This window comes from Rathayibacter sp. AY1D2 (genome assembly GCF_002932695.1).
Lineage (GTDB): Bacteria > Actinomycetota > Actinomycetes > Actinomycetales > Microbacteriaceae > Rathayibacter.
Map to the genome: position 1 here is coordinate 1 of NZ_PSVX01000039.1, position 41,010 is coordinate 41,010.

The window sequence follows — 41,010 nt, forward strand, 5'->3', positions numbered from 1 at the left end:
GACGGCAACCTCGTCGTGTACGCCGCGGACGGGCGCCCGGTCTGGGCGAGCGGCACGGTGGCCGACCCGGGCGGCGAGGTCGGGGGAATCGCCCCACGGCGGGGGAGACGACGACGCCCCCCGGTCCGGGGACCAGGGGGCGTCGTGGCGGAGGGGCGTCAGCCGCGGCTGGCCCAGACCGCGCGGCGGCTGTCGTACTCGACGAGGTTGCCGTCGTCCTGCATGACGAGCTTGTAGGGGCCGACCGACGCGGCGGGCGGGACGACCGACCATCCGCTCGTCGTCTCGGTGCCCACGGCGATCTGCCCGCTGGTGTCGAGGGCGAAGAAGCCGCCTGCGCGGGTGGTCTTCGACGCCCAGATCGGGCCGTTCTTGCCGTAGACGACGAAGTTGCCGTCCGCCTGCATCACCGCTCGGTAGACGCCGTTCGCGGAGCGGAGGAAGCTGCCCGCCTCGAGCGAGTTCGCCGCGTAGAGGGTGGTCGAGGGGAAGGCGGCCTGGCTGGTCCAGATCACGTCGTCGGACGGGTTCACGATGATCAGCGAGCCGGCGTTGTTGATGCCCAGGCGGAGGTCCTTGCCGCGCGTGCCCGAGAACCACTTGACGGAGCCGTCGGAGCCGTAGATGACGGCGTTGCCGTCCTTCTGCATGGTGATGCGGTTGCCGGAGCCGCCGGTGCCGGTGCCCCAGACGGCGCCCTGGGGGCCGTAGCCGACGAAGTTGCCGTCGTTCTGCATGACGGCGCTGGAGCGGCCGTCGGCGGAGGTGAGCTGGTGGACGGGGCGGAGGGTCTGCTCCGTGAACAGCGTGTCGGTCACCGGCTCGGCGATGACGCGGCGGACGCTGCTCGCCCAGGCGGGCGAGCCGTTCTCGCGGTAGACGACGAGGTTGCCGTCGGGCTGCATGATCACCGAGGCGCCCGCTTCGTTGATCGTGTTCGTGCTCCACACGGGGCCGCCCTTGGCGGAGTAGACGACCATGTTGCCGTCGGTCTGCATGACCAGGTGGTCGCCGCGGCCCTGGGTGTTCGTCGCGAAGGTGGGGCGGCCCTGCGGGTCGTAGACCACCGCGTTGCCGTCGGTCTGCATCCGGAACGAGTAGCCGTTCGTGCCCGAGACGATCCGCTGTCCGGCGGCCAGCTCCTCGCCGCCGACGAGGGCGTTGTAGTAGCTGACGGCCGCGCGGGCGGTCTGCTGGGCGGCCTCGGGCGACTCGCTCGCGGGAGCGAGGCCGGTCGGCGCCTCCTCGGAGGAGGACAGGGGCTTCTGCGGGTTCTCCGCGGCGAGGGCCGGGGTCGCGCCGAAGAGCAGGGCACCGGTCGCGACGAGCGCGATCAGCCCGGAGGCGAGGGGGCGGGGGGAGGGGGAACGCGTCATCGCAGGACTTTCTCGAGTGGCCGGCGGGGGCCGGAAGAGGGGGTACTCGATGCTCGCACGGCGGACGCACGAGTGCGACCGGAACGGGGGCCCTCCGTCTGGGGGACGCGCGGGAGCTGAGGTCCTCCGCGGGTCAGAGCGCTGGGAGAGGCCGCCTGAGAGCGTCCAGCCGCTTCCGCCAGGCGTCCAGGCGGCCCGGCTCCGCGGCGAGCGCCGGTCCGTCCGCCCAGGCGGTCGCCAGCCGCAGACCGTGCAGGGCGTTGGCCGTCCAGACCTCACGGCCCTCGAGCGACTCCGGCTCGGCCGGGGCCTCGATCACGTCCACGCCGAGCGCGCCGGCGAGCACCGAGACGGTGCGAGCCGTCACGCTGCGCACGCGGGTGCTCGTCGCCGGAGGGACGACCAGCGCGTCGCCCAGCCACCACAGGATCGCGCTGCTCGCTCCGTCGATGACAGCGCCCTCGGCGTCGAGCAGCACGGCCTCGTCCGCTCCCGCGGCGTGCGCGCGCGTGCGGAGGAGGGCAAGACGTGCGATGTCCGGCCCCTTCCAGGAGGGTGTCCGGCGCGGATCCACCGGGCTCGTCCACAGCACCACGGAGCGGGTCGTCGGCGGGGCGGGTCGCAGCCGGAGCCGCAGGGCGCCTCCCGAGAGCTCGACGCGGGGGAAGGAGCGGCCCTCGCGGGGAAGGGCGGCGATCGCGGCGTCGAGGAACGCCTCGACGTCCGGGTGCCCGCCCGCCGAGGCGACGGAGGCGGCGAACCGCTCGCGGTGCAGGTCGAGCCCGCGGACCCGTCCCTCGTCCACCAGCCAGGAGTCGGCCGCGTCCAGGGAGGTGCCGGGCGGCTCGGGAACGCTCGTCAGGGCCCGCCCGTCCCACTCCCGAACCTGCTCGCCGTCCACGACCGCCTACGCTAGCCCAGTGGTCTCGGAGGATCGGCACGTCCGCTCGGTCGAGCTGCCCTGGGTCGATCCGGAGCTCGCGCACCACGCCCTGTTCGCCACGGCCGAGGCGTCGTTCTGGCTCGACTCGGGCCTCGGAGCGACGAGCGGCCGCTCCTACCTCGGGGCGTGCGCCCGCGAGGACGTGCTCCTCGTCGAGGCCGGCGGCGACGTGGCGGCGGCGCTCGCCGCGGTCGACGACGAGGCCCCCGCGGGCGACCGCGCGCTCGGCCGCTACGGCTGGATCTCCTACGAGGCGGGAGCCGCCTCCGTCTCCCTGCCCTCGGCGCCGACCGGCCCCGCGGATCCGCCGGCCCTCGCCCTGCTCCGGGGCGACCCCGTGCTCGAGTTCGACCACGGCACCCGGACCGTCCGCCTGGTCGCCACGGGAGACGCGCAGGAGCTCACCGTGCGCCTGCTCGAGCTCGTCGGCGCGCTCGCACCCGCGGACCCCGCGGATCCCGAGCCCGCCGGCGTCCCGGTCCGCCGTCACTCCGCCGCCGAGTACACGGCGCTGATCGGCCGCTGCCAGGAGGCCATCCGCGCGGGGGACGCCTACCAGCTCTGCCTCACCGACGAGATCGTCGTCGAGGGCCGGTTCGATCCGGTCGAGGCGTACCGTCGCCTCCGCCGCTCCAGCCCGAGCCATCACGGCGGGCTGATCCGCCTCGGCCCGCTCGCGCTCGTCAGCGCCTCGCCCGAGCGGTTCCTCACCGGCGGGGCCGATGGACGCGTCGCCACGCATCCCATCAAGGGCACGCGCCCCCGGGGCCGGGACGCCGACGAGGACCGCGCGCTCCGGGACGAGCTCGTGTCGAGCGTGAAGGAGCGGGCCGAGAACGTGATGATCGTGGACCTCGTCCGCAACGACCTCGCCCGGATCGCCGCCCCCGGCTCCGTCGTCGTCGACCGCCTGCTCGAGGTGGAGAGCTACCCGCACGTCCACCAGCTGGTCAGCGAGGTCTCGGCCCGCCGCGCGCCGGGCGTCGGGATCGCCGAGCTGATCGCAGCCCTCTTCCCGGCCGGCTCGATGACGGGAGCGCCCAAGCGCCGGGCGGTGGAGCTGCTGCGGGAGTGGGAGGGCGGTCCCCGCGGCGTCTACTCCGGCGCCTTCGGCCGCCTGGGCTCGGACGGCTCGCTGGACCTCGCGATGACCATCCGCACCCTCGTGCTCGACGGCGAGCGCGCCCGCCTGGGGACCGGCGGCGGCATCACCGCGCTCTCGGTGCCGGAGGAGGAGGTCGAGGAGACGCGGCTGAAGGCGCGGGCGCTCCTCGCGGTGCTGGGCGCCGCCGAGGAGTGAGCGGGCACCGCGTTCGTCTGCCGTGCGCGCGGGGCCAGTAGGGTTGATGGTCGAACGCAGCCGCCCACGCGTGCGCGTTCTCCCCCTCCTTCAGAAGTGAGAAGCACCTGTGGCAGAAGACACCTCCCGGCAGACCGGCGCGAGCGACGAGGAGCGCTACGACTTCCGAGCGCTCCAGGAGAAGTGGCTCCCGATCTGGGAGGAGACGCGCCCGTTCGCGACGGACGACCCCGACGACAAGCGCCCCCGCAAGTACGTGCTCGACATGTTCCCGTACCCCTCGGGCGACCTGCACATGGGCCACGCCGAGGCGTACGCGCTCGGAGACGTGATCGCGCGCTACTGGCGCCAGCAGGGCTTCAACGTCCTCCACCCGATCGGCTGGGACAGCTTCGGCCTGCCCGCCGAGAACGCAGCCATCAAGCGCGGGCTGAACCCGGTCACCTGGACCTACGACAACATCGAGCAGCAGAAGCGCTCGATGAAGCGCTACGCCGCGTCCTTCGACTGGGACCGCGTGCTGCACACCTCCGACCCCGAGTACTACAAGTGGAACCAGTGGCTGTTCCTCAAGATGTACGAGAAGGGCCTCGCCTACCGCAAGGACAGCTGGGTCAACTGGGACCCGGTGGACCAGACGGTTCTGGCGAACGAGCAGGTCCTCGCGGACGGCACCTCCGAGCGCTCCGGCGCGGTCGTGGTCAAGAAGAAGCTCACGCAGTGGTACTTCAAGATCACCGACTACGCCGACCGCCTGCTCGACGACCTGAACCAGCTCGAGGGCTCCTGGCCGTCGAAGGTCATCGCCATGCAGCGCAACTGGATCGGCCGCTCCATCGGCGCCGACGTCGAGTTCGAGATCGAGGGCCGCGACGAGCGCGTCACCGTCTTCACCACGCGCCCCGACACGCTCTACGGGGCGACCTTCATGGTCGTCGCGCCCGACTCCGACCTCGCCTCCGAGCTGGTCGAGGGCTCCGAGCCCGCGATCCGCGACGCGTTCCGCAGCTACCTCGAGACGGTGCAGAAGTCGAGCGAGATCGAGCGCCTGACCGCCGACCGCCCCAAGACCGGCGTGTTCCTCGGCCGCTACGCGGTGAACCCCGTGAACGGCGAGCGGCTGCCGATCTGGGCCGCCGACTACGTCCTCTCCGACTACGGCCACGGAGCCGTCATGGCCGTGCCCGCGCACGACCAGCGCGACCTCGACTTCGCCCGCGCCTTCGACCTGCCCGTGCGCGTGGTCGTCGACACCAACGCGTCCGTCACCGGGGCGATCCCGGTCATCCCGGAGGACCCGGAGGAGCTGGCCGCGCTCGAGAAGGAGTACTCGCTCGACCCCGCCACGACCGGCGAGGCGCTGACCGGCGACGGCCGCCTGATCAACTCCGGGCCGCTCGACGGGCTCTCCAAGCGCACCGCCATCGAGCGCGTCATCAGGATGCTCGAGGAGCGCGGCCGCGGCCGCTCGGCCAAGAACTACCGCCTGCGCGACTGGCTGATCTCCCGTCAGCGCTACTGGGGCACCCCCATCCCGATCATCCACGGAGCCGACGGCGAGCTCGTGCCGGTTCCCGAGGACCAGCTGCCCGTCGTCCTGCCCTCCACCGACGGCCTCGACCTGCAGCCGAAGGGCTCGTCGCCGCTCGGAGCGGCGGAGGACTGGGTGAACGTGCCGCACCCGGTGGACGGCTCGCCCGCGCGCCGCGACCCGGACACGATGGACACCTTTGTCGACTCCTCGTGGTACTTCCTCCGCTTCCTCTCGCCGAAGGACGACACGCAGGCCTTCGATCCGAAGCTCGCCGAGAAGTGGGCGCCCGTCGACCAGTACGTCGGAGGCGTTACTCACGCGATCCTGCACCTGCTGTACGCGCGCTTCATCACCAAGGTGCTGTTCGACCTGGGCTACGTGTCGTTCACGGAGCCCTTCACGGCGCTGCTCAACCAGGGCATGGTGCAGATGGACGGCGCGGCGATGTCGAAGTCGAAGGGCAACATCGTCCGCCTCTCGGACCAGCTGGACGAGTTCGGCGTCGACGCCGTGCGCCTGACGATGGCGTTCGCCGGCCCGCCCGAGGACGACATCGACTGGGCCGACGTCTCGCCCGGCGGCAGCGCGAAGTTCCTCGCCCGCGCCTGGCGCCTGGCGAAGGACGTCACCTCGAGGCCCGACGTCGAGTGGAAGTCGGGCGACGCGGCTCTGCGCCGCCAGACCCACCGCTTCCTCGCGGAGTCCCCGTCGCTGATCGAGGCGTTCAAGTTCAACGTCGTGGTCGCGCGGCTGATGGAGCTCGTCAACGCGACCCGCAAGGTCGTCGACTCGGGTGCCGGGGCCGGGGACCCCGCGGTCCGCGAGGCGGTCGAGGTGGTCGCGATGGCTCTCAACCTGTTCGCGCCGTACACGGCCGAGGACATGTGGCACCGTCTGGGCTACGAGGGCACCGTCGCGCACGCGCTGTGGCGCAAGGCCGACCCGTCGCTGCTGGTCGAGGAGAAGGTCACGGCGATCCTGCAGGTCGACGGCAAGGTCCGCGACCGGCTCGAGGTCTCGCCGAAGATCTCCTCCGACGAGCTCGAGGAGAAGGCGCGGGCCACGGCCGGCGTCGCCCGGGCTCTCGTCGGCCGCGAGGTCGTGAAGGCGATCGTGCGGGCGCCGCGCCTGGTGAACCTGGTGACGAAGGCGGTCTAGCCGCCGATCCGTCCCGACGGGGCTCCTCCTCTCGCAGGAGGGGCCCCGTCGTCCGTCCTGCGCCGGTGCTGCTCTCTCCTCCACAGGTAGGCGATCCGGCGGGCTGTCCCCGGATCGGTGTCGGCGGCCGCTCCGGGCGGTGACGCGGGTCCTACCGTCGGCGGATGCCAGAGACCAGCGGGACGGACGACGAGCAGTTGACGGCGCTGCTGCGGCCCCGCCGCGCCCGCCCGCGCTGGCGCGTGGGAGTGGGAGCGGCGGTCGTGCTCGTCATCGGCGCCGCGGTGGTCGCGGTGCTGCTCGCGGGAGCGCGGTCGAGCGGTCATGAGCGGGTCCTGGAGCCCGCCGTGTCGACGAGCGCGCCCGCTGCTGCGGCGGTCGAGTCGCTGTACGTTCACGTGGCCGGCGAGGTCGCCTCTCCGGGGCTGTACGTCCTGTCGCCGGAGGCGCGGGTGGCGGACGCGGTCGCCGCCGCCGGAGGGTTCCAGGAGTCGGCGGAGCGCGCGGCGGTCAACCTGGCCCGGAGGCTCGTGGACGGCGAGCAGATCGTCGTGCCGGCCGTGGGAGCGGCGCCGGCCGCGGCGGGAGCGGCTCCGGGCGGGGCCGCTCCAGGAGGAGCCTCCGCCGCCGGATCCGTGCTGAGCCTGAGCACGGCGACGGCGGCCCAGCTGGAGGAGCTGCCCGAGATCGGCCCGGCGACCGCGAAGAAGATCGTCGCCCACCGGGAGGCGAACGGCCCGTTCTCCTCCGTCGACCAGCTGCTCGAGGTCCCCGGGATCGGCGAGAAGACGCTCGCCGCGTTCCGCGACCAGGTCGCGCCGTGAGGAGCGTGCGGGCGGCGGACCTGCGGCTCCTGCCGGCAGCGGTGGCCGCCTGGACCACCGCGTGGGCGGCCGGGATGCTGCCGGTCGCGGCAGTGCTCGACGGGGGCCTCTCGTGGTGCGCCGCGGGCTGGGTGCTGCTCGGGGCGGCGTGCGTCCTGCTCCGGCGCGGCCTCGGCGGGCGGCTGGTCGGAGCGGTGCTCGTCGGGGGCGCGGGTGCCGCCCTCGCCCTCACCTCCGTGGTCGCCGCGGCGCCCGGTGACCACCCGGCGTCGCTGCGGGAGGCCCAGGAGGATCGCGCCCTCACCCCGGTCACCGTGCGCGTCGACACGGGTGCCCGACCGCTCGCGACCGGGGGAGTGTGGTTCGACGCGACGGCGCTGCGGGTGGGAGACGCGTCGACCGCGGCCCCCGTGCGCGTGCTGCTCGCCGATCCCGGCGGTCGGCTGCCGGTGGGCGCCGAGCTCGACCTGGAGGCGCGCGCTGCGGCGCAGGAGGGGCCCGTCGGCGAGGCGACGATGCTGAGGGCGGCGTCCGTTCAGGACCGGCGCGGTCCCGGGGGAGCGGCGGCCGTCGCGGAGGTGCTGCGCTCGCGCTTCCTCGAACGCGCGGCGCTGGTCGGCGGCGACGTGGCGGGGCTGCTGCCGGGCCTCGCGACCGGCGACACGTCCGCGCTCGACGCGGGGCTCGAGGAGGCGATGCGCACCGCGTCGCTCACCCACCTGACCGCCGTCTCGGGCGCCAACTGCGCCGTGGTGGTGGTCGCCGGCTGGACGATCGCGGCGCTCCTCGGCGCCGGGCGCCGCCTCCGGACCGTCGCCGCCCTCGCCCTGCTCGCCGGCTTCGTGGTGCTGGTGACCCCCGAGCCGAGCGTGGTGCGGGCCGCCGTGATGGCGACGGTGGTCCTCCTCGCGCGGCTCGGGCGTCGCTCCGGAGCGGCCCTGCCCGCCCTGCTCGCGACCGTCGTCGTGCTCGTGGCCGCCGACCCCTCGATCGCGGGGAGGCTCGGCTTCGTGCTGTCCGTCCTCGCCACCGCCGGACTCCTGCTGCTCGCCGAGCCGATCGCGGGCGCTCTCGGTCGAGTGCTGCCCCGGCCTCTCGCCCTGCTGCTCGCGGTGCCGACCGCGGCGCAGCTCGCCTGCCAGCCCGTGCTGCTGCTCGTGGACCCGTCGGTGCCGGTGTACGGAGTGCTCGCCAACCTGCTCGCCGAGCCCGCGGCACCCGCCGCGACCGGGCTCGGGCTCATCGGCTGCCTGCTCGCCCCCTGGTGGCCCGGAGCCGCCGACGCTGCGATCCGGCTCGCCGCCGTCCCCGCCTGGTGGATCGCCTCGATCGCCCGCGCCGTCGACTCGTGGCCCGCCCCGAGGATCGCCTGGTGGCCCGGAGTAGGAGGAGCGCTCACGCTCACCGTGCTGACCCTGCTCGCCCTCGTGCTGGTCACGCAGTCGCCGCGGCTCGCGCGGGTGCGCCGGGTCGCCGCCGTCGGGCTGGCGTGCGCGATCGCCGCCGCCGGCGGCACCACCGTCGCCACGCCGCTCCTCCGCGCCGCCTCGGTTCCCGAGGACTGGCGTGTCGCGATGTGCGACGTCGGGCAGGGCGACGCGGTCCTCCTCCGCGGAGACGCGGGCGTGCTGCTCGTCGACACGGGGCCCGAGCCCGCACCGCTCGAGGCCTGCCTCCGCCTGATGGGAGTGGACCGGATCCCGCTGCTGGTGCTCACTCACTACGACCTCGACCACGTCGGCGGGCTCCAGGCCGTCCTCGGACGGACCGACGCCGCGCTCGTCGGGCCCGCCGCGGGCCGCGACGACGAGCGCGACCGGGCGGCGCTCACCGGCGCGGGGGTCGCCGTGCAGGAGGCGGTCCGCGGCGACAGCGGCGCGCTCGGCTCGCTGCGCTGGCGGGTCGAGTGGCCGGAGCGGCGGAGCGCGCTGCGGGGGAACGAGGCGAGCGTGACCCTCCGGGTCGACATCGGCCCGGACGCCCGCGGCGGCCCGCTCTCCGTCGCGCTCCTGGGCGACCTCGGCGAGCAGGAGCAGGGACGCGTCTCCCGGCTGCCGGTCGGCCGGGTCGACGTCGTCAAGGTCGCGCACCACGGCTCCGCCGACCAGTCGCCCGCCCTCTACGACGCGCTCGGCGCGAGCGTCGGGCTGATCTCCGTCGGGGCGGAGAACGACTACGGACATCCGAATCCGTCGCTCCTCGCTCTGCTGGCCGAGCGCGGGGTCGAGGCGCTGAGGTCGGATGTCGAGGGTACGGTCGTGCTCGCGTCCCGCAGCGACGGGATCGCGGTCTGGGTGAGCGGCGCGACGGCTCCCGCGGCGGCCTCGGGGCGCCGTGAGCGGGCCGTAGGGTGGAGGGCGCTCGGACGGGCGCGGCACGGAAGGACACGGCATGGCAGGACACGGCATGGCAGGCAGGGCCCCGGCGCGCGCGAAGGCAGCGCCCTCGAAGGCGGCGATCCCGCAGCTCGCCTGGAACCAGACCCGGCCGGCGCCGATCGTGCTGATCACCGGCCCGGAGCAGTTCCTCGCCGACCGCGCGCTGCGCTTCCTCCGTGAGTTCCTCCGGGCCGAGGATCCGAGCCTCGAGGTCAGCGACATCGACGCCGGCGGCTACGCGCCGGGGGAGCTGCTGACGCTCGCGAGCCCGTCCCTTTTCGACGAGCCCCGCCTCATCCGCGTCTCGAACGTCGAGAAGTGCACGGACGCGTTCCTCCTCGAGACCCTCGACTACCTCTCGGCGCCCGCGGACGGGGCGACCCTGGTGCTCCGCCACGGCGGCGGCAACCGGGGCAAGAAGCTCCTCGACGCCATCCGCTCGGGCACGGGCGGCGGCATCGAGATCGTCTGCGCCGAGCTCAAGCGCGAGAGCGACAAGGTCGACTTCGCGATCGCCGAGTTCCGCACCGCCGGCCGCACGGCGACCACCGGTGCCGTCCGAGCCCTGGTGTCTGCCTTCTCCGACGACCTCGACGAGCTCGCGTCGGCGTGCCAGCAGCTGCTGTCCGACGTCACCGGCGAGATCACCGAGGCGACCGTCGCGAAGTACTACGGCGGCCGCGTCGAGACCACGGCCTTCACCGTCGCCGACTCGGCGATCGCGGGCCGTCACGGCGAGGCGCTGCTCGGGCTCCGCCACGCCCTCGCCTCCGGTGCCGACCCGGTACCGATCGTCGCCGCGTTCGCGAGCAAGCTGCGGACCATGGCGAAGGTCGCCGGCTCGCGCGAGGGCTCGGGCCAGGTCGCCTCGCGTCTGGGCCTCGCTCCGTGGCAGGTGGACCGGGCCCGGCGCGACCTGCAGGGCTGGACCGGCGAGGGCCTCGGCACCGCGATCCTGACGGTCGCCGACGCCGACGCGAACGTGAAGGGCGCCACCCGCGACCCCGTCTACGCCCTCGAGCGCATGGTCTCCGTCGTCTCCGCCCGGGGCGTCTGACCCGCCCGAAAGGCCCTGCGCCCGCGATCCGCACCGACCTCGTCCTCGGCGTGTCTCGATACGCCGCTCCGCGGCTGCTCGACCAGCAGCGAAGGGTTCACCTCCGCTCGCAGGCTCGCACCGCGGCCGACGAAGAGTCGGACAACGACCTCGCAGGGTCACCGGCGACCCGCGTGTCAGCGGATCGTCGTACCCGGAACGCTCCCCGCTCCTCCCACCGGGACCACCCCTGGAAGCCGACCGCGCGACGGGAGACGAGGAACGAGGAGCCCGTCGAGATCGGTGCGGGTCACGGGCGATCCGCGTGTCAGCGGATCGTCGTACCCCGAAACGCTCTCCGCTCCTCCCCCCGCGACCCTCCGCGGTAGCCGACCGGGCCGCAGCCGATCGAGAGCCGGACGATGCCCTCGCAGGGTCACCGGCGATCCGCGTGTCAGCGGATCGACGTACCCGGAACGGAACCCGCTCCTCCCACCGCAACCAAGCGCGGAAGCCGACTGCGCGACGGGCGACGAGGCACGAGGAGCCCGTCGACCGCGAAGCGGAAACGACGAAGGGCCCGGCCAGAGGCCGGACCCTTCGTCGTTTCCGCTTCGCGCAGTATTACAGCGCGGCGACCTGCTTCGCGATGGCCGACTTGCGGTTCGCGGCCTGGTTCTTGTGGATGACGCCCTTGCTGGCGGCCTTGTCGAGCTTCTTGGCGGCGAAGGCGAGGGCGGTGCCGGCCTTCTCGGTGTCGCCGGCGGCGATGGCGGTGTGGACCGAGCGGATGGCGGTCTTCAGCTCGCTCTTGACGGCCTTGTTGCGCTCGTTCGCCTTCTTGTTGGTGAGGTTGCGCTTGATCTGCGACTTGATGTTTGCCACGTGGATTACCTTCTTCTCGGATGTGCGTGTGTGCAGCCGGCTACTCGACGGAGTGCCCCTTCCGCGGGCGTCTGAACGCCCTGCGGTGCGACTGGAGGTCGCCGGCTTCTGATCACTCCACGCCTGCCGGGTGTCCGGAGGGGGAGCGCAAGCCAACAAGGAACTTTAGCGCACCCGTCGTCACCCTTCAACCGCGCCGCGCCCGCGGGTGCGGCGCCGTCCGGGTCGGGGCCGCCGGGGCGACACGCCGGGGGAGGCGGACCGCCGTGGCGTCTCGCGGTCCGGGCCCGCCGGTAACGTGACGCCGGTGCCCCGTCTCGCCGATCACCTCTCCGCGGTGCCGCCCTCGGGCATCCGCCACCTGTTCGAGATCGCGCTGCGGCTCGACGGAGTCACCCTCCTCGCGGTGGGCGAGCCCGACGTGCCGACCGCGCCGCACATCATCGAGGCGGCCCGAGCGGCGTGGGCGGCCGACGACACCCGCTACGGGCCCAACGGCGGCGTCCCCGAGCTCCGGCGGGCCATCGTGGAGAAGCTGGCGCGCGACAACAGCATCGAGGCGGACGTCGAGCAGGTCTGGGTGACCGTCGGCGCCACGCAGGCGCTGCACCAGGCGATGACGCTCCTGCTCGGGCCGGGCGACGAGGTGCTCATCCCCGACCCGGGCTACACCGTCTTCACGACCAATGCGCGGACCATCGGCGCCGTGCCCGTGCCGTACACGCTGCGCGCTGAGAACGCCTTCCTCCCCGATCCCGAGGAGGTCGAGCGCCTGATCACGGACCGGACCCGCGTCCTGATCGTCAACAGCCCGTCCAACCCGCTCGGCGTGGTGTTCCCGAGGGAGGTCCTCGAGCGCCTGCTCGACATCGCCCGGCGCCACGACCTGTGGGTGCTCAGCGACGAGGTCTACGAGTACTTCACCTACGGGCGCCCGCACGTGAGCCTCGCGGCGATCGCGCAGGAGCGCGGGGACGACGCCGACCGCGTCCTCAGCGTCTTCTCCTTCTCGAAGACCTACGCGATGACCGGCGTCCGCGTCGGCTACCTCGTGACGCCTCCCGGCTTCACGTCGATCATGGTCACGGTGCAGGAGGCGGCGATCAGCTGCGTCGCCACTCCGGACCAGCGCGCCGCCCTCGCCGCTCTGACCGGGCCGCAGGACGCGGTGGCCGCCGCCTCCGACCACTACCTCGCCAACCTGCGGCTCGCGACGGGCGTGCTCGACGAGCGGGGGATCGCCTACCGCGAGCCCGAGGGCGCGTTCTACCTGTGGATCGACATGGCGCACGCGACCGGCGGGGACGTCGCCTCCTGGGTCGAGTCGTTCCTCCTCGAGACCCTCGTCGCCGTCGCTCCCGGCAGCGCCTTCGGCCGCACCGGCGAGGGCTGGATCCGCGTCTGCCTCGCCGCTGACCCCGCCGCGCTGGAGCACGGGCTGCGCGCTCTCCCGGCCCCGGTGCGCGGATGAGCGCCGCCGAGGTGCTGGTCCGGCGCGTCCGGGCCCAGGAGTACGACGAGGTCTCGCGCCTGCGGCTCGCCGCCTACGCCCACGACTACGAGCTGGGGGAGGAGTACGCCGCCGACGTCGCCGCGGTCGCCCGGCACGACGTCGAGGGCGAGGTCTGGGTCGCCGTCGAGGGCGACGGGCGGATCCTCGCGACGGTCACCACTGCGCGCCCGGGCGCGAACCTGTACGAGCTCGGCCGCCCCGGCGAGCTGGACTGGCGGCTGCTCGCCGTCGCCCCGGAGGCACGCGGGCGGGGTCTCGGGCGGCTGCTCACCGAGTTCGTCGTGATGCTCGCCGCCGAGCGGGGCCTCCAGCGGGTCGTGATGAACAGCGGCACGCTGATGACCACCGCGCACGCCCTCTACGAGAGCATGGGCTTCGTCCGCCTCGGCGAGCGGGAGAACCCGCCCGGCGTCGAGCCCACCCGCACCTACGGACTCGATCTGTAGCCGCCGGTCCCGGCCTCCGCCGCCGGGCATGGGACACTGGTCCCACGATGTCTCCACGTGCACACTCCGGGCTCGAGCCCGCCGCGACCGATCCGGCGTCCATCCGCAACTTCTGCATCATCGCCCACATCGACCACGGCAAGTCCACCCTCGCCGACCGGATGCTCGGCATCACGGGTGTCGTCGAGGACCGGGCGATGCGCGCGCAGTACCTCGACCGCATGGACATCGAGCGCGAGCGCGGCATCACGATCAAGTCGCAGGCCGTGCGGATGCCGTGGGAGCGCGACGGGCGCACGTTCGCCCTGAACATGATCGACACTCCGGGCCACGTCGACTTCTCCTACGAGGTCAGCCGCTCGCTGGCGGCCTGCGAGGGCGCGATCCTCCTGGTCGACGCGGCGCAGGGCATCGAGGCCCAGACGCTCGCGAACCTCTACCTCGCGCTCGAGAACGACCTCACGATCATCCCTGTCCTGAACAAGATCGACCTGCCGGCCGCGGACCCCGAGAAGTACGCGAAGGAGCTCGCGAGCCTCATCGGCGGCGACCCGGACGACGTCCTCCGCGTCTCCGGCAAGACCGGCATGGGCGTCGAGGCGCTGCTCGACCGCGTCACCGAGCTCATCCCGCCGCCCGTCGGCGACCCCTCCGCCCCTGCGCGCGCCATGATCTTCGACTCCGTGTACGACGCCTACCGCGGGGTCGTCACCTACGTCCGGATGATCGACGGCAAGCTCTCGCCGCGCGAGAAGATCCAGATGATGTCGACCCGCGCCACGCACGAGATCCTCGAGATCGGCGTGTCGAGCCCCGAGCCCGTCGCGACGCAGGGTCTCGCGGTCGGCGAGGTGGGCTACCTGATCACCGGTGTGAAGGACGTGCGCCAGTCGAAGGTCGGCGACACCGTCACCACGGCGTCGAAGCCCGCGACGCAGGCGCTGCCCGGCTACACCGAGCCGCTCCCGATGGTCTTCTCGGGCCTGTACCCGATCGACGGCAGCGACTACCCGGACCTGCGCGAGGCCCTCGACAAGCTCAAGCTCTCGGACGCGGCACTCGTCTACGAGCCCGAGACGTCGGTGGCGCTCGGCTTCGGCTTCCGCTGCGGGTTCCTCGGCCTCCTGCACCTCGAGATCATCACCGAGCGCCTGCAGCGCGAGTTCGGTCTCGACCTCATCACCACGGCGCCCTCGGTCATCTACGAGGTCTCGACGGAGGACAAGAAGACCGTCACCGTCACGAACCCGAGCGAGTTCCCCGTCGGCAAGATCGCCGCCGTCACGGAGCCGATCGTCAAGGCCGCGATCCTCGCGCCGAAGGACTACGTCGGCACGATCATGGAGCTCTGCCAGAGCCGCCGCGGGACCCTGATCGGCATGGAGTACCTGGGCGAGGACCGGGTCGAGATCCGCTACCACATGCCCCTCGGCGAGATCGTCTTCGACTTCTTCGACAACCTCAAGTCCAAGACCGCCGGCTACGCCTCGCTCGACTACGAGCCCGCCGGCTCGCAGGAGGCCGACCTCGTGAAGGTCGACATCCTGCTGCAGGGCGAGCAGGTCGACGCGTTCAGCGCGATCGTGCACCGGGAGAAGGCCTACGCCTACGGCGTGCTGATGACGGGGCGCCTGCGCAAGCTGATCCCGCGTCAGCAGTTCGAGGTGCCGATCCAGGCCGCCATCGGCGCCCGGATCATCGCCCGCGAGTCGATCAGCGCGATGCGCAAGGACGTCCTGGCCAAGTGCTACGGCGGCGACATCACCCGCAAGCGCAAGCTCCTCGAGAAGCAGAAGGAGGGCAAGAAGCGGATGAAGATGGTCGGCCGCGTCGAGGTCCCCCAGGAGGCGTTCATCGCCGCGCTCTCGGGCGACGTCGAGACCAAGGACAAGAAGTAGCGCGAGCCCCGTCGCCGGCGCCCGTCCCCCCTCCCGGACGGGTGACGCACCCCCCGTCCGGGACATCGTGTCCTCGGGGATTGCGGCGCCTCACAGCGGACCGATAGCTTTCGGACGCCAGGACGCGGCCGTGGATCGAGATCGATCCGCACGGGGGGCTGCAGCGTCGACGACCGGTCCTCCACCATGACGAAGGGTGGTAGTCCGTGGTGCCTACGAGCACGAGGAAGCGCTGGATCAGGACGGGGGCGGCGCTCGCGAGCATCGCGGCCGTCGCAGCGGGATCGCTGGTGGCGGCGGGACCGGCCTCGGCAGCGAACAAGGTGATCCCGGTCGCGCCCGCGCCCTACTCCTGGTCGGACAGCGCCCGGTTCGGCACCGACGTGCCGCTTCCGGTGGCCGCAGACGCGACCACGCTGACCGTCGAGCTGCCCGACTCCACCGCTCCCGACACCTTCACCGAGTGGTCGCACCCCGGCTACCGGGTCGTGACGTGGCAGCTGAGGAGCACCGCGACGGACCTCGAGAGCGGCGAATCCGTCGTCGACACCGCCACCAACTCGATCCAGATCCCGATCGGACGCGCCGCCGGCTCCTTCGGCGGCACCTCGCTCTCGCTCCTCCTGAACGGCGCCGAGGACGAGGCGGACGACGCGTACGCTCCGGCCGGCGTCGACCGGACCGGCTTCGTCCTCGCCCTCTCCGCCGACCTCCAGGTGACTGCTGCGAGCGGGTCCGCGGAGGCCGACCTCGACCTGTCGACGTCCACCTCCTCCGAGCGCGCCGGCGGCGAATTCTGGGCCGGCGGCGGCACTGTCACCGAGGCCGGCGCGGGCGACGTCATCGTCCTCGACTCCGGTGTCCCCGGCTTCTTCGACCTCGCGGGCCTCAGCGCCACGGTCGGAACGGAGGACGGTGGCCGCCTGAAGGCCGTCCCCAAGGTCGTGCAGGACGGCCGGGGCATCGCGATCACCCCGACCCAGGAGTTCTTCGACCGCTACCTCACCTTCAGCGACACGACGCCGCTCGGCGCCCCGTCCGTCGAGGTGAAGGGGCTCAGCCGCGGCGGCGAGCAGCCTTCCGGCACCGGCGTCATCGTGCGCGCGCCGCTGCGCGTCGTCCCGTCGACCACCACCCCGACGCCGACGCCGGGCACCGGCCCGGAGGTCGTCCGCCTCGCGGGCACCGACCGCCAGGGCACCGCCGTCGAGATCTCGAAGGCGACCTTCGACACCCCCGGCGTCCCCGTCGTCTACATCGCCACCGGCGCGAACTTCCCCGACGCGCTCAGCGCCGGTCCCGCCGCCGCGAAGCAGGGCGGCCCGCTCCTCCTGGTCGACCGCGACTCGGTGAGCCAGGTCGTCCGCGACGAGCTCACCCGTCTCAAGCCCCAGCGGATCGTCGTCGTCGGCTCCGACCTCAGCGTCAGCGACGCCCTCGCCACCGACCTCGGCCAGTACGCGAACGGGAGGGTCTTCCGCCTCGGAGGCACCGACCGCTACGACACGTCGCGGAAGATCATCGAGAGCGCCTTCGGCGGCGGCTCGCCGAAGGGGGCCTGGCTCGCGACCGGCGAGAAGTTCCCCGACGCGCTCAGCGCCACCGCCGCCGCGGGCAAGAACTCGGCCCCCGTCGTCCTCGTGAACGGCGGCCTCCCGGCGGCCGACCCGACCACTGTCGGGATCCTGAGGGGGCTCCGGCCTCCGGTGCTCACCATCGCGGGCTCCGAGCTGTCGGTCAGCGCCGGCATCCAGAACTCCCTCACGGTGCCGGCCGGACCGGTCGTCACCCGCATCGGCGGGGTCGACCGCTACGACACCTCGGAGCAGCTCAACCGGGCGGCCTTCCCCCGCGGGTCGAAGACCGTGTTCCTGGCCACCGGAGAGAACTTCCCCGACGCCCTGGCCGGAGCCGCGGCCGCCGGGCGCACGGGGAGCCCCCTCTTCGCCGTGCCCCCGACCTGCGTGCCGGTCAAGGTGCTGCAGGACATCAAGGCCGGCGGAGCGACGCGCGTCGTCCTCCTCGGCGGCACCGGCACCCTGTCGCCGGCCGTCCAGAAGCTGACTCCCTGCAGCTGACCCGACCCGCACCACGACGAGGGCCCTCCTCCCGCTCCGGCGGGGGAGGGCCCTGCGTTGTTCCCGGCTCGGGGCGCCGACGGTCGGATACGCTGGGTCGGATGGACAGCACCACCCGGCACGCGGACTCGACGCGCGCCGCGCTCGAGGAGTCCGGGAAGAAGGTCGGGACGTGAGCATCCGCCGCTCCAACTTCGAGGGCCAGCCGCAGGTCACCTACGCGGCGGTCGGCGGCACTCTGGCACCCGACCTGCTCGAGTACCCGCCGGACGGCTTCACGGCCGAGCGTTTCGAGGCCCGTCTCGGCTCGGGCGACGAGCGCTTCGCCATCACCACCGCCTCCCTGATGACCTGGGGCGTGCAGCGCGGCAGCGGCATCGAGGTGACCGACATCACCAGCGGGAGCGGCGTGCAGTACACCGGCGTCAACTTCGACGCGGCGGGCACCCCGATCGACCTCGTCAGCCGGCCGACGGAGGAGCACTTCGCTCCCGACGGCACCCCCTACATCACCGCCGGCGTGACCGCCGTGCTCCGCGTGACCCTGCTCGGCCGCGTCTTCGACGCCCCGGTCCGCGTGGTCTACGTCGTCGACGAGCCCGACCAGGTCGGCTTCGCCTACGGCACCCTCGAGGGCCACCCCGAGAGCGGCGAGGAGTCCTTCGTCGTCGAGAAGCGCGCGGACGACTCGGTCTGGCTCGTCATCCGGGTCTTCTCGCGACCCTCCACCCGTCTCTACCGCCTGGGCGCGCCGGTGCTGCGCGCCGTGCAGAAGCGCCAGGTCGCCAAGTACCTGCGCGCGCTGCTGCCGGCGCGCGTCAGCTGACGTGGGGAGCGCCCTCCCGATCGCCGATCCTGCTCCGCTCGACGGCGGACTGCCCGCGTCCGTCGTCGACGGCGTGGAGCAGCGGGACCTCGGCCTCTACGTGCACGTGCCGTTCTGCCGGGTCCGCTGCGGGTACTGCGACTTCAACACCTACACGGCGACCGAGCTCCGCGGGGCGAAGCAGCAGGACTACGCCGACGAGGCGATCACCGAGATGGCTCTCGGCGCCGACGTGCTCGAGCGCGCGGGCCTGCCCCGGCGCCCCGCCCGCACGGTCTTCTTCGGCGGCGGGACGCCCACCCTCCTGCCCGCCGGCGACCTGGTGCGGATGCTGGGCGGCCTCCGCACTCACTTCGGGGTCGCGCCCGACGCCGAGATCACCACCGAGGCGAATCCGGACTCCGTCGATGCCGCCTACCTCCGCGCGCTGGCCGAGGCGGGCTTCACCCGCGTCAGCTTCGGGATGCAGTCGGCCGTGCCGCACGTCCTCGCCACGCTCGAGCGCACCCACGACCCGGAGCGGGTCCCGCTCGTGGTCGAGTGGGCGAGGGAGGCCGGCCTGCAGGTCAGCCTCGACCTCATCTACGGCACGCCGGGGGAGTCCCTGGCCGACTGGGAGCGGTCGCTCGACTCCGCGCTCGCCAACCGGCCGGACCACCTCTCGGCCTACGCCCTGATCGTGGAGGACGGCACGAAGCTCGCCCGGCAGATCCGCCGCGGCGAGGTCGCGACCCCGGACGACGACCTCACCGCCGACATGTACGAGCTCGCCGACGCGCGCCTGGCCGCGGCCGGGTACTCCTGGTACGAGGTCAGCAACTGGGCGCGCGACGACGCCCACCGCTCCCGGCACAACCTCTCGTACTGGCTCGGCCACGACTGGTGGGGCGTCGGTCCCGGCGCCCACAGCCACGTCGGAGGCGTGCGCTGGTGGAACGTGAAGCACCCGGCGGCCTACGCCGACCGGCTGAGCACCGGGGTCTCACCCGCTGCCGGGCGGGAGACGCTCGACGCGGGCACGCGGCGGGTGGAGGACGTGCTGCTGCGCTCGCGCCTGGCGGACGGGCTGCCCATCGACGCGATCGACGCCGGTCGGCGCAGCGAGGTGGCGGGGCTCATCGCCGACGGCCTCATCGACGGCCGGGCGGCGCTCGGCGGCCGGATCGTGCTGACCCTGCGCGGCCGTCTGCTGGCCGACGCGGTCGTGCGCCGTCTCACCGACGGCTGAGGCCGGATCCCGGGGCGGCCGACGCACGGCCGCCCCGGTTCCGCGGCTACTTGAAGAACGGGATGCTGAGCGGATACGTGTAGTACTCGCCCGCGCTGGCGCGCAACGAGGCGATGATCGCGAAGACGATCACCAGGATCGGCACGACCAGGAACACGATGAAGCCGACGAGCACGAAGGACAGGATCGTCCCGGCGACGTAGGCGATCAGCGTCGTCAGGTGGAAGTTGAGGGCCGTCTTGGCGTGCGCCTCGAGGAACGGTCCGCGCCCCTTGAAGACCAGGAAGACGATCAGCGAGGGCAGGAAGCTGAAGAAGATGCCGGTCACGTGCGTGACGATCGCCCAGGTCTTCTCGTCCGCCGGGTTCAGCGGCGGAGCCGGGGTCCCGTAGACGGGGGGCGGGGGAGGGGTGGCCGACATGATGGTCTCCGTTCCGGCGGCGGCGACGGGCGTCCCCCGTGCGCTCGGCGTCCATCGTGGCATGCGGCGACTCCCTGCGCACCGGGCCGCGCGGGACCTCCTCCTCGGGGATGACGGGGCTCCTCCCCGCGGCCCTGCAGGAGTGCACCCCGGCCGATCCCGGCGCAACCCCGCCGGGCGGTCCGCCTCCCGGTTATGATTGGCACTCAGAGTTGCGGAGTGCCAGGCTCCGCGCGGCGTCAGCGCCGCAGACGGTCGTGCCCGCGGGCACTCGGAGTCCGGCGGGAGGTCGGTCGTATGGTCACGGAGCGCGGTCTCCAGGTCCTGCGCGTGATCGTGCAGGACTACGTGGCGAACCGGGAGCCGGTGGGCTCGAAGTCGATCGTCGAGCGCCACGCGTTCGGCGTCTCGGCCGCCACCATCCGCAACGAGATGGCCCAGCTGGAGGAGGAGGAGCTGATCGCGGCTCCGCACACGTCCTCCGGCCGCGTGCCGACCGACAAGGGCTACCGCCTCTTCGTCGACCAGCTCGCCGACCTCCGCCCGCTGACCTCCGCGCAGCGCCAGGCGATCGAGACGTTCCTCGGGCAGAGCCCGGACCTCGACGAGGTGCTGGTCAAGACCGTCCGCCTGCTCTCGCAGCTCACCAACAGCGTCGCGCTCGTGCAGTACCCGTCGTTCGGAGCCGCGCGGCTGCGCCACGTGGAGCTCGTCGCCCTCGCTCCCCGCCGCCTCCTGTCGGTGCTGATCACCGACACCGGCCGGGTCGACCAGCGCGTGCTCGAGACCCCGGAGGACGTGGACGACGCGCTCCTCGGTGAGATCCGCGCGAAGCTCAACACGGCCGTGCTGGGCCTCGGGCTCCAGCAGGCGGCCGAGACGCTCGGCTCCGTCGCGGAGCGCTTCAGCCCCGAGCGGCGCCACGTGCTGACGCCGATCGTGCAGACCCTGCTCGAGCAGGTCGGCGCGAACCGGCAGGACCGCCTGGTCATGGCCGGCGCCGCGAACCTCGTCCGCACCGAGGAGGACTTCTCGGGCAGCATCTACCCCGTGCTCGAGGCGATCGAGGAGCAGGTGGAGCTGCTGCGACTCTTCGCCGAGATGACCCCGGACCCCCGGGGCATCTCGGTGCGCATCGGCCGCGAGAACGCGCCGTTCGGGCTGCAGGAGACGTCGGTGCTCACGAGCGGCTACAACACCGCGGGCGGCCAGGTCTCGCGCCTGGGCGTGCTCGGCCCGATCCGGATGGACTACTCCGGCAACATCACCGCGGTGCGCGCCGTCGCCCGCTACCTCTCCCGCCTCCTCGGCGAGGAGTAGGCCCGACCTCCCGGCCCCCGCCGGATCCCCCCGGTGCGCCGTGCCCGGCCCACCGACCCACGAACGAAGGACGAAGCCACCTGTGGCCGATCACTACGAAGTGCTGGGCGTCGACCGCGACGCCTCCGCCGACGAGATCAAGAAGGCGTACCGCCGACTCGCCCGCGAGCTGCACCCCGACGTCAACCCGAGCGCGGACGCCTCCGAGCGCTTCAAGCTCGTCACGCACGCCTACGACGTCCTGAGCGACGCCCAGCAGCGGGCGCAGTACGACCGCGGGCCCCAGGAGGGCTTCGGCGGCGGTGCCCAGGGCTTCGGCGGGTTCGGCGACATCTTCGAGACCTTCTTCGGGCAGGGCGCGCAGGGCTCGTCCCGCGGGCCGCGCTCCCGCCGTGAGCGCGGCCAGGACGCCCTGCTGCGCGTGGAGGTCTCGCTCGACGAGGTCATCTTCGGCACCCACCGCGACCTCGAGGTCGACACGGCGGTGCTCTGCGAGACGTGCCAGGGCTCGTGCTGCCAGCCCGGCACCTCGCCGGTGACCTGCGACATCTGCCACGGCTCCGGCCAGATCCAGCGCACGGTCCGCTCGCTCCTGGGCAACGTGATGACGGCGAGCCCCTGCGGCACCTGCCGCGGCTACGGCACCGTCATCGCGACCCCCTGCTCCACCTGCCAGGGCCAGGGACGCGTCCGCGCCCGCCGCACCATCCCCGTCGACGTCCCCGCGGGAGTCGACACGGGCCTGCGCCTGCAGATGCCCGGCAGCGGCGAGGTCGGCCCGGCCGGCGGCCCCAACGGCGACCTGTACCTCGAGATCAAGGTCAAGCACCACGACGTCTTCAGCCGCAACGGCGACGACCTTCTCTGCACCCTCGAGGTGCAGATGACGGACGCGATCCTCGGCTCCACGGCGTCGCTCAAGGCGCTCGACGGGGACATCGAGATCGAGATCAAGCCGGGCACGCAGAGCACCGAGATCGTCACGATCAAGGGACGCGGAGTCACGCGCCTGCGCGGCAGCGGACGCGGCGACCTCCGCATCGGCATCCAGGTCGTCACCCCGACGAAGCTGGGCCACCGCGAGCGGGAGCTGGTCCAGGAGCTGGCGAAGCACTACAAGCCGCAGAAGCCCGCGCTGACCCACTTCCAGCAGGGCCTGTTCTCCAAGCTCCGCGACCGCTTCCTGGGCTGAGCCCCGTGGCGCACCACTACATCGACGAGTCGCTGAACTCCGAGGGCTTCGTCGTCGGGGGCCGGCTCGCGCTCACCGGCGCGGAGGCACGGCACGCCGCGACCGTCAGCCGGATCCGCGCGGGCGAGAGCGTCCGGGTCGGTGACGGGCGCGGACTCGTCGCGACCGCGGTCGTCGAGAGCGCGGAGCCGGTGCGAGTGGTGCTCGTCGTGGAGTCTGTGCAGGAGTCCCCGGTTCCGTCCCCGCGTCTTGTCCTCGTGCAGGCCCTCGCGAAGGGCGACCGCGACGAGCTCGCCGTGCAGGCGGCGACCGAGCTCGGGGTGGACGAGGTCGTCCCGTGGCAGGCCGCGCGGTCGATCTCGCGGTGGTCCGGCCCGAAGGAGGAGAAGGGGCGCGAGCGCTGGCGCACCATCGTGCGCGAGGCGAGCAAGCAGTCGCTGCGCCCCCGGGTGCCCGAGGTCGCGCCGCTCGAGCAGGTGCGCGGTCTCGTCGCGCGCGCCGCGACGTCCCGCGTGCTGGTCCTCGAGCCCTCGGCGCAGGCGCGGCTCTCCCAGGTGGTCCCGGACGGACGCGACCTGGTGCTCGTCGTCGGGCCCGAGGGCGGCATCGCTCCGGAGGAGCTGCGGCTGCTCGCGGAGGCGGGCGCCGAGGCCGTCGCGCTCGGCGACTCCGTCCTGCGCACCTCGACCGCAGGTCCCGCTGCCATCGCCGTCCTCTCGGCCCGCCTGGGCCGCTGGTGACGCTCCTCCACAGCCGACTCGGGGCTCCGGAGCAGGGTGCCGTGGGCGAACGCGGCGCCCGTCGCGCACGGGCCCCGTTTAAGATGAGTGCATGAGCGAACCCACCGTCTTCACGCGCATCGTCCAGGGCGAGATCCCGGCCGATGTGGTGTTCGAGAACGAGCGCATCCTCGCGATCACCGACATCGAGCCGAAGGCGCCCGTCCACCTCCTCGTCTTCCCGAAGACCCAGGAGCACGCCACGGTCGCCGCCCTCGCCGCCGCCGATCCCGCCCTGCTCGCCGAGATGGTGCAGGTCGCCCAGTCGCTCGCCGACGCCCACAGCAACGGTCAGTTCCGCCTCGTCTTCAACTCCGGCGAAGAGGCGGGCCAGACCGTGTTCCACGTGCACGCCCACGTCCTGGGCGGCCACCAGACGGAAGGCTCCCTTGCCACCGGTTGAGAACACGGGCGCGAGCCCCGACGAGCGTCCCGCCCCCGGCGCGGACGCGTCCGAGACGACGCGGCGCGTCGTCGCCGTCGACGGAGTCGCGATGGTGCGCCTCCTCGGACCCCAGGACCGCCTCATCCGAGCGGTCGAAGGACGATTCCCCGATGTCCGGGTGCACGTGCGCGGCAACGAGGTGACGCTCGACGGCGAGCGCGAGCCCGTCGCCGCGGCGACGCGCCTGGTGGAAGAACTGGTGCGCATGACCGCGAGCGGGCACGATCTCGACCCGGAGGGCGTGCGCGAGTCCGCCCGCATCCTGCAGAACGGCGGGCCGGTGAGCCCGGCCGAGGCGTTCGGCCAGGCCATCCTCACGGCACGCGGACGGAGCGTGAGGCCCAAGACGCTCGGGCAGCGCGAGTACGTCGACGCGGTCGATCAGAACACCATCGTCTTCGGCATCGGCCCGGCCGGAACCGGCAAGACCTACCTGGCGATGGCGAAGGCCGTGCAGTCGCTGCAGCGCAAGGAGGTCGAGCGGATCATCCTGACCCGCCCGGCGGTCGAGGCGGGGGAGCGGCTGGGCTACCTGCCCGGCTCGCTCACCGACAAGATCGACCCGTACCTGCGCCCGCTCTACGACGCGCTGAACGAGATGATGGACCCCGAGATCGTCCCGAAGCTGCTCGCGGCCGGCACGATCGAGGTCGCGCCGCTCGCGTACATGCGCGGGCGCACGCTCAACAACTCGTTCGTCGTGCTCGACGAGGCGCAGAACACGACGCCCGAGCAGATGAAGATGTTCCTCACCCGCCTCGGCTTCGGCTCCAAGATGGTCGTCACCGGCGACATCACCCAGGTCGACCTGCCGACCGGCGCGAGCGGACTCCGCCTCGTGACGCGCGTGCTCGACGGCATCGACGACATCCACTTCTCGCGCCTGACCAGCGAGGACGTGGTGCGCCACAGCCTGGTCGGCCGCATCGTGGACGCGTACACCGAGTACGACCAGCAGAAGCAGGCGCAGCACTTCGAGCGCGAGCAGGCCCGGGAGTTCGCGAACCGCGCCGAGCGCCGCGGCCAGGCCGCCCGCCCGCCCGGCGACCGCCAGCCTCCGCGCGGCTGAGCCCGCCCGCCCCTCCCGAACCGAAGGAAGACCCGCCCCCGTGAGCATCGAGATCAACAACGAGTCGAGCGTCCCCGTCGACGAGGCCGCCCTGCTGCGCCTCGCCGGCTACGCGCTCGACTCGCTCCACGTGCACCCCGACGCCGAGCTCGCGATCGTGCTGGTCGACGAGGGCGCGATGGAGCAGCTGCACGTGCAGTGGATGGACGAGCCGGGACCGACTGACGTGCTCAGCTTCCCGATGGACGAGCTGCGTCCCGGGACCGAGGACGAGCAGACCCCCGCGGGGCTCCTCGGTGACATCGTGCTCTGCCCGCAGGTCGCGCAGTCCCAGGCCGAGTCGGCCGGCCACTCCGTGCTCGACGAGCTGCAGCTGCTGACAGCCCACGGGCTCCTTCACCTGCTCGGCTTCGATCACGCCGAGCAGGAGGAGGAGCGCGAGATGTTCGGCATCCAGCGCGACATCCTGGTCGGCTTCCACATCAGCGAGCGACGCCGCTAGAGCGCGCCGTGCCCACTCTCCAGCTCCTCATCGCCGCCCTCGCGCTCGTCGCCGTCGGCGGCTGGTTCGCCGCGACCGACGCCGCACTCGGCGTCCTCTCGCGCAGCGACCTGCTCGACATGGCCCAGCACTCCCGCAGCGCCCGCGCTCTCCGCGCGATCGCGGGCGACATGAGCGCCCACGTCAACGTCGTCAACTTCTCGCGGATCGCGGCCGAGACGACGGCCGCGGTGTTCGTCACCACGGTGCTGGTCGTCGAGGTCCCGCAGCTCTGGCTCGCGCTCCTGCTGGCGGTCCTGATCATGGCGGCGGTCTCGTTCGTCCTGGTCGGCTCCAGCCCCCGCAGCGTCGGGCGCGCGAACGCGCGTGCGGTCCTGTCCACCAGCGCCTCGCTCGTGCACGTGCTCCGGCTCGCGCTGGGCCCGGTCGCGCACGGGCTCGTGGCTCTCGGCAACCGGGTGACGCCGGGGACCGGGCGCTCGGCGGGGTTCTCCTCCGAGGAGCAGCTGCTCAGCATGGTCGACGAGGCGACGGAGCAGGACGTGCTCGAGCAGGACGACCGCGAGCTGATCCACTCGATCTTCGAGTTCAACGACACCTTCGTGCGCGAGGTGATGGTGCCCCGCACCGACATGGTGACGATCGAGGCGACCTCCTCCGTCGGCGCCGGCATGGGGCTCCTGCTGAGCCGCGGCATCTCCCGGCTCCCCGTCATCGGCGACGGCGTCGACGACGTCCTCGGCGTGCTCTACCTGCGCGACGTGGCCCGGCACACCTACGAGCGGCCGGACGACGACGACACGGTCGCCGATCTCGCGCGCCCCGCGCTGTTCGTGCCCGAGTCGAAGAAGGCCGACGAGCTGCTCCGCCAGATGCAGCTCGAGTCCAACCACCTCGCGATGGTGGTCGACGAGTACGGCGGCATCGCGGGCCTGGTGACGCTCGAGGACCTGATCGAGGAGCTCGTCGGCGACATCTCCGACGAGTACGACCGCGAGGTCGACCTCTTCGAGGAGACGGCGCCCGGGGTCTACCGCGTCTCGGCGCGCCTGCCGGTGGACGAGCTCGGCGAGCTGTTCGAGCTCGACCTCGAGGACGACGACGTCGACTCGGTCGGCGGACTGCTGACCAAGGCCTACGGGCGCCTCCCCGAGCGCGGCGCGACGGCGCGGATCGGCGGAGTGCTGCTCGAGGCCGAGCAGGCGGACCCGCGCCGTGGGACCATCTCCACGGTGATCGTCCGCCGCGATCCCGATCTGGACACCGCCGGCGAGCCCGGCACCGGCCCCGTCGCGATCATCGCGGACGGCGGCACCACCACCCCCAGCCCGAGCACGGCTCCCACCCGCGGAGCCACGGGCGATCAGCACGAGGACGCACGATGACCGACACCACTCCCGCCGCCGCTCCCTACCGGGCGGGCTTCGTGTCCTTCGTCGGCCGCCCGAACGTGGGCAAGTCGACGCTCACGAACGCCCTCGTCGGCGAGAAGATCGCCATCACGAGCTCGAAGCCCCAGACCACGCGGCGCGCGATCCGCGGCGTGGTGCACCGCACCGACGGCCAGCTGATCGTCGTCGACACCCCGGGCATCCACCGGCCGCGCACGCTTCTCGGCGAGCGGCTGAACTCGCTCGTCACCTCGACCCTCGGCGACGTCGACGTCATCGGGATGCTGTTCCCGGCGGACGAGCCGATCGGCCCCGGAGACCGCTTCATCAACGAGCAGCTCGACTCCTTCCCGCGCGCCCGGAAGGTCGCGATCGTCTCGAAGGTCGACCTCTCCTCGAAGAAGTCCGTGGCGAAGCAGCTGCTCGCCGTCTCGGAGCTGCGCGAGTGGGACACGATCGTGCCGATCTCGGCCGTGACCGAGGAGCAGCTGGACGTCCTGGCCGTCGAGCTCCTGCGCCTGATGCCCGTCTCGCCCGCCCTCTACCCGGAGGAGGCGGTGACCGACGAGGACCTGTCCTCGCGGATCGCCGAGTTCATCCGCGAGGCCGCCCTCGAGGGCGTCTCGGACGAGCTGCCGCACTCCCTCGCCGTGACGCTCGACGACATGGTCGAGCGCGAGGACGGCTCGCTGATCGACATCTACGCCAACGTCTTCGTGGAGCGCGACAGCCAGAAGGGCATCATCATCGGCAAGGGCGGCCAGCGCCTGCGCGAGGTGGGAGCCGTCTCCCGCGAGCAGATCGAGCGCCTGCTGGGCCGCCGCGTGTTCCTCTCCATCCGGGTGAAGGTCGCCAAGGAGTGGCAGCGCGACCCGAAGCTGCTGGGGCGCCTGGGCTTCTGACGTCGGAGGACGACCGCGGTCACCCTCCAGGACGACGCCCCCGGGCGCGCGGACCCGTAGCGTGGTCCTCATGCGCGCCCTCCTCGACCGACCGGCGGCCCTGCCGATCGCCGGGGCGCTGCTCGCCGCCCTCCATCTGCTGCTCGGGCTCACCGGGGTCACTCCGACCGAGCGGATCGCCGGCGGCCTCGTGCTCGCGCTGGCCCTCGCCGTCGCGGGATTCCTGCCCGCGCTCGCCCCCTCGCTCGTCGCGGTCGGCGCGCTCGCCGACGGAGGCGTCCTGCTCGGCGGCGTCCCCGTCGACGGGGTGCTCGTCGGCCTGGTCGTCCTCTGGCAGACGACCCGCCGGGTGGGCCCCTGGACCCGTGCCCTGGCGCTCGCGGGCGGCCTGATCCTCGCCGGGATCGGCGGCGTCACCGTTGCGCTCGGCCTCTCCGGCCCGCTCGATCCGTCCGGGCTCCCGGCGCGCGTGGAGTTCGTGGTCCTCGCCCTGGTCGCCCTCGCGGTCGCCTCCGTGCTCGGTGCGGCGAAGGTCCTCGTGTACCTCAACGCGCTGCGGGCGCCGGTCCTCGCGGGCGATCGGATCGACGCGCTGCTGACCCGGGTCGCCGGGCCGCAGGACCCCTTCGCGGTGGGGGTCGCCGGTGGTCAGGCGCTGGTGCTCCTCCTCGTCGCCGGCCTCCCGTTCGCCGGGGTGGAGGGCGCGATGCAGCTGCTGGTCGCGGGCGTGCTCGCGGTCGCGCTGGTGCTGCACCGGCGGTCCCCGGTCCTCGCCCTCTCGATCGCCTGGGCCGGTGCCGCCCTGCAGATGAGCGCGAGCCTCGCTCCCGGACCCGCGGATCTGGCCATCCTGGCCGTCCTCTTCGGCGCCGGCGCGTCGGAGTCGCGGCGGGTGCGGATCGCGGGCGCGGTGTCGGCCGTCCTCGGCGCCGTGATCGCCGTCGTCTACCTCGTCCTCGTCTTCGACCTCGTCGCGAGCGCCTACGACGGCCTCCTGTCGGCCGGAGCCACCTTCGGCGGGATCCTCGCGACGCTCGGCCTCTCCTGGACCATCGGACTGCTCTCGCGCTCGGTCCGCCGGGCGCGGGAGGGCCAGACCCTGCGCGCGCAGGCCGAACAGGAGCGCGCCCGGGCGCAGCGCGAGCTCGACACCGTGGAGGAGCGCAACCGGATCGCCCGCGACATGCACGACGTCGTCGCCCACTCCCTCGCCGTCGTGATCGCGCAGGCCGACGGCGCGCGCTACCTCGGCGCCACCAGCCCCGAGCAGACCGACGCCGCGCTGCTGACCATCTCCTCCGTCGCCCGGGACGCCCTCGGCGACGTGCGCGTGCTCCTCGCCCAGCTGCGGCACTCGCAGAGCGACGGCCCGCAGCCCGGCGCCCGCGACCTGCCGGCCCTCCTCGACAGCGTGGGCGGAGCCGGAGCCCCCGTCCGCGCCGAGCTCGCCGTCGACCTGGAGGCGGTGCCGCGCGCCGTCGGTCTGGCCCTGTACCGCATCGCCCAGGAGGCGACCACGAACGCTCTCCGCCACGGCCGCCCGGGCTCGCCGCTCGAGATCGCCCTGCGCCAGGACGGCGGCGAGCTCGCCCTGACCGTGCGCAACGCCCGGTGCGCCGACGTCGAGCGCGACTCCCTGCCGGGCGAGGGCCACGGCCTGGTCGGCATGCGCGAGCGCGCCGCGCTCGTCGGGGGAGTGCTCGCCGCCGGCCCGGTCGGGGACGACTTCGTCGTCGACGCGCGCCTGCCCTCCTCCCCGTCCCTCGCCCGCACCGCCCCACCCCTCGCCTCCGGAGGCAGCCCCGCATGACCGACACCATCCGCCTCGTCCTCGTCGACGACCAGGCCCTCTTCCGCGCCGGCATCCGCATGCTGCTCGGCTCGCAGCCCGACCTCGAGGTGGTCGGCGAGGCCTCGGACGGGGCGGAGGGCGCGGAGCTGGTCGCGCGGCTGGCCCCCGACGTCGTGCTGATGGACATCCGGATGCCGGGCGTCGACGGGATCGAGTCGACCCGGCGGATCCTCGCGGACGCGCAGGAGCGGCGGGTCGAGCCTCCGCGCATCCTCGTGCTGACCACCTTCGACCTCGACGAGGCCGCCGCGCGCGCCATCCGGGCGGGTGCGAGCGGCTTCCTCCTGAAGGACACGGAGCCCGGCTTCCTCCTCGCCTCCGTCCGCACCGTGCACGCGGGGACCGCCGTGGTCGCCGCCTCCGCGACCCGCGAGCTCTTCGAGCACTTCGGAGCGGCGGGCAGCGGACGCGAGACCCCGCCCGCCTTCGCGACCCTCACCGACCGCGAGCGCGAGATCTTCCACCTGGCCGCGCGGGGGATGAGCAACACCGAGATCGCGCGCGCCGAGTTCCTGAGCGAGGCGACGGTGAAGACGCACATCAGCCGCACCCTCGGCAAGCTCGGCCTGCGCGACCGCGTGCAGCTGGTGGTCTACGCCTACGAGAACGGCCTGGTCTCCTAGCGCGGGACGCCGGGGTGACGCGCCGCGGGGGCGGTGCTACCCTGACCGGGTGCGCTTCGGACAGCTCCTCCTTCTCCGCCGCGACGAGATCTGATCCTCAGGCCATCCTCGTCGCGGAGTCCGTCGTCGGCTGAACCATCCCTCGCCCGCGAGGTCGATCCGCATCCGGATCCCCGCGAGACCGCCCGACCGGCACCGCCCACCAGCGGAGCCGCACGCGAGCGGGATCGGTCACGAGCGAGAACAGACACGTGCGCACCACTGCGCCGGGAGAGCACCTCATGCTGAACAACCAGAAGCCGTCGCCCATGCCGATCGGCAAGTACCGTCCCTTCCACGAGCTGATCGCCGTGGACCTGCCCGACCGCACCTGGCCGTCGAAGCGCATCACGACCGCGCCCCGCTGGTGCGCCGTGGACCTCCGCGACGGCAACCAGGCGCTCATCGACCCGATGAGCCCCGAGCGCAAGCGCATCATGTTCGATCTGCTGGTCCGGATGGGCTACAAGGAGATCGAGGTCGGGTTCCCGAGCGCGAGCCAGACCGACTTCGACTTCGTGCGCAGCCTCATCGAGGAGGGCGCGATCCCCGAGGACGTCACCATCCAGGTGCTGACCCAGGCCCGCGACCACCTGATCGAGCGCACCTACGAGTCGATCCGCGGTGCGCGCCAGGCGATCGTGCACCTCTACAACTCCACGAGCGTGCTGCAGCGCGAGGTCGTGTTCCGCAAGGACCGTCAGGGCATCATCGACATCGCGCTGGCCGGCGCCCGCAAGTGCCGCGAGATGGAGTCGACCGTCCCCGGCACGGCCGTCTACTACGAGTACTCGCCCGAGAGCTACACCGGCACCGAGCTCGACTTCGCCCGCGAGATCTGCGACCGGGTCGTCGAGGTCTTCGAGCCGACTCCCGAGCGCAAGGTCATCCTGAACCTGCCCGCCACCGTCGAGATGGCCACCCCGAACGTCTACGCAGACTCGATCGAGTGGATGAGCCGCAACCTCGCGCAGCGCGAGAACATCGTGCTGTCGCTGCACCCCCACAACGACCGCGGCACGGCCGTGGCGGCGGCCGAGCTGGGCTACCTGGCCGGTGCCGACCGGATCGAGGGCTGCCTCTTCGGCAACGGCGAGCGCACCGGCAACGTCGATCTGGTCGCGTTGGGCGTGAACCTGTTCACCCAGGGGATCGACCCGCAGATCGACTTCAGCGACATGGACGGCATCAAGCGCACCGCCGAGTACTGCAACCAGCTGCCCGTGCCCGAGCGCAGCCCCTGGGCGGGCGACCTGGTCTTCACCGCCTTCAGCGGCTCGCACCAGGACGCCATCAAGAAGGGCTTCGAGGCGATGCAGGCCGAGGCCGAGCGGACCGGCCGCAGCGTCGACGAGCTCACCTGGGCCGTGCCCTACCTGCCGGTGGACCCGAAGGACCTGGGCCGCTCCTACGAGGCGGTCATCCGCGTCAACTCGCAGTCCGGCAAGGGCGGAGTCGCGTACCTGCTGAAGACGGACCACGCGCTCGACCTGCCGCGCCGGCTGCAGATCGAGTTCTCGGGCGTCGTGCAGGCCAAGACCGACGCCGAGGGCGGCGAGGTCACGAGCGAGCAGATCTGGACGGTGTTCCAGGACGAGTACCTGCCCGCGCCCGCCGAGCGCGCCGACGAGAAGTGGGGCCGCTTCGAGCTGCTGCGCACGAACACGTCGAGCGATCTGGGCGGCAGCATCGCGCTGGACGCGGTCCTCCGGGTGGGCGACGAGCGCGTCTCGGCCAGCTCGCGGGGCAACGGCCCGATCAACGCCTTCGAGGCCGTGCTGGAGCAGCAGGGCGTCGAGGTCCGGGTCCTCGACTACGTCGAGCACGCGCTCAGCGCCGGCGGCGACGCGCTGGCCGCCTCGTACGTCGAGTGCACGGTGAACGGCCGCACCCTGTGGGGCGTGGGCGTGGACGCCGACATCTCGACCGCCTCCCTTAAGGCCATCGTCTCGGCCGTCAACCGCGCCCTGCGCGAGGAGGTCCCGGTCCGCGAGCTGGCCGGCGCCTCCGCCTGATCGGGCCCGATCCCCGCCGGGGGAGCCGTGATGCGTCGCGGCTCCCCCGGCGTTCCCGTGCGCGGACCGCGCGGGACTCCGCTCCCTGCGTCCGGGTCGGCCGCCGCTAGGTCCGGCGGCGCCAGCGCAGGCGCGGCACCCCGCTGAGCGCGCGCTGCTCGGGCAGGCTCCAGCCGTAGCGGACCGCGAGCAGGCGGATGACCGTGGTCACGCCCACCGCGAGCGGCGCGGCGAAGTCGATCGTCACTCCGAAGCGCAGCGTGAGGACCAGGACGCCGGTGCCCACCGAGGCGGCGACCGCGTAGAGCGAGCCGACGTGCATCAGCGCGATCGGCCGGTTCAGCAGGATGTCTCGGACGACGGATCCGCCGACGGCCGAGACGGTGCCGACGAACACGGCCGGCACCTCCGGCACGCCGAGCGACAGGGCCTTCGTGGTGCCGATCGCGCCGAAGAGCCCGAGGGTCAGCGCGTCGAGGGCGGTGATCGTCCCGTCGACCCGGTTCAGCAGGTGCTGGAGCAGCATCCCGAGCAGGGAGGCGGTCACCGCGACGATCAGGTACGCGTCGGTGTGCAGGGCCACCAGGGGCGTCTGGAGCAGCAGATCGCGGAGCACGCCGCCGCCGAGGCCGGTGGCCGTGCCGATGATCGTGACGCCGAGCAGGTCGATCCGGCGGTCGCGGAACTCGCCCGCGAACATCGCGCCCTGGAGGCAGCCGATGGCGATCGCGAGCAGGTCGGCCCAGGCCGGGATCTCGAAGAGGGAGGCTGCCACCCGGACATCGTTCCACGGCGCGGGCCCTGCTCCGGCCGGGCTGCCAGCCGGGTGTCGGGGGTCGGGGGGATAATCGGTGGATGCCCACCTATCGCGACGAAGCCGTGGTGCTCCGCACGCACAAGCTGGGCGAGGCCGATCGCATCGTGACGCTGCTCTCGCGCAGCCACGGCAAGATCCGCGCGGTGGCGAAGGGCGTGCGCAAGACCGGCTCCAAGTTCGGCTCGCGGCTCGAGCCGTTCATGGTCGCCGACCTCCAGCTCTACGAGGGCCGGAGCCTCGACATCGTCACGCAGGCCGAGTCGCTCGGCGCCTACGGTGCGCTGATCGCCGCCGACTACGACAGCTACACGGCCGCGAGCGCGATGGTCGAGACGGCGGACCGCCTCACCGACGCGGACGCCTCCCTGCAGCAGTACCTGCTGCTCGTCGGGGCCCTGCGATCGCTCTCGAAGCACGAGCACGAGCCGGTGCTGACGCTCGACTCCTACCTCCTGCGGGCGCTCTCGATCGCGGGCTGGGCGCCCAGCTTCGAGGACTGCGCGCGCTGCGGCGCCCCCGGGCCCCACGGCGCGGTCGTGGTGCAGCTCGGAGGCGTCGTCTGCGCCGACTGCACGCCGCCCGGAGCACCGCGGGTCGCTCCGGAGGTCGTGGTCCTGCTGGGTGCGCTGCTCACGGGAGACTGGGCCCACGCCGAGACCACCGAGCCGACCACGCGGTCGCGGGCGAGCGGAGTGGTCGCCGCCTACACGCAGTTCCACCTCGAACGCGGTCTGAGATCCCTGGAGCACGTCACCCGATGAAGCCCTTCACCCACAAGGACGTCGAGCCGTACCGCCCTCTCGACTGGACCGGGATCCACCCGCCCGCGATCCCGCGGAAGGCCGTTCCGGGGCACGTCGCCATCGTGATGGACGGGAACGGCCGCTGGGCGAACTCCCGCGGCCTGACGAGGATCGAGGGGCACAAGCGCGGCGAGACGGCGCTGCTGGACGTCGTGGCCGGAGCGATCCAGATCGGCGTGAAGCACCTCAGCGTCTACGCGTTCTCGACCGAGAACTGGAAGCGCTCGCCCGAGGAGGTGCGCTTCCTGATGGGCTTCAACCGCGACGTGCTGCACCGCCGCCGCGATCAGCTCAACGAGTGGGGCGTGCGCATCCGCTGGGCCGGGCGGAAGCCGCGCCTGTGGGCGTCGGTGATCAACGAGCTGCAGTTCGCCGAGCGGATGACCGCGGGCAACGACGTGCTCACCCTCACCATGTGCGTCAACTACGGCGGGCGCACCGAGATCGCCGACGCGGTGCAGCGGCTCGCCGCCGAGGTCCAGGCGGGGCGGCTCAAGCCCTCCGGCATCTCCGAGAAGACCATCGCCAAGGCGCTCTACGTGCCCGAGATACCGGACGTCGACCTCTTCGTGCGCTCCTCCGGCGAGCAGCGCACCAGCAACTTCCTGCTCTGGCAGAGCGCCTACGCCGAGATGGTGTTCCTCGACCGGCTCTGGCCGGACTTCACGCGGACCGACCTCTGGGACGCGATCGAGCACTACTCCGGCCGCTCCCGCCGCTTCGGCGGCGCGGTCGACGTGCCGGGGGCCTCCTCGTGATCCGGGCCGGGATCGTCGGCTTCGGGCTCGCGGGCAGCGTCTTCCACGGTCCGTTCCTCGCGGCGGATCCCGCTTCCGAGGTCGTCGCCGTCTCCACCCGCGACGCCGGTCGGAGGGCCGCGGCCTCCGCCGCGCATCCGGAGGCCCGGATCGTGCCCGACCTCGACGCGGTGCTCGCCGAGCGGCCGGAGCTGGTCGTGCTCGCCTCGCCGCCGTCGGTGCACCGGGAGCAGGCCGTCCGGGTGCTCGAGGCCGGTGTCGCCGTCGTGATCGACAAGCCCTTCGCACCGAGCACCGCCGACGCGGACGCGATCATCGCCGCCTCCGAGCGGAGCGGTGCGCCCGTCTTCGTCTTCCAGAACCGGCGCTGGGACGCCGATCTGCTCACCCTCCGCCGCCTCCTGGGCGAAGGGGTCCTCGGCGAGGTCCTCCGCTTCGAGTCGACCTTCGAGCGCTGGAGCGCGCCGAAGACGGGCCGGTGGCAGAGCGAGACGGTTTCGGCCGAGGGCGGCGGGATTCTCTTCGATCTCGGCAGCCACCTGGTCGACCAGGCGCTGCTGCTGTTCGGCCCGGCGGTCGTCACGGCGGCCGAGACGCGGACCGTCCACGAGGGCTCGGCGAGCGAGGACGACGCGTTCGTCTCGCTCCTGCATCACAGCGGCGTCCGCTCCCACCTCACCATGAGCCGCGTCGCCCGGGCGACCGGCCCCCGCTTCCGCGTGCTCGGCACCCGCGCCGCCTTCAGCGTCGACGGTCTCGATCCGCAGGAGACCGCGCTCCGCGCCGGCGGCGCCAGGCCCGACGACGACGGCTTCGGCGAGGTCGCGCCGGAGGGATGGGGCATCCTCGTCGACGACTCCGGCACTCACCCCGTGCCGAGTGAGCGGGGACGATACGCCGCGTTCCTCGAGCAGGTCGCGCGGTCGCTCCAGGACGGCGCTCCCTCGCCGGTCGACGTCCGCGAGGCCCGCGAGGTCGTCGCCGTGCTCGAGCAGGCGCACGCTCTCGCCGCCCGCTGACCGGGCCCGCCGCCGACGCGCCCGGTCGCTCCCCGGTCTTGGCGATCCGGCTCTGGAGCGTCATCCTCGAGAGGTGAGCACCGCACTGCCGAACTCCGCCGGCCTGCGCGCGCGCTTCGCCGGTGCCCGCGGCTACCACAACGCCTGCACCCTCGGCCTGCCGCCGCAGGAGACCGTCGAGGCGCTGCGGGCGGACCTCGACGGCTGGTCGTCCGGGGAGAGCACGGCCGCCGCCTACGGCGCTGTCGCCGAGCGCGCGCGTGCCTCGTTCGCCGCGATCGCCGGCGTTCCGGTCGACCGGGTCGCCATCGGCTCGCAGACCTCCGCCATGGCCGCCGTGCTCGCCGCCTCGCTGCCCGACGGGGCCCGCGCGCTCTGCGTGGACGGCGACTTCTCCTCCATCGTGTTCCCCTTCCTCGCCCAGGCGCACCGCGGAGTGACCGTGCGCTCCGTCGCGCTCGAGGCGCTGGCCGACTCCGTCGAGGACGGGGACGACCTCGTCGTCTTCTCCGCCGTGCAGTCGAGCAGCGGAGCGCTCGCCGACCTCGACGCCGTCCTCGAGGCGGCCGCGCGCCACGGAGTGCGGACCGCGTGCGACCTCACGCAGGCGGCCGGCGTCCTGCCGGTCGACGCCTCCCGCTTCGACGCGACCCTCACCCACGCCTACAAGTGGCTGTGCTCGCCGCGCGGAGTGGCGTTCCTCACCGTCTCGCCCGACTACGCGGCCGAGCTCGTCCCCGTGCAGGCGGGCTGGTACTCGGGGGAGGACGTGTGGTCGTCCTGCTACGGACCGGCCATGCACCTGGCCGAGAACGCCCGCCGCTTCGACGTCTCGCCGGCCTGGCAGGCGTTCGCCGGCGCCGAGGCGTCGCTCGCTCTGTTCCGCTCGCTCGACCTCGACGCGGTCTGGGCGCACGCCTCCGGCCTCGGCGACCTGCTGTGCGAGCGGCTGGACCGGGAGCCTCAGCACCGGGCGCTGGTGTCCTGGCCGGACGAGGGGGGAGCGGACCTGGAGCTGCTGCAGGCCGCGGGTCTGCGCGTCTCGGGCCGCGGCGGCCGGCTCCGCATCGCCTTCCACCTCTGGAACGACGAGTCCGACGTGGACGAGCTCGTCCGCGTGCTGCGGGAATAGCGGGGCGCCCCCTCCGTTGTCCTGGGGGTGAGTGCTGAGCCGAGCCCCCTGTCCGTCGACGTCTGGTCCGACATCGCCTGCCCCTGGTGCTACATCGGGAAGCGCCGGTTCGAGTGCGGGCTCGAGGCCTTCCGCGCCGCGCACCCCGAGGCTCCGGAGGTCGTCGTGGAGTACCGCAGCTTCGAGCTCTCGCCGGACACGCCGGAGGACTACCGCGGGGGAGAGGCGGCGTTCCTCGCCGAGCACAAGGGCATCCCGGAGGTGCAGGCGCAGCAGATGCTCGACTCCGTCACGGCGATCGCGGCGAGCGTCGGCCTCGACTACCACTTCGAGTCGGTGCGCCACGTCAAGACGGTCACCGCCCACCAGGCGCTCCACCACGCCAAGGAGAACGGACTGCAGCTCGAGCTCGTCGAGCGTCTCCTGAGCGCGTACTTCGTCGAGGGCCGCGACCTGGCCGATCCGGAGGTGCTCGCCTCGCTCGCCGGCGAGGTCGGGCTCGACCCGGCGGAGACGCGCCGCGCTCTCGAGGACCGGCGCTACCTCGGGCGGGTGCAGTCCGACATCGCCCAGGCCCGCGAGTACGGGATCTCGGGGGTGCCGTTCTTCGTCCTGGACGGGCGCTTCGGCGTCTCCGGCGCCCAGGAGCCGGCGGCGTTCACCGAGGTCCTCGAGCATGTGCTGGAGCAGCGGGCGGCCGTCGCGTGAGCGGGCCGTTCGAGATGCTGGGCGACTCCGGCGTGCCGCTGTGCGAGGACGGCGTCTGCGCCGTGCCGCCGGCCGCGGAAGCGCAGGCCGAGGTGCCGCCGATCAGCGCGGAGGCTCCTCCACGGTGATGTCGGCCACGGTCGCGCCGTAGGCGGCCACGAGGGCGTCCGCGTCGACGAAGGCGCTGCGCCCGTCGGCGCCGGCTCCCATCGCCACGCGGCGGCCGAGGATCCGCTCGTCGGCGTAGACCGGCCAGGCCGTCGTGGACCCGATCGGGGTGATGGTGCCGCGCCGGTAGCCGGTCGCCTCGAGGGCGGCCGTCTCGTCCGGGAGGCGGAGCTTGTTCACTCCGACCACCGCGCGCAGCTTCGGCCACGCGATCTGCCGCCCGCCGGGGACGAGGGCGAACAGGTAGCCGCCGTCGTGGCGCTTCACCACGAGCGACTTCACGATGTCGCCGGGCTCGATGCCGAGCAGCGCGGCCGCCTCGTGCAGGCTGCCGGCAGCGGGCCTCTCCACGATCTCGACCGCCAGGCCGCGGGCGGACGCGTCCGCCTCCAGCCGCTGCGAACCGTCCTCCACAGGTGTGCTCCCGTTCATCTCTCCACCTCTCTGCTCGTCACTCCGCCTTCCCCAACACAGGATCTGGGAGAATCGATACCGATGTCCTCCACTCTCACGGCCGCCCCGCCCGCGCGCACCGCGCCGGCGCTCCGGATCGGCCCCCTCGAACTCGACGCGCCGGTGGTGCTCGCCCCCATGGCGGGCATCACCAACACGGCGTTCCGCCGCCTCTGCCGCGAGTTCGGCAACGGCCTCTACGTGAGCGAGATGATCACCTCCCGCGCGCTCGTCGAGCGCACGCCGGAGTCGATGCGCCTCATCCGCCACCACCCCAGCGAGTCGGTGCGCTCGATCCAGCTCTACGGAGTGGACCCGGTCACGGTCGCCGAGGCGGTCACCATGCTCGTCGCCGAGGACCGGGCCGACCACATCGACCTCAACTTCGGCTGCCCCGTGCCCAAGGTCACCCGGAAGGGCGGGGGAGCGGCCCTGCCGTGGAAGCTCCCGCTGTTCCGGCAGATCGTCGAGGGCGCCGTGAAGGCCGCCGGCGACGTCCCGCTCACCGTCAAGATGCGCAAGGGCATCGACCCGGACCACCTCACCTACCTCGAGGCCGCCCGTGCTGCCGAGGGCGCCGGGGTCGCGTCGATCGCGCTGCACGCGCGCACCGCCTCCGAGTTCTACAGCGGGCACGCCGACTGGTCGGCGATCGCCATGCTCAAGGAGACGGTCACGAGCGTGCCCGTGCTGGGCAACGGCGACATCTGGTCGGCCGAGGACGCGCTGCGGATGATGGCCGAGACGGGCTGCGACGGAGTCGTCGTCGGTCGCGGCTGCCTCGGGCGCCCCTGGCTCTTCGGCGACCTCGCCGCCGCGTTCGCCGGCTCCGACGAGCGGTTCCGCCCTTCGCTCGGACAGGTCGCCGAGGCGTTCCGCCGCCACGCGGAGCTGCTCGTCGACTTCTTCGAGAGCGAGGAGCGCGGCTGCCGCGACATCCGCAAGCACGTCGCCTGGTACTTCAAGGGCTACGCCGTCGGCGGCGACCTCCGCGCTCGCCTGGCCACCGTCGAGTCGCTCGCGCAGCTCGACGAGCTCCTGGCGACGCTCGACTGGACGCAGCCCTACCCGGGCGAGGCGGCCGAGGGGCAGCGGGGCCGCGCCGGCTCGCCCAAGGTCCCCTCCCTCCCGGACCGCTGGCTCGAGTCCCGCGAGCTCGACGCCGGGCAGCGCGACGCGGTCTCGGCCGCCGAGATCCACAACAGCGGTGGATGACCGCGCGCTCTGGGGGTACTCGCTCGTCGACACCGAGCGATTCCTGCCGGAGGACCACTCGACTCGCCGCTCCGACTTCGCCCGCGACCGCGCCCGGCTCTTCCACTCCAGCGCGCTCCGCCGCCTGGCCGCGAAGACCCAGGTGCTCAGCCCCACGGCGGGCGTCGACTTCGCGCGCAACCGCCTGACCCACTCGCTCGAGGTGGCGCAGATCGGCCGGGAGCTCGCCACGAGCCTCGACCTCGACCCCGACGTCGTCGACACGGCCTGCCTCGCGCACGACATCGGGCATCCGCCGTTCGGGCACAACGGCGAGCGCGCGCTCAACACCTGGGCCGAGGGGATCGGCGGCTTCGAGGGCAACGCGCAGACCTTCCGGCTGCTCACGCGGCTCGAGCCGAAGGTGTTCGGCGACGACGCCCGCCCCTACGGGCTGAACCTCACCCGCGCCAGCATCGACGCGAGCTGCAAGTACCCCTGGCCCGACACGCGCTCGGTCGCGGACCCGTCGGGGCGCGCCAAGTTCGGGTTCTACGCCGACGACGCTCCCGCGTTCGCCTGGATGCGCGAGGGCGCCCCCGAGGGGGTGCGCTGCATCGAGGCCGAGGTGATGGACCTCTCGGACGACATCGCGTACTCCGTGCACGACTTCGAGGACGCGGTGGTCTCCGGCTACATCGACGTCGAAGCACTCGGCTCCCGCGCCGACCACGAGGACCTCGTGCAGTCGATGCACTCCTGGGTCGGCGGGGAGGTCGGACACGACGAGCTCGTCGCCGCCTTCGACCGTCTCGACTCGCTCGACGTGTGGGTCTCCTCCTGGGACGGCTCCCGCCGCGACCAGGCCCGGCTCAAGAACCTCACCAGCCAGCTCATCGGCCGCTTCGCCGCCGCCGCCACCGAGGCCACCCGCGAGGCGTACCAGCACCCCGACCTCGTCCGCTTCGGCGGCCACGTCGTCGTCCCCCGCGAGCAGCAGGCCGAGATCGCCGTGCTCAAGGGGATCGTCGCGACGTTCGTGATGTCGCGGAACACCCGCCAGCCCATCTACGCCCAGCAGCGCGAAGTCCTCACCCGCCTCGCCGACACCCTCCTCGACCGCGGCCCGGGAACCCTCGAGCCCGGCTTCGCCGAGGACTGGCACGCCGCCCCCGACGACGACGCCCGCCGCCGCGTCGTCGTCGACCAGGTCGCCAACCTCACCGACCAGAGCGCCCTCGCCTGGTTCGAGAGGCTGTGCTGATGCGCTGAGCCGGGCGGCGCCCGGCTCAGCTGTGCCGCCGGTCCCTGCCCGGCGTCACCGCGGTCGGCTTGTCGAGGTAGTTCCAGGGAGCGGGGTGCGTCCGCCTAGGGCGATCCGCTGGGACGCGGATCGGCCGTTCGGCTGTGCTCGATCCCACGCCGGTCCTCGCCCGGCGTGGCGCGGTCGGCTTCTCGGGGTGGTGCGGTTCGTGGAGCGGGGTGCGTCCGCCTAGGGCGATCCGCTGGCACGCGGATCGGCCGTTCGGCGGTGCCGGTGGCACGCCGGTCCCTGCCCGGCGTGGCGCGGTCGGCTTGGCGACGTGGTGCGTTTCGTGGAGCGGGGTGCGTCCGCCTAGGGCGATCCGCTGGCACGCGGATCGGCCGTTCGGCGGTGCCGGTGCACGACGGTCACCGCGAGGCGTCACCGCGGTCGGCTTGTCGGGGTAGTGCGATTCGTGGAGCGGGGTGCGTCCGCCTGGGGCGATCCGCTGGGACGCGGATCGGCCGTTCAGCGGTGCCGGGGCACGCCGGTCACCGCCAGGCGTCACCGCGGTCGGCTTGCGGGATGGCGGGTTCCAGGGAGCCGGGTGCGTCCGTCCGAGGCGATGCGCTGGCGTGCGGGTCGGCCGGTCGGCTCGGAGGGCGGGGACGACGTCGCGGTCGCGGAGGGTGACCGAGATGCTCCGGCCCTGCGCGGCGCAGGCCTCGGAGTAGGCGGACCG

35 protein-coding genes are annotated in these 41,010 nt (G+C 73.0%); 29 read left to right on the forward strand and 6 right to left on the reverse strand.

Features of this window, described 5'->3' with window-relative positions; translation table 11 throughout:
- Positions 1–158: 158 nt before the first annotated feature.
- Both C5D04_RS11380 and C5D04_RS11385 read right to left on the reverse strand, forming a co-directional pair.
- A complete protein-coding gene (locus C5D04_RS11380; RefSeq protein WP_104347725.1) occupies positions 159–1,376 on the reverse strand; it encodes a hypothetical protein in 1,218 nt (405 codons plus the stop codon).
- Between the two features lie 133 nt (positions 1,377–1,509).
- Positions 1,510–2,277, reverse strand: coding sequence for an aminotransferase class IV (locus tag C5D04_RS11385; RefSeq protein WP_258068899.1), 768 nt, complete (start codon positions 2,275–2,277; stop codon positions 1,510–1,512).
- A 19-nt stretch (positions 2,278–2,296) separates the two neighbouring features.
- On the opposite strand from C5D04_RS11385, the gene pabB reads away from it, so the two are divergent.
- From pabB to holA, 5 genes are all read left to right on the forward strand, one after another.
- On the forward strand, positions 2,297–3,619 hold the full coding sequence (gene pabB, locus C5D04_RS11390) for an aminodeoxychorismate synthase component I (protein WP_104287555.1): 1,323 nt from the start codon (positions 2,297–2,299) through the stop codon (positions 3,617–3,619).
- Positions 3,620–3,728: 109 nt separating this feature from the next.
- Positions 3,729–6,311, forward strand: a complete 2,583-nt coding sequence (gene leuS, locus C5D04_RS11395) for a leucine--tRNA ligase (protein WP_104225642.1) — start codon at positions 3,729–3,731, stop codon at positions 6,309–6,311.
- A gap of 164 nt (positions 6,312–6,475) precedes the next feature.
- A complete protein-coding gene (locus C5D04_RS11400) occupies positions 6,476–7,135 on the forward strand; it encodes a ComEA family DNA-binding protein (protein WP_104255142.1) in 660 nt (219 codons plus the stop codon).
- Entirely contained in the window at positions 7,132–9,693 is a 2,562-nt protein-coding gene (locus C5D04_RS11405; RefSeq protein ID WP_146087869.1) for a ComEC/Rec2 family competence protein, read from the forward strand. Before C5D04_RS11400 ends, C5D04_RS11405 begins: the two co-directional genes overlap by 4 nt.
- The gene (holA, locus tag C5D04_RS18705) at positions 9,593–10,570 is read left to right on the forward strand and encodes a DNA polymerase III subunit delta (protein ID WP_244229664.1); all 978 of its coding nucleotides are present in this window, start codon (positions 9,593–9,595) and stop codon (positions 10,568–10,570) included. Before C5D04_RS11405 ends, holA begins: the two co-directional genes overlap by 101 nt.
- 603 nt (positions 10,571–11,173) lie before the next feature.
- Here the strand turns inward: holA and rpsT are convergent.
- On the reverse strand, positions 11,174–11,434 hold the full coding sequence (gene rpsT, locus C5D04_RS11415) for a 30S ribosomal protein S20 (RefSeq protein ID WP_097165711.1): 261 nt from the start codon (positions 11,432–11,434) through the stop codon (positions 11,174–11,176).
- Positions 11,435–11,741: 307 nt separating this feature from the next.
- Here rpsT and C5D04_RS11420 point away from each other — a divergent pair, with 307 nt between their 5' ends.
- From C5D04_RS11420 to hemW, 6 genes are all read left to right on the forward strand, one after another.
- A complete protein-coding gene (locus C5D04_RS11420) occupies positions 11,742–12,905 on the forward strand; it encodes a pyridoxal phosphate-dependent aminotransferase (protein ID WP_104347727.1) in 1,164 nt (387 codons plus the stop codon).
- Positions 12,902–13,393, forward strand: coding sequence for a GNAT family N-acetyltransferase (locus C5D04_RS11425; protein WP_104223126.1), 492 nt, complete (start codon positions 12,902–12,904; stop codon positions 13,391–13,393). The genes C5D04_RS11420 and C5D04_RS11425 overlap by 4 nt, the downstream gene beginning before the upstream one ends.
- 47 nt (positions 13,394–13,440) lie before the next feature.
- Positions 13,441–15,291, forward strand: coding sequence for a translation elongation factor 4 (lepA, locus tag C5D04_RS11430; RefSeq protein WP_104223127.1), 1,851 nt, complete (start codon positions 13,441–13,443; stop codon positions 15,289–15,291).
- A gap of 209 nt (positions 15,292–15,500) precedes the next feature.
- Positions 15,501–17,369 (forward strand): cell wall-binding repeat-containing protein, encoded by a 1,869-nt coding sequence (locus C5D04_RS11435; protein ID WP_181137703.1) that lies wholly within the window; start codon positions 15,501–15,503, stop codon positions 17,367–17,369.
- 172 nt (positions 17,370–17,541) lie between these two features.
- Complete coding sequence (locus tag C5D04_RS11440) at positions 17,542–18,195, forward strand: DUF1990 family protein (protein ID WP_244229440.1); 654 nt, start codon at positions 17,542–17,544, stop codon at positions 18,193–18,195.
- Position 18,196: 1 nt separating this feature from the next.
- The gene (gene hemW, locus C5D04_RS11445; RefSeq protein WP_104347729.1) at positions 18,197–19,423 is read left to right on the forward strand and encodes a radical SAM family heme chaperone HemW; all 1,227 of its coding nucleotides are present in this window, start codon (positions 18,197–18,199) and stop codon (positions 19,421–19,423) included.
- A gap of 46 nt (positions 19,424–19,469) precedes the next feature.
- Here the strand turns inward: hemW and C5D04_RS11450 are convergent, their stop codons facing one another.
- Positions 19,470–19,844, reverse strand: a complete 375-nt coding sequence (locus tag C5D04_RS11450) for a DUF4870 domain-containing protein (RefSeq protein ID WP_104347730.1) — start codon at positions 19,842–19,844, stop codon at positions 19,470–19,472.
- A 297-nt stretch (positions 19,845–20,141) separates the two neighbouring features.
- Here C5D04_RS11450 and hrcA point away from each other — a divergent pair, with 297 nt between their 5' ends.
- From hrcA to leuA, 11 genes are all read left to right on the forward strand, one after another.
- Positions 20,142–21,164, forward strand: coding sequence for a heat-inducible transcriptional repressor HrcA (gene hrcA, locus C5D04_RS11455; RefSeq protein ID WP_104223131.1), 1,023 nt, complete (start codon positions 20,142–20,144; stop codon positions 21,162–21,164).
- A gap of 82 nt (positions 21,165–21,246) precedes the next feature.
- Entirely contained in the window at positions 21,247–22,356 is a 1,110-nt protein-coding gene (gene dnaJ, locus C5D04_RS11460) for a molecular chaperone DnaJ (RefSeq protein WP_104251191.1), read from the forward strand.
- A gap of 5 nt (positions 22,357–22,361) precedes the next feature.
- Positions 22,362–23,096: a 16S rRNA (uracil(1498)-N(3))-methyltransferase gene (locus C5D04_RS11465; RefSeq protein ID WP_104347731.1), complete on the forward strand. Its 735-nt coding sequence runs from the start codon at positions 22,362–22,364 to the stop codon at positions 23,094–23,096.
- 91 nt (positions 23,097–23,187) lie between these two features.
- Complete coding sequence (locus tag C5D04_RS11470; RefSeq protein ID WP_104225201.1) at positions 23,188–23,538, forward strand: HIT domain-containing protein; 351 nt, start codon at positions 23,188–23,190, stop codon at positions 23,536–23,538.
- Positions 23,539–23,629: 91 nt separating this feature from the next.
- Complete coding sequence (locus tag C5D04_RS11475) at positions 23,630–24,649, forward strand: PhoH family protein (RefSeq protein WP_104225204.1); 1,020 nt, start codon at positions 23,630–23,632, stop codon at positions 24,647–24,649.
- A gap of 40 nt (positions 24,650–24,689) precedes the next feature.
- Entirely contained in the window at positions 24,690–25,151 is a 462-nt protein-coding gene (ybeY, locus tag C5D04_RS11480; protein ID WP_104347732.1) for an rRNA maturation RNase YbeY, read from the forward strand.
- 8 nt (positions 25,152–25,159) lie between these two features.
- Entirely contained in the window at positions 25,160–26,536 is a 1,377-nt protein-coding gene (locus tag C5D04_RS11485) for a hemolysin family protein (protein ID WP_104223425.1), read from the forward strand.
- Positions 26,533–27,444, forward strand: coding sequence for a GTPase Era (gene era, locus C5D04_RS11490; RefSeq protein ID WP_104223426.1), 912 nt, complete (start codon positions 26,533–26,535; stop codon positions 27,442–27,444). Before C5D04_RS11485 ends, era begins: the two co-directional genes overlap by 4 nt.
- Positions 27,445–27,514: 70 nt before the next feature.
- Complete coding sequence (locus tag C5D04_RS11495) at positions 27,515–29,254, forward strand: sensor histidine kinase (RefSeq protein ID WP_146086370.1); 1,740 nt, start codon at positions 27,515–27,517, stop codon at positions 29,252–29,254.
- Positions 29,251–29,919, forward strand: coding sequence for a response regulator transcription factor (locus C5D04_RS11500; RefSeq protein WP_104234459.1), 669 nt, complete (start codon positions 29,251–29,253; stop codon positions 29,917–29,919). The genes C5D04_RS11495 and C5D04_RS11500 overlap by 4 nt, the downstream gene beginning before the upstream one ends.
- Positions 29,920–30,200: 281 nt before the next feature.
- Positions 30,201–31,973: a 2-isopropylmalate synthase gene (gene leuA, locus C5D04_RS11505; RefSeq protein WP_104238221.1), complete on the forward strand. Its 1,773-nt coding sequence runs from the start codon at positions 30,201–30,203 to the stop codon at positions 31,971–31,973.
- Positions 31,974–32,079: 106 nt separating this feature from the next.
- Here the strand turns inward: leuA and C5D04_RS11510 are convergent, their stop codons facing one another.
- Positions 32,080–32,748, reverse strand: coding sequence for a trimeric intracellular cation channel family protein (locus tag C5D04_RS11510; protein ID WP_104273600.1), 669 nt, complete (start codon positions 32,746–32,748; stop codon positions 32,080–32,082).
- Positions 32,749–32,828: 80 nt separating this feature from the next.
- Here C5D04_RS11510 and recO point away from each other — a divergent pair, with 80 nt between their 5' ends.
- From recO to C5D04_RS11535, 5 genes are all read left to right on the forward strand, one after another.
- Positions 32,829–33,551, forward strand: coding sequence for a DNA repair protein RecO (gene recO / locus C5D04_RS11515; RefSeq protein ID WP_104223431.1), 723 nt, complete (start codon positions 32,829–32,831; stop codon positions 33,549–33,551).
- Positions 33,548–34,351 carry an isoprenyl transferase gene (locus tag C5D04_RS11520; RefSeq protein ID WP_104347733.1) on the forward strand — a complete coding sequence of 268 codons (804 nt, stop codon included), beginning with the start codon at positions 33,548–33,550 and terminating at the stop codon, positions 34,349–34,351. Before recO ends, C5D04_RS11520 begins: the two co-directional genes overlap by 4 nt.
- Positions 34,348–35,370, forward strand: coding sequence for a Gfo/Idh/MocA family oxidoreductase (locus C5D04_RS11525; protein ID WP_104347734.1), 1,023 nt, complete (start codon positions 34,348–34,350; stop codon positions 35,368–35,370). The genes C5D04_RS11520 and C5D04_RS11525 overlap by 4 nt, the downstream gene beginning before the upstream one ends.
- A 73-nt stretch (positions 35,371–35,443) precedes the next feature.
- Positions 35,444–36,502, forward strand: a complete 1,059-nt coding sequence (locus C5D04_RS11530; RefSeq protein WP_104347735.1) for an aminotransferase class V-fold PLP-dependent enzyme — start codon at positions 35,444–35,446, stop codon at positions 36,500–36,502.
- A gap of 27 nt (positions 36,503–36,529) precedes the next feature.
- The gene (locus C5D04_RS11535) at positions 36,530–37,210 is read left to right on the forward strand and encodes a DsbA family protein (protein ID WP_104347736.1); all 681 of its coding nucleotides are present in this window, start codon (positions 36,530–36,532) and stop codon (positions 37,208–37,210) included.
- A gap of 102 nt (positions 37,211–37,312) precedes the next feature.
- Here the strand turns inward: C5D04_RS11535 and C5D04_RS11540 are convergent, their stop codons facing one another.
- Positions 37,313–37,810, reverse strand: coding sequence for an aminoacyl-tRNA deacylase (locus tag C5D04_RS11540; protein WP_104223436.1), 498 nt, complete (start codon positions 37,808–37,810; stop codon positions 37,313–37,315).
- A 63-nt stretch (positions 37,811–37,873) separates the two neighbouring features.
- Here C5D04_RS11540 and dusB point away from each other — a divergent pair, with 63 nt between their 5' ends.
- Positions 37,874–39,046, forward strand: coding sequence for a tRNA dihydrouridine synthase DusB (gene dusB / locus C5D04_RS11545; protein ID WP_104247508.1), 1,173 nt, complete (start codon positions 37,874–37,876; stop codon positions 39,044–39,046).
- Positions 39,039–40,289 carry a deoxyguanosinetriphosphate triphosphohydrolase gene (locus C5D04_RS11550; protein ID WP_104223438.1) on the forward strand — a complete coding sequence of 417 codons (1,251 nt, stop codon included), beginning with the start codon at positions 39,039–39,041 and terminating at the stop codon, positions 40,287–40,289. The genes dusB and C5D04_RS11550 overlap by 8 nt, the downstream gene beginning before the upstream one ends.
- Positions 40,290–41,010 lie beyond the last annotated feature (721 nt).

Excerpts from the sequence above, each read along its gene's own strand:
- C5D04_RS11380 (WP_104347725.1), bottom strand. The coding sequence starts at position 1,376 with ATGACGCGTTCCCCCTCCCCCCGCCCCCTCGCCTCCGGGCTGATCGCG.
- C5D04_RS11495 (WP_146086370.1), top strand. The coding sequence starts at position 27,515 with ATGCGCGCCCTCCTCGACCGACCGGCGGCCCTGCCGATCGCCGGGGCG.
- C5D04_RS11425 (WP_104223126.1), top strand. The coding sequence starts at position 12,902 with ATGAGCGCCGCCGAGGTGCTGGTCCGGCGCGTCCGGGCCCAGGAGTAC.
- C5D04_RS11470 (WP_104225201.1), top strand. The coding sequence starts at position 23,188 with ATGAGCGAACCCACCGTCTTCACGCGCATCGTCCAGGGCGAGATCCCG.
- hrcA (WP_104223131.1), top strand. The coding sequence starts at position 20,142 with ATGGTCACGGAGCGCGGTCTCCAGGTCCTGCGCGTGATCGTGCAGGAC.
- C5D04_RS11475 (WP_104225204.1), top strand. The coding sequence starts at position 23,630 with ATGGTGCGCCTCCTCGGACCCCAGGACCGCCTCATCCGAGCGGTCGAA.
- C5D04_RS11520 (WP_104347733.1), top strand. The coding sequence starts at position 33,548 with ATGAAGCCCTTCACCCACAAGGACGTCGAGCCGTACCGCCCTCTCGAC.
- era (WP_104223426.1), top strand. The coding sequence starts at position 26,533 with ATGACCGACACCACTCCCGCCGCCGCTCCCTACCGGGCGGGCTTCGTG.
- C5D04_RS11540 (WP_104223436.1), bottom strand. The coding sequence starts at position 37,810 with ATGAACGGGAGCACACCTGTGGAGGACGGTTCGCAGCGGCTGGAGGCG.
- recO (WP_104223431.1), top strand. The coding sequence starts at position 32,829 with ATGCCCACCTATCGCGACGAAGCCGTGGTGCTCCGCACGCACAAGCTG.
- lepA (WP_104223127.1), top strand. The coding sequence starts at position 13,441 with ATGTCTCCACGTGCACACTCCGGGCTCGAGCCCGCCGCGACCGATCCG.
- C5D04_RS11500 (WP_104234459.1), top strand. The coding sequence starts at position 29,251 with ATGACCGACACCATCCGCCTCGTCCTCGTCGACGACCAGGCCCTCTTC.
- dusB (WP_104247508.1), top strand. The coding sequence starts at position 37,874 with ATGTCCTCCACTCTCACGGCCGCCCCGCCCGCGCGCACCGCGCCGGCG.
- C5D04_RS11450 (WP_104347730.1), bottom strand. The coding sequence starts at position 19,844 with ATGTCGGCCACCCCTCCCCCGCCCCCCGTCTACGGGACCCCGGCTCCG.
- C5D04_RS11400 (WP_104255142.1), top strand. The coding sequence starts at position 6,476 with ATGCCAGAGACCAGCGGGACGGACGACGAGCAGTTGACGGCGCTGCTG.
- leuA (WP_104238221.1), top strand. The coding sequence starts at position 30,201 with ATGCTGAACAACCAGAAGCCGTCGCCCATGCCGATCGGCAAGTACCGT.